We start from the raw sequence: 54,715 nt of genomic DNA on the forward strand, positions 1-54,715 counted from the left end.
GGCGCCCGTTCGACGACGTCGGCGACCTGTGCCGGCGCACCGCGCTGGACCGCCGCCAGCAGGGCCTGCTGGCCGATGCCGGCGCACTGCGCGGACTCAGTGGCCATCGCCATCGTGCACGCTGGGATATCTCGGGCGTAGAGAACCGGCTGCCGCTGTTCGACCAGGCCCGTGCCACTGCCGAAGCCCGCGTGCCCCTGCCACTGCCCAGCGCCTGGGAGGACATGCAGGCCGACTACCGCAGCACCGGCACCACCCTCGGCCGCCACCCGATCTCGTTCCTGCGCGCGCAGCTGCGCAGCCGCGGCTGCCTGGATGCCGCGCAGCTGGCCGGGCACGGCCATGGCCGCCGCGTGCGCATCGCCGGACTGGTGCGCATGCGCCAGCGCCCGCAGACCGCCAGTGGCGTTACCTTCCTCACCCTTGAAGACGAGACCGGGATGGTCAACGCCGTGGTCTGGCGCCACCTGGCCGACCGCCAGCACCGGGTGCTGGTCGACACCCAGCTGATGCAGATCGATGGCCGCCTGGAGCGCGTTGATGGCGTGCAGCATGTCATCGTGCAGCGCATGCACTGCCTGGATGAGCTGCTGCAGGGACTGCGCAGCCACAGCCGCGATTTCCACTGACGATACAGATCGTCACACAACGAACTGGCCTTTGCCCGCCGGCATCCGCTATCGTCGGCCTATCCAAGGAAGGACGACCCGATGCCCCGTGTGCTGCTGCTGACCACCCTGGTGGTCTCGACCCTTGCCCTGCTCGTTTCCGGCTGGACCGCCTGGAGCCTGCATCGCAGCCAATCGCCTGAGCGGATCATCGAAGCGCGCGGCCTGGTCATCCACGATGGCACTGGCCAACCACGGCTGATCCTCGGTGCGCCGGTGCCGGACCCCCTCAGCAGGGGCCGCACCCAGGGACCGCGTGCAACCGCGCTGTCCGGCCTGATCCTGCTTGGCCCCGACGGTTCCGAGCGCGGCGGTTATGGCACCAGCGACCGCGGGGGCGAAGCCCTGCTCACTCTGGACGATGCCACCGGCACCACCGAAGTCTTCAAGGTCGTCGCCAATCCGGACCGTGGCGCCAGCCTGATGGTCAAGCACCAGAACAATACCGGCGCCATGCTCACGTCCTGGCAGGGCAAGCCGGAGCTGATGTTCGTCGATGACAGTGGCCAATCCTACTACGTGCGCCCCAACGCCAACGCCGCGCCCTGATCTGCTTCCAGCGTCGAGCATGGCTGGGCGCTATACCCCACACACCGCCGCCAGGTCATCGGCCAGCTGCCGCAGCTGCGCCGCCCCCAGCGCCGCGCAGGTGATGCGCAGGCCATGCGCTGGTGCAGCCACCGCAAACACTTCGCCAGCACGCACATGCCATCCGCGCGCAGCCAGCGCCAGCACCTGTGGATGGCTGTCGGCCGGCAACGGCAGCCACAGGTTCAATCCCTCCATCGGCAACGGCGTCGGCACGCCACGCACGCGCAGCAGTTCCTGTAGCGACTGCAGGCGCTGCTGGTACCGCTCGCCTGCCGAGGCGATCTTTGCCCGCTGCGGCGCCGATGCCAGCACCGAAGTGGCGGCATCCTGCAGCAGATGACTGACCCAACCGATGCCGGACGCCAATCGCAACCGCAACCGCATCGCGGTCTCGTCATCACAGGCCAGCCAGGCCAGGCGCAGGTCGGGGCCGAGCGGCTTGGACAGCGAACGCAGCAGCGCCCAGCGCCGGCCATCCAGCGGCAGTACCGAGTGGTAGGCCTGCTGCGAGAGCAGTGCGTAGTGGTCATCGATCAGCACCGCCACCTGCGGATAGGCCGCCAGCAGCTGGCGCAACGCCCGTGCCCGCTTCGCATCCAGGCTGGCCCCGGTCGGATTGTGCGCCCGTGGGGTCAACAGCACCGCGCGTGCACCGGCCTCCAGCGCCTGTCGCAGCGATTCGACCTGCATGCCATGCGCATCCATCGTCACCGGCAACGGCGCATGGCCGACGGCATTGAGCACATTGAGGCTACCGAGGAAGCATGGATCCTCCACCGCGATGCGATCGCCCGGCAGCAGCCATGCCGCCAACAGGCGCTCGATGCCATCGACCGCGCCATGGGTCAGCTCCAGCGCGTACCCCTCGGGGCAATCCGCATCCAGCGAGGCGCGTGCCAACGCCTGCAACCTCGGGTCGACCGTGCCCACGCCATACAACCGCGGTGCCGCCGCGGCCAGGCGCAGGCTGGGCAACAGGCGCGGATCCGGATTGCCACCGGCCAGGTCCTGCAGCGCCAACCCCGGCGTACTGCCCTCGCGCGCCAGCATCGGCGGCAGGCCACGCACCACCGTGCCGCGCCGGCCTGCGGTGCTGGCCAGGCCGGCCGCGTCCAATCGCTTGTAGGCGGCGGCCACGGTGTTGCGATTGACCCCCAGCTGATCGGCCAGATCGCGAACCGGCGGCAGCACGCTGCCCGCCGGCAGACGGCCTTTGCCGATGCCATCGCGGATGCTGTCGAAGATCGACTCGGCGCTATGCCCGGTGATTTTCATTTTGTCCTATGCCAAAATAATTCTTGTCCTGTGCCAGTGTATCCCACCCTGGCCGCCCTGCATTGGAGGTGCCCGCATGCCCCTTGCCGCCGCCGACTGGCCCGTCGCCCAGTCTGTTGAACAGATCGCCGCCAACCTGGGTACGGTGCGCCAACGCATCGCCGATGCGTGTGCCCGCGTCGGCCGGGACCCGGCCAGCGTGCGCCTGCTGCCGGTCAGCAAGACCGTCGATGACGCCCGCATCCGCATGGCGGTGGCCGCCGGTTGCCGCGAGCTGGGCGAGAACAAGGTGCAGGAGGCGCAACGCAAGGCCGAGACGATGGCCGATCTGGGCGTGCACTGGTCGGTGATCGGGCATCTGCAGACCAACAAGGCGCGCTACGTGGCGCGCTTCGCCAGCGAGTTCCAGGCGCTTGACAGCCTGCGCGTGGCCGAAGCGCTGCAGCAGCGCCTGCAGCTGGAAGACCGCACGCTGGATGTTTTCGTGCAGGTCAACACCTCCGCCGAACCCAGCAAGTACGGTCTGGAACCCGCTGCCGTCGAGGCATTCGTGCAGCAGCTGCCAGTCTTCGACCGGCTACGCGTGCGTGGCCTGATGACTCTGGCCATCTTCACTCCCGAAGTCCAACGTGTGCGCGCGTGCTTCGTGCGCCTGCGCGAACTGCGCGAGCAGCTGCAGCGTACCGCCCCACCCGGCATCGACATGTCGCAGCTGTCGATGGGCATGTCCGGCGACTTCGAAGTGGCCATCGAGGAAGGCGCCACCGTGGTCCGTGTCGGCCAGGCCATCTTCGGCGCACGCGCCACCCCGGACAGTTTCTACTGGCCCAGCAATGGAGCCCCGGCATGAAGCACGCGGTTGTCCTGCAACACGTTGCCTTCGAGGACCTTGGCACCCTGCAACCGTTGCTGCTGGCCCAGAGCTGGCAGCTGCAGGTGCTGCAGGCGGGTGTAGATGCACTCGATCCGGCCGAAGCGGCTGACCTGCTGGTGGTGCTGGGTGGCCCGATCAGCGTCAACGATGTTGATGTTTACCCGTTCCTCAACGATAGCATCGCGCTGTTGCAAGGGCGTTTGCAGCAGCAGCGGCCCACGCTGGGCATCTGCCTGGGCGCGCAGCTGATGGCGCGTGCACTCGGTGCCGACGTCGCCGCCAGTGGTGGCAAGGAGATCGGCTTTGCGCCACTGCTGCTCACCGATGACGGTCAGCGCTCGCCACTGCAGGCTCTGCAGGGCATTCCGGTACTGCATTGGCATGGCGAGGCGTTCGAACTCCCAACGGGTGCACGCCGCCTGGCCAGCACGCCGGCCTGCCGCCACCAGGCCTTTGCCATCGGTAACCATGCGTTGGCACTGCAATGCCATCCGGAGCTGGACGCGCGCCAGTTCGAGCGCTGGCTGATCGGTCACACCCTGGAACTGGCGCAGGCCGGCATCGATCCGAACGACCTGCGCACGCAGGCGCGTCGCTATGGCGCGCCACTGGCCGCGGCCGCCACCGCGATGTTCGACCATTGGCTGCAGGACCTGCCGGAGCTACCGCGATGAACTACCGATTGCAGATCCACCGCGATGGCGCCTACTGGGGCCACTTCGACTGCAGCGGCCCCGATGCCATGCAACGCATGGACGCCATCGCCGCACAGCTGCCTGCAGACCAGGGCTTCCAGCTGAAACGGCAGAAAGGCATCGGCGAAGAGCGCATCCTGTCCAGCAATGCCGATGGCCTGCGCGTACTGGCTTCGCAGATCCAGTACCGCGACCTCTGACGATCGTCACGGTAGTGCCGGGCGCTGGCCGGCACCTGACGGGCAACAGATTTGCCGGCCAGCGGCCCGCACTACCCCGGCTGTTCGCCCGCGTGCGAAGCTTCACCCATGCTGACCCTGCAACGCGGCAGCCACCACGGACTGCTCATCGCACCGCGCTGGCCCTCTACCCGCATCCAGCTGGAAGAAGAAGTGCTGCAACGTTTGCTCGACGCGCAGGCATTGCTGCCTGCCGGGCTGGGCCTGCTCGTCACGCGCGGCTTCGAACCCAGCCACAGCCGGCTCGGCGGCTTCCGTCGTGGCGTGCGTTGGCTCGGCATCGCGGTGTTCCGCGCCTGCTATCCGCAGCGCCATGATGAAGTCGATGCCATCTTCGGCGCCAACGGCCACGACATCGATGGCCGTCATATCGATGTCTCAGTGGTATTGCACGGCAATCGGCTGCGGCTGCTGCCACTGGGCGTGTTCACCCCGCCGCGCTGGCAGCAGCGTCGCACCGCCCGCCATGCCGAAGCGATCGCCCGGGTGAAGCGCAGCCTCCAGCACTGCGGTTTCGAGCTGCATCACAACCCCACCGAAGCCCTGCAGATCCACTGCGACTTTCGTCCGCGCTGACCTCGCAGTCGGCCACGCATGCCGTGCCTTGCGCTCACGGATGCAAATGATTCTCTTTTGCTGTAAGGTGTAGCCGCTGCCCTTGCCGCCGCGGGCTGTTCCCTTTCCCAGTTGTCGCCCGCCCCGTGTCCACGCCTGTCGAACCGACGGATGTCGCGCAGCTGTGCGCGGCCCACTACCGGCCGCTGCACGCCCATGTCCGCCGTAAACTCCCGCAACGCAGCGACGCCGATGATGTCGTCCAGGAGACCTGGCTGCGCGTCGTCAGAATCGCCGCCAGTGGCCTGCTGAGCAATGGCCGCGCTTACCTGTACCGCGTCGCCCACAACCTGAGCCGCGGCACCCGCGCTGCTGGTGGCCGGTCGCTGGCATGTACTGCGCGGTACTGGCATGCCGGGCTACCTGCCAGCGGGCACACCAGCGCTGGTGATCGCGCTCGCTTCAGTCGGTGCATCCGTCGATGCGGCCGACGCCGACCTGCTATGGGTGCTGGACGATGAGTGAGCGCGGCCAACACTGGCAGGCGATCGCCATCAGCATTGGGCTTCACCTGTTGCCCCTGCTGCTGTTGGTGCACTGGGTGGCCGCGCCGCCATTGCTGCCGCCGCCCGAGCAGGACGTGCGCATCAGCCTGCGCCTGCTGGCACCGGCGACGCCGCCGCAGCCAGTGGAAGAACGCCAGGCCGACACCCCCAGCCAGGCGCAGCAGGCGCGCGCATCCCAACCCACGAAGTCACCCCCTCCACCGAAGCCCACCGCCGCACGCGAGGGCGAAGTGGCCGCCAGCGAACGCAGTGGCGCTGGCCGGCAAGCCCTGCCGGTCGCCCCGCCTGCGGCCGCGACCGATGCAAGTCCCGCACCGGCATCGATCACGGCCGCGCCGCCCGCTCCCGACGCCCCACCGGCGGACTTCCAGGCCGGCGCCGCCAGCGACCAGTGGGAAGCCCGCCTGATGGCGCGGCTGGAGCGCTATCGCTACTACCCTGCTGCGGCCCGCTCACGGCGCCAGCAGGGCACTGCCTGGGTCAGGGCCAGCATCGATCGCCAGGGACGCCTGCTGGCCCTGCGGTTGGAGCAGTCCAGTGGCCAGCCGATGCTTGACGGCGCCGCACTGCAGACCTTCCGCCGCGCGCAGCCGCTGCCGCCCATTCCCGATGAACTGAAGGCACCACAGGAACTGGTGGTGCCGGTGGAGTACTACCTGCGCTAAGCGTTGTGGAACTGTGCCGCAGTCTGCGACCTCAACCCAGGTTCAGGTCAAACACATCCGGCGCAACAGAGCAGTCCGCCGTGTGCAACGATCGCAGCGTGCTGTATCGCCGGGCCCATGCCCGGCTGCTCCATGCGAACGGCAGCCGAGCATGGGCCCGGCTCTACAGGCGAACAGAACCTGGCCGGGCAAGGCCCCGGCGCGAAAGAGGCAGGGCTACGTCCACGCCGGATCCGCAGTGAAATCGATGGTCAACCAGAACGTGCTGCCCCGCGCATCCAGCCGCACGGCGATCTCATCGCGCATCGCATCGACCTCGCCCACCGAGCCCAATGGCGTACCGGGGTCTGCCAGCACATGGATCTCGATGAAGCGCATCCGCCCCATCTTCGCCACGTGGCTGGTGAAACCGGCATAGCCACGCTCGGACACGAATGCCTGCATTACCTGCTGCACGCGCCGGTCCAGGTCATCCGGCGCCACCTGCAGCACTTCGCGCATGGCCTTCCATGCACTGCGCGCCGGCACTGGCAGTACCGCCAGGCTGATCAACGCCAGCACGATCGAATCCAGGTACGGGACCCAGTGGTGCCACTCGCCGCCATGCAGGACAAGGGCCAGCACGAAGGCCAGCACCACCGCCAGGCTCATCAATCCACCCAGCAGCCAGCCTCTTACATCCAGCCACAACAACGCCGAGCGCAGGCGCCGCGCACGCTGCGCGACGAACGTCGCCATTGCCAGGTTGCTGGCACTCAGCAGCGCCGCCCACCACAGCGCGGGCCCGAATTTCACTTCGTGCCCGCCCGTGGTCAAGCCGATGACCGCGTTGGCCAGCGCGTACACGCAGGCCAGCGACAGGATCACCCCACCGAGTGCCTCGACCATCGGCTCCAGGTGCCAATAGCCATACTGGAAGCGCGGGCTCTGCTCCCGCGCCACCAGCCGCAGTACCGACAACGACACCAGGGTCAAGGCAACGTCGACCAGGCTGTACACGCCGTCGAACAGGATGGCCTGCGATCCCACCAGCAGGCCACCGATGAAGCCGACCGCGCTCACCGCGATGGTCACCCCGATGGAGAACTTCAGGATGCGTTGCTCGCGCGCGGTATCCATCGCTCGCCGAAGGGCCGACCGTCCCCGGTCAGGCCTTCAGCACCTCCACCTTGTACGATGTCACATCGCCATCGTGCTCGATGATGAGCCCGTGCACATCCGACTCGAAGCCCGGGAAGCGCGCATTCTGTTCACGGGCAATACGCAGTGACTGGATGATCGGCTCGTCGCTGTCGCCGAATCGCTCGCCCGGCATGATGGTCGGAATGCCCGGCGGATACGGCACCAGCATGGTCGCCGCGACGCGACCACTGAGCTGCTCGATGTCGACCCGCTCGATCTCGCCCTTCACCAGGTGGTTGTAGGCATCGGCCGGGGTCATCACCGGCGTCGGCAGATCCACGTACATCTCGCGCATCACCTTGGCGACCTCGAATTCCTGGTTGAACGCGTGCAATGCATCGCACAGGTCACGCAGTCCCCAGCCAGCGTAGGCAATCGGATAGTCCGCCGCCAGCGTCGGCAATGCCTGGCTCAACGGCGCGTTGCAGTCGTACAGCTCCTTGAAGGCCATCAGCTCGGTGACCAGCGTGCTCCACTTGCCCTTGGTGATGCCCATCGAGAACAGGAACAGCACCGAATACAGGTTGGTCTTCTCCACAGTGATGCCGCGGCCCCACAGGAACTTGCTCAGCACCGCCGCCGGAATGCCCAGCGTGCCCATGCTGCCGTCCATCGCCAGGCCCGGGGTCAGCAGGGTCACTTTGATCGGGTCGATCAGCACGTAGTCATCGACCAGATTCTCGAAGCCGTGCCAGTGCGCATCCGGCTGCAGGTACCACTCCTCGCGCTTGGCCACCAGCGGAGCCGGCGTATCGCCCTTGTCCAGGCTGCGCTCGACCTTGGTCGGCTGCCACACACTGAACCACCAATCGTCGCGCCCGAGGTCGTCACGCACGTGCAGCATCGCGCGGCGGAAGGCGATCGCCTCGTCATGCATTTCCTGCACCAGCGAACGGCCGGCCTCGCCCTCCATCATTTTCGAGGCCACGTCACAGGCCGCGATCACCCCATAATGCGGGCTGGTCGAGGTGTGCATCATGAACGACTCGTTGAAGCGCTCGGCATCCAGGTCGCGCTGCGCCGAGTTGCGTACGTGGATCATCGACGCCTGCGAGAACGCGGCCAGCAACTTGTGGGTGGAATGCGTGGTGAAGATGATCGCATCCTGCTCGCGCGGCTTGCCCTTGGCCATGCCGTAGTGGTTCTCATAGAACGGATGGAACGCGGCGTAGGCGTACCAGGCTTCGTCGAAGTGCAGGAAGTCGACCGCGCTGCCGATTTCGTCGGCGATCTTCTCGGCGTTGTAGCACAGGCCGTCGTAGGTCGAGTTGGTCACCACCGCAATGCGCGGCTTGGAACCGGCCTTGTAGGCCTGGCTGGCCAGCGGGTTGGCGGCGATGCGCTGCTGCAGCGATTCCGGTGTGAACTGATCCAGGCTGATCGGGCCGATGATGCCGTGTGCGTTGCGGCTTGGGGTGAAGTACACCGGCACCGCGCCGGTCATGATCAGCGCGTGCAGCAGCGACTTGTGGCAGTTGCGGTCGACGAACACCACGTCGCCGCGGGCCACCGTGCCATGCCAGACGATCTTGTTGGCGGTGGAGGTGCCATTGGTGACGAAGAAGGTATGGTCGGCACCGAAGTTGCGCGCCGCCTCTTCCTCGGCATCCTTGATCGGGCCGGTGTGATCCAGCAGTGAGCCCAGCTCCGGCACCGAGATCGACAGATCGCTGCGCAGGGTGTTCTCACCGTAGAACTGGTGGAACGCACGGCCGACCGGCGACTTGGTGAATGCCACGCCGCCTGCATGGCCCGGCGTATGCCAGGAGTAGTTCGACTCTGCCGCATGATGGATCAGCGCCTTGAAGAACGGCGGCAAGAGATTCTTCATGTAGTCTTCGGCCGCGCGCATCACCTGCCGCGAGATGAAGCTCTTGGTGTCTTCAAACAGGAAGATGAAGCCGTGGATGTACTTGAGCAGCTTGCTCGGCACCTTTTCGATGGTGCGGCGCTCGCCGTACAGGAACACCGGCAGGTTGGCGCGGCGCGCACTCTGCTCGCGCAGGAAGGCGGTCAGGCGCTGGAACTCGCCATCCACCTCTTCGCTGCCATCGATCGAGATCAGCACCGCCGAGGCCGCCACGTAGGTGCGGGCACCGGCCCGGGCGTCATCCAGGTTCAGCCCGCACAGCACGCGCTGGTCGTTGCTGCGCAGCTCTTCCACCAGCGCACGGATCAGGATGCCACCGATGCGCGGCGACTCGTAGTCGTTGTCGATGACAATGACCGGGTAGTCCAGGGACTTGAAGTACACGTTGATTCTCCTTGTCGAACTCAGGAATGCCGGGCGCCGGCGCTGATCGCCGAGGCCTCGCGGGCGCGCTGCCGCTGCTGGCGGCGCTCCTCGCTGAAGAAGGGATAGAACACGGTGATGAACAGCACGAACAGGAAGGCGTACTGCACGATGGTTCCCGACGAGCCGTAGATCGCCCACAGGCAGTACACGACGGTCAGGCTGGTGAGGGTCCAGAACGCACCGGTATGGACCAGGGTGTGCGAACGCTCGACCACGAAGTAGCAGGCCACGCACGAGTAGATGTAGGGCAGCAGGGTCAGCACCACGGCCGCCGACGTGATCACGTCGAACTGGGCCGACGCGGTTTCCGAGGTGGACGTCACCAGCACCGCCAGGGTCATCAGCACCGCCACGATCAGCACGCCCTTGACCGGCACGTCGTCCTTGTTGGTCTTGCTGAAGATGCTCGGGAACAGGCCATCATCCGAGGCCGCCTTGGCACTCTGCGCGGTCAGCAGGATCCAGCCGCCCAGCGAACCGGCAGCGCCGATGAAGGCGCACAGGCTGACCAGCGCGCCGCCCCAGCCGCCGACCGCCTTGGCCGCCGCCAGCGCGAACGGCGCGTCGGAGGTCTGCAGCTCGCCATTGGGCACCATGCCCATGATCACTGAGGAACTGGCGATGTAGGCGATGGCAGCCAGGAACACACCGGCCAGAGTGGCACGGGCCACGTTCTTCTCCGGGTTCTCGACCACGCCAGCCGTGACCGAAGCCGATTCGACACCGATGAAAGCCCACAGGGTCAGTGCCGCAGCACTGGAGATCGCACCGAAGTTGGACTCACCGGACACGTTGTAGGCGCCCTTGAAAATGTCGGCATCGAAGAAGAACCAGCCGAAGATGGCGATGCCCAGGATCGGCACCAGCGCGAAACTGGTGGTGACCGTCTGCACACGGCTGACGAAGGCCGGACCGATCACGTTGGCAAAGCTCAGCGCCCACACCAGGATCAGCACCGCGATGCAGCGCACCAGCGGCTCGGACAGGATCGGGAAGAAGTAGCTGAAATAGCCCACCGCGGCGATCGGGATGGCAACGTTGCCGATCCAGTTGGCGAACCAGTAGATGGTATTGGTCTGGAAGCCCATGTAAGGCCCGAACCAGTCACGCGCATAGGCATACGGACCGCCCGCCTTCGGCGCCAGCTTGCCCAGCTTGGCGAATACGAAGGCCAGCAACAGCGCACCGGCCGTGGTGATCAGCCAGCCCCAGATCGATGCGGTACCGATCTTGGCCAGGCTGGACGGCAACAGGAACACGCCTGAGCCCATCATGTTGCCGGCGACGAGGAAGGTGGCTCCGACCACCCCGATTTTCTTTGCTTCTGCCATGACAATCTCCTGTACTGGCATGAGCCCGGTGCGGCCGGGCGTGGGGACGGTTGCGCTGGCGTAACGCCGCTGGCGCTTACTTGATGAAGTTGTACTGCAGGCTGCCCTGCACCCGGACCGTGTCGCCGCGCGCGCCGCCCTGCTGTTCCAGGCGGCCGTACAGCAGCTCCATGCCCATCGTCCACGACGGCGCCGGGCTCCAGATCAGGTTGAACACGCCGTATCGGCTCTGCCGGAAGGCGTCGGCAGCGAGTGCCGCGTTCCGCTCCAGGGTCAGCTGGCCGAAGATCAGGTTCGAACGCCACAGCTCGGACCAGTAATGCGTGTAGCCGACGAAGCCGCCGTGCAGGTCCAGCGCGTCGAGACGGCCATCGGCACCGACCACCGCGTCCAGCCCGGAGCCGGTCAGGTCCGCGGTGTAGCGGCTGAGGCCGCGCCCGCCGAGCGCGCCGAACAGCAACAGATCGCGCTCGCCTACCGATGCCGAGCCACTGAACTGCAGGCCGCCGGCCATGCGCCGGTCGCGCTCGCCCTCGCCGTCATAGGCCAGGCTGCGCGCCACCGCGCCCAGCTGAAGATGGCCCCAGTCACGCTCCATGCGTGCGGTCACGGTCACATCCGGCAGCCGGTTCACTGCGGCCCGTTCATCACTGGCACCGGCCAGTTCGGTCTTGGGGTCTTCGGCGGCCAGCGTCAGAGTGTTGCCCTTGCCCATCGCGAAGCTGTGGTGGATGCCGGCCACCAGCAGATAGCCGGCGCCGCCGGGACCGGCGAAGTCGAGCGTGTCGGGCAGGCTGTCCGGGTCCATGAAACTGGAGTAACCGTAGCCGGCATAGGTATTGCCAAGCTGGCCATACGCATGGCGCAGGCGGAACGCGTAGCCATCGCTGCTGCCGAAGAAATCATTCTCCAGGTAGAAGCGCAGGTTGCCGTGCGTGGTCGGGCGCCGCGCCTCGAAGCTGAAGCGGGTCTGCTTGGCGTGGATGTTGAAATTGGAAACATCGCGATGGCTGCCGCCCACCGGCATCGACGAAGGGATGAACTGATCCTCGTCACCGGCCGCACGCGAATCGGCAATCGCATCGAGCTTGGCATAGCCGCCAATGCGGATCACCGTGTCAGTGCCTGGAATGGCAAAGAAGCCCTTCAGATCCGGGTCGGTCGGCCCAGCAGCGCTGTCGGGACGCGAGGCCGCAGTTGAGGGATCGGCCACCGATTCGCGCTGCGGCAGCACCGGTTGCGCCACACCCGGCACCTGGGTGGGATGCAGCAGGTTGGCGCTGCTGCCAAGTGGTGTCACCGGCGCCGCTACCTGCGCAGCGGCCGCGACAGCGCCCTCGCGTTGTTCGAGCTGATCCAGGCGCTTCTGCATGCCCTCCAGTGCCTGCCGCATGGCAGCGATTTCCTGGCGCAATGCGTGCGCATCCTCCTGGCCATTCTGCTGCGCATAGGCTGGCGTGACCGCCAGCGCGGTCAGGCAGGCCAGACTCAGTACCGCAAAGCGCATTGCATCCTCCCTGGACGAACATTCGCAGCGCACTGACGGCGCGCGCACAGGCGCAGCTCCGACATTGCGTTGCCGTTGCTGGAAATGCGGGTACTGCGTCGACGACACCGGCCAGCCTGCGCTTGGCAGGCAACAGGACGATGACACTGCCCCGCCCGTACCGATATCGACGCCATCAGGGCCGCACTGCCGGAGAGGTGGCGACCGCAGCGGTCTGGGTAACAACCAGGGAGTGAGAACGTCGTGAATGGCTGTGCCGACTGCCCCGGTTCAGGGCGTGTCAGGCGCGGCATCCCTGGCGCGTTGACGCTGTATTCCATGCGTCACAGGCTAGTCCGCCTGTCGTTTTTGGCCTTGATTGGAATCAAGGCGCGATGCTTGATGTCAGTCACGATTCAGACGTGACGACGAACAGGTGGTGCGCAGCCTGCATCACCCGCACAAGTGACGAAACGCAACAGGCCCGCATGCTGCCATGCGGGCCTGTGGTGTCGCATCACGACATGGGTGCCGATCAGCGTGGGCCCAGCACCGTCTGCAGGTCAGCGCCCTGTGGCAGGCCGGCGCGACGCTGCACCTGGCCCTGTGCATCCTGGAACAGGATGCCCGGCGTGCCCTGGAAGCCCATTTCAATCATCAGCACCTGGTTGGCGTCGAGCTTGGCGGCGATCTCGCGGCTGATGCTCGGCAGGGCCTTGATGCCACCTCGGTCGAACTGGTGTTCGTTCTCCAGCAAGGCCGCACTCGGGTCACGCGCAGACAGGATGGCCGCAGCCTTGGCCGGGCTGTCCTCGCGAATCACGCCGACCATGATGTGGCGCAACTGCACCTTGCCGGCGTCGACCCACGGACGCGCCGCTTCCCAGAACTTGTGGCAGTACGGGCAGTTGGCATCACTGAAGGTATAGACCACGCGCGGCGCATCGGCCTTGCCGTCACGCACCCAGGCACTGGCCTCCAGCTTGGTCCACATCTTGGCCGACATCGGTGCTGCGACCAGCTTCTCCACCGCCTCGGCGGCCACGTCGTTGCCCTCGGCATCGAACAGGCTGCCTACCAGCACATGCTTGCCGTCGGCGGTGACATAGGCTGCGGCCGGCTGCTGCCCGCCCACCACGCCAGCGAATCCACGCAGGCCACCCGGTGCATCGAACTCGGCAACGACTTCAAAACCGTGCTTCTCGATGCCTTTCAGCACTGCGGGGCGCTCGCCCTTGGCCGCTGGGGCCTGAGCGCTCGCTGCCGGCGCGGTCGCCTTGCCCGGCGGGGTCTGGGCCTGGCTGCAGGCGGCCAATGCCAGCATGACCGGCAGCAACAGCACCGCCGGAGCGATGCGCAGGGAAGTCGACAACATGGGAACTCCGTAGTGAGATGCCCGCGCAGGCTACCGCAGCCGGCGCAGTTTGTGTTCAAGACCCGCCGCCGTCAGTTCGCCAAGGTGCAGTTCACGCAGGCGGCCTTCGGCGTCGAAGAACAGCGTCGACGGATAGGCTTGTACACCCAGCACGGTTGACGCCGACGCGGTATCGTCCAGCAATACGTTGCCCAGCCAGAGCTGTTCGGATGCGATGAAACCCTTCACTTCGTCCAGGGTTTCCCCCTGGTTGAGGAACACGAACTGCACGTCAGTGTGGGTCTGCTGTGCGGATGCCAGTACCGGCATCTCGCGACGGCAGGGACCACACCAGCTGGCCCAGAGATTCAGCACCACCGGTTTGCCACGGAACTGCTGCAGATCGATCCTGCGCCCCTGCAGATCGGCCACCTGTACTGCCGGTAGCGGCATCCGCTGCTCCTGCCATGTTGCCAGCAGGTGGCTGCCCGCCGCCCACAGCACCACACCCACCAGCGCCCCCGCCAACACCGGCGCACGTAACGCGCGCCACAACCGCAGCCGCCAGGTGCCCCACGCTAGGCCCGCAACCAGCACGACTGCAAGGTGATACCCACCGTCGGCGATCTGCAGGATGCTCCAGGGGGCCTCACGGTAGAGCGCGAAGTTCAAGGCCACGAAGCTGATGCGTCCACACAGCAGGCCGATCAGCAACATGTCCAGGACCAGGCTGGCCCCGGAAGGCACTGCCATCCCGTCCTTCGGCCGCGGCCACAGGTGGGCCACCGCCATGGCCAGCAGCACGCACATCAGGATCAGCACCACCGGCATCGGCACCGGTCCAACACTCGACATCAACCCACCTGTCCCATCATCTCGTTGCCTGCATGGTCAAAGCGTCGCGCCCAGGTTGCAAGTGCGACGCCCAACGCCGGCTTCAGGCCGCGCTGCGCGGCATCTGCATGCCAGGCGCCGGTTGCAGCCCGCGCAGGCTGCCCGCCACCGACGACAACAGCGGCCGTTCGCGCCGTTTGTTGTTGACCTGCCGCCGATAGTTGGCCGGCGTCATTCCAACAATGCGCAGGAACAGGCGGCGGAATGCGCTCTGGTCTGCATAGCCCACACCCCAGGCCACTTCATCGATACCCGCCCCCTGTTGCAGCAATGTCTGCGCCTTGGCGATACGCAACCGCTGGCAATACTCGATCGGACGCAGGCCGGTGGCCTTCAGGAAGCGCCGCTGCAGAGTCCGTGGCTCCAGTCCGGAGACCTCGCAGATCGCTCCGAGCGTGGCCCCACGCGCAGCGGTGGTATGCAGCCAGCGTTGCGCCTTCAGTACGTCGCGATCGCCGTGGGCGAAGTTGGCACTGAAACGCTCCAGATCCTGCTGGATCGCCGCGGGCACCGTGATCCCCAACTGCTGCGCCACGGAACTCGCTACGCCCTGGCCGTGCAGCCGGTACAGCAGCCGCAGGGCGAGGAAGCGCCAGGCCTGGGAACCGGCCACTGTCAGCAGATCACCGTCGTCGACCAGCGCGCGCTCACTGGGCACCCAGCTGGCCGACTGCCCCTGCAGGCCCGGATGGCGCCCGAGGTCCGGCCCACTGACGGTGCGCCCGGCAAGCAGACCCGCGCGTGCCAGCATGCTGACACCATCGCTGGCAGCTGCCAGCAGACTGCCGCCATCGTAATGCGCGCGCAGCCAATCCAGCAGGACCTCATCGGCGCGCAGGCAGACGCCTTGACTGATCTGGCCAGGCACGGCGATCACGGCGGGAATGTCCGCCTCGAGCATCTCCGCGCCGGCAATGCGATGCACACCGGTCTGGCTGGCTGGCACGACCCAGCGGGTCACCAGGACACGCTTGAACGGGCGACGCTGCTGCTGGGCAAGCCGGTTGGCGACATGTGCCATTTCGGTCAGCACAGAGGCGGCCGACGGGTCGCCTCCCGGGTACTCGACCACCGCGACCTCTACGAATCCCTCGTTCCTGAATCCTTCCACAGAGCATCTCCTCGGTTCGTTGCAGGCCATCCAGCGGCCGGTTCAGGCGCAGGGTAGGAACTGCCACGACGGCGGGGCTATGAAGAAAGTTGCAAAGTGCGCTGAATGCGCCGTCAGCGACGGGAGCTTGACCCTGGACCTGACTCCAGGCTTCAGAACGACCGGCAGCATCCGCAGGAATCCGCCATGAACATTGGTCAACTGGCGCGCCAGGCCGGCGTACCGATCGATACCGTGCGCTACTACGAGCGCCAGCAGTTGCTGCCCACCGCGGCACGCTCGGCCGGGGGCTATCGCATCTTCGGTGAGCAGGACCTGCGCCGGCTGCGCTTCATCCGCCGCGCCAAGACGCTGGGCTTCAGCCTGGAACAAATCGCCGAACTGCTGGCACTCAGTGATGGCCATCCGCAGGACATGGGCAGCGTGCGCGACGCGGCGCAAGCCCGACTGCAGGACATCGCGCAGCGCATGGCTGAACTGCAACGCATGCACAGCGCGCTCTCGCAGCTGGTCGACGCCTGCCCCGGCCACGGCACCCTGGATCAGTGCCCAATCCTGGCGGCGCTGACCGACGGCGCCGACTGAGTACGTGTGATCGTCGTTCCCTTCGCAACGCACGTGAAGAAAAGTGCAACAAATGCTTGCCAACCCTCTGGGGCAAGGCTATTATTTCGCTCCTCAGCGACGTGGGGCCATAGCTCAGCTGGGAGAGCGCCTGCATGGCATGCAGGAGGTCAGCGGTTCGATCCCGCTTGGCTCCACCAATCTTTCGGCATTAGGCCGTCGAAAGGTCGCTAAAGAACATTGATGAGAATTGCGTCCCCATCGTCTAGAGGCCTAGGACATCACCCTTTCACGGTGGCGACCGGGGTTCGAATCCCCGTGGGGACGCCACTCATCACGAACAACGAGGACCCGGCCGATAACCGGGTCTTTTTTGTTCACCGCCTACCGGCATTCAGGTTGTGGCGTTGCGGTTCCCCTGCCCTTGGTGGCAAAGGTTGAACCGGGACGAAAAAAGTTCGAAAAAAGCTTCCACAAACGTGAACACGCAGGTATGATAGGCGGCTCGGTAACACGGGGCCATAGCTCAGCTGGGAGAGCGCCTGCATGGCATGCAGGAGGTCAGCGGTTCGATCCCGCTTGGCTCCACCACTTTCGACATTAGGCCGTCGAAAGTTCTACAACTTGAAGTTTTTCGTGCGTCCCCATCGTCTAGAGGCCTAGGACATCACCCTTTCACGGTGGCGACCGGGGTTCGAATCCCCGTGGGGACGCCAGTTTCAAAACGGACTCTGCTCCTGGCAGATATCCAGAGTTTCATGGGGCCATAGCTCAGCTGGGAGAGCGCCTGCATGGCATGCAGGAGGTCAGCGGTTCGATCCCGCTTGGCTCCACCACTTCGACATTAGGCCGTCGAAGGATCTACAACTTGAAGTTTTCGTGCGTCCCCATCGTCTAGAGGCCTAGGACATCACCCTTTCACGGTGGCGACCGGGGTTCGAATCCCCGTGGGGACGCCAATTCTTGAAAACCCCGGCTTCGGCCGGGGTTTTTCTTTGCCCGCGATCTGCCATCAAACCGCCCTGCCCGTAGATGGCTTCACCCCGCCCACGGCTCAGAACCGCCGATACATCCCGATCGATGCCGGCGCAGTCGGTGCGAAACCAAACTGTGCATACAGCCGATGCGCCTCGCCATCGGCCAGCAGGCTGACGTACGCCGACGGCGGCAGGTTGGCCTGCATCCAGCCGTCCAGCCGCCGCATCACTTCCTTGCCCAGGCCCTGCCCCTGCAAACGCGGCAGCACCGCGATATCACAGACCTGCAGGTGGCAGCCGCCATCGCCGACGATACGGCCCATCGCCACAAGTTCTGCCCCCTGGTAAGCGCACACGCCGAACAACGTATTGGGCAGCGCGCGGGCGGCTGCTTCGCGGGACTTGGCGCTGAGGCCTGCGAGCACGCGCAACTGGCAGTAGTCCTCGACCGTGGGTACGGCTTCGCGGAACTGGCAGGTGATGGAACCATTCATGCGGCATCTCCGGATGGGTCGGGCTATCCTGCCGCATCCACGTCGCAGCCGCTGCGACCCAGGCCCAAAGAGTCCCATGTGCTATTCCGCCCTGATCCGCGCTGACTACGCCAAGCTGGTACGCGAGTTCGGCGCCATCCTGTCGCTGGAGGACTTCGCCGAGCTGTACGCACACGATCCGGGCAAGAAGCGGCCGAAGACCCCGAAGGCGATGGATGACGGATTCGCCGGTGCGCGTACCGAACAGGGGCGGGACATCGTGGCGAAGATCCAGCAATGGCATGCGCAGGAGCAACAGGCACTGGAGGCCGAACTGGCCCGGCAACGCGAACGACGCGATATTGCCCATGCCACGCTGGCCACCCGGCCCACGCAGAAGGCGCGCAACGACCTGCGCGTGGCCGGCAACCGCATCGAGCGCGCACAGGCCCGGCTGGAAGACCTGCATCGGGTGCAGCTGCTGCCGCGTGACAACCGCATTTTCCCCGGCACCTACGCACCGGTGATGGTCAGCGAGAACGGCCAGCGCGTGATCAGGCCGATGCGCTACCAGTGCCGGCTGCCGGACAAGCCGGCGCGCAACGACGTGCTTTACCCCGGCACCTACAATGCGCGGCGCGACAGCCTGGAAGGTTACTGGCGGGGTGCGTTCGGACTGCGCCATGGCGTGGTGGTGGTACAGGCGTTCTACGAGCACGTGCCCCGCCACGCCATCGCCGGCCGCACCCTCGGTGCCGACGAAAAGGAACAGGACGTGGTACTCGAATTCCGTCCCGATCCGCCGCGCGACCTGCTGCTGGCCTGCCTCTGGGCAGAATGGGAAGGACCGGAAGGCCGCCTGCTGTCGTTTGCCACGATCACCGACGCACCGCCCAGCGACGTCGCCGCTGCCGGGCATGACCGCGGCGTAGTGCCGATCCGCAAGGAACACCTCGACGCCTGGCTCAACCCCGAACCGGATGACCTGGCGCGCCAGTACCGCATCCTCGACGACCGCGAGGAGATCCGTTACGTGTACAAGGAAGCGGGCTGAGCGCCGGACGCAATTGAAAAACCCCGCCTGGGCGGGGTTCCTGGATCAGGGGTTGCCGCCGAACATCGCAGACGCGAGCATTCACCCCCCGGCAGTATCCCCTGCAGGTCCGTGGCGGACGGCTCAGGCCTTGACGCTGGAGCGACCCACCGCACGCGCCAGCGCGCGTGACAGATCGGCCGACAGGTAGGGCTTGACCAGCAACAGGCCGGCCAACATCGGTGTTGGCAGCTGCTCGGCCAGCGTTCCGGTGGCCAGCACGAACGGAATGCCACGTGCCGAAAGCGCTGCAGCCACCGGTTCACTGGTCTCGTTGCGGGCCAGCCGGTAGTCCAGCAGGGCCACGTCCGGGGTGCTCTGCTCCAGCAGCTGCAGGGCTTCGGACACGCTCGCTGCAAGCCCGACCACAGTCGCGCCGGCATGCACCAGCTGCATCTGCAGCAGGGCCGCGCTCATTTCGTCGTTCTCGACCACCAGCACCCTCAGGTCCTGCAACACTGTCATCGGCTACCGCTCCTGGAGGCAATTGCACGCTGGGAGTATAGCTATCAAGGGGCCAATGCCGACAGAAACCGCCCTCATAGGCCCTCCTACTATGCATCGCCTGCCGACCTCGGTTACACTCGCACGCTGCCTGCCGGTGTGGCGGAATGGTATACGCAGCTGACTCAAAATCAGCCGGGGGTGACCCCATGAAGGTTCGAGTCCTTTCACCGGCACCACTGCATCAAAGGCCAGGTCCATGACCTGGCCTTTTGCATTTCCCGGGCCAGAGCGCCGACACTGGCAGGCATGCCCCAGCATGCCCTGCCCGCGCGCTGCCCCTCCTGCGGGCGTCCGACGCCGTCGCCCGGTCCCACTACTTCTCGCTGCCAGGCGTGATCGAGCACACCAGCTGGGGCGACGTTTCCGAACGGGCGATGGCGCTGCAGATCGCCCGCCATCTGCCTGACGCATCCGATCAGCGCCGGGCGCTGGGACGCCAACACCTGCAGGCGGTCGCCGCGATCCTCGACGGCTGCCCGCAACGCAGTGATGACCTGCTGGCCCGCGACGGCGGCGAGGAATTCATCGCCACCCTGCGAGCGCCTGCGCGCCGCCGTGGAAACCGCCGCCCTGCCCGCCGCTGAGGCCCCATGTGACCATCAGCATCGGCGTAGCCTGGCAGGCTGCGCATGAGCAGGCCGACCCACGATGCCGGGGAACAACACTCCGACCGCCGGGCCTAGACCGCGCGCAGCACCGCCGCGCCATGCAGGTGCCCCGCCCCACCCTGCACGCGGAAGCAGGCCACGGTCTGCAGAAGCTGCGCCGACTGCTCCTCCATGCTGCGCGCTGCGGCCGAGGCTTCCTCGACCAGCGCGGCGTTCTGCTGGGTGCCCTGATCGATCAGATCGACGGCATGGTTCATCTGCTGGATGTCGTCGCTCTGCTGCTGCGCGGCCGTGCTGATCTCGGACATCAGATCACTGACACGGCGCACATTGACCACGATCTCGTCCATGGTGCGTCCGGCGCTCTCAACCTGCGCGGTACCGGCGCCGACATTGGCCACCGACGCATCGATCAGCTGCTTGATCTCCTTCGCGGCACTGGCCGAGCGCTGCGACAGTTCGCGGATCTCGGTGGCGACCACGGCGAAGCCACGCCCGTGTTCGCCCGCACGCGCTGCTTCCACCGCCGCGTTCAACGCAAGGATGTTGGTCTGGAAAGCAATGCCGTCGATCACGCCGATGATGTCGACGATGCGCCGCGAGGACGCGTTGATCACGGCCATGGTCTCGACCACTTCGTGCACCACGTTGCCACCGCGGGCAGCGACATCAGCAGCACCACCGGCCAGCTGACTGGCCTGCCGTGCGTTGGTCGCGGTGCGCTGCACGGTCTCGGCCAGGCCCTTCATCGACACCGCGGTCTCCTCCAGCGACGCGGCCTGCTGCTCGGTGCGCTGCGACAGATCGCTGTTGCCCTGCGCGATCTCGGTGGCACCGACGGCGATGGTGTCGGCGGCGAACTTGATCTGGGCGATGATCGCGGCCATCGCCTCCACCAACGAATTCACGCCTTCGCACAGCTCGGCGATCGGCCCGTTCTTGTCGGCAGTGGCCACGCGCCGGGTCAGGTCGCCCTCCTTCGCGGCCGCCACCACTTCACGGGTCTGCGCCACGGCACGTTGCATGGCCTGGTTCTCATGCACCTGCGCGGTGATGTCGGTGGCGTACTTGACCACCTTGAACGGCTTTCCGTTGAGATCCAGGATCGGGTTGTAGGACGCCTGGATCCAGACCTCGCGCCCGCCCTTGCCGAGGCGCCGGTACTGGCCGGCATCGTATTCGCCACGGCCGAGCTTCTCCCAGAACTGGCGATACTCGGCACTGCCACGATACTCGGGCTCGACGAACAGCGAGTGGTGCTGGCCACGCACGTCGTCCAGGCTGTAGCCGGTGGCGGCCAGGAAGTTGTCGTTGGCCGAAAGGATGCGGCCGTCCATGCCGAACTCGATCACCGCCTGCGACTTGTCGATCGCCGCCAGCTGCCCGGCCGAGTCGGCTGCCTGCAGCTTCTGCGCAGTGATGTCGGTGGCGAACTTGACCACCTTATAAGGCCGCCCCTGCCGGTCCAGCACCGGGTTGTACGAGGCCTGGATCCAGATCTCGCGCTGGCCCTTGCCGAAGCGCCGGTACTGGCCAGCGTGATATTCGCCACGCCCCAGCCGCGCCCAGAACTCGCGGTACTCGGCGCTGCGCGCCTGCTCGGGATCGACGAACAGGGAATGATGCTTTCCCTGGATCTCCTCCAGCCGGTAGCCCATCGCCTGCAGGAAGTTGTCATTGGCCTGCAGGATGGTGCCATCGAGGGCGAACTCGATGACCGCCTGGACCCGGTGCAGCGCCGCGACCTGGGCTTCCAGCTCGGCACGGCGATCGGACACGGCCTCGGCGCCGGTGCGGTGCTGGGGAGCCAGCGCGCCCAGCAGGGCACGCCACGGCGACCAACGGGTATGCAGCTCGGCCGGCGCCTGCGCGCCCGCCGTGAAGCCTGGAATGAGCATTGTCTGATCCTCGGTGTCCGGTAAGCGGTTGCGACCCGACGGGCGGGATGCCCGGCGGCAACTTCAGGTGCCAGGGACTACAGGTGCCAACCGGCACCTCTCGAGCGACTGCCACGAACGTCTGCTGCGGGTGCGATCGGCATCTGGGAGCGGCGGAACACACAGCGCGGGCCGCCCATCGGGGACGGCCTGGGGTCCTGCGGCGGGTGACTGGAGCGGGATCCAGAGGGAGTATCGGCGAGGGGATCGGTGGCTTTAGCCGGATTGCGCGACGTCCGTCGCAACTTCAGATGCGGCTGCAGGGACGCGGTAGACAATCGCGATGTACTTCACATTCTGCTCACGCTCGGCGGGGCACGGGGTGTCGTCACGGAACATATCGCGCGTTGCCGCCGTCACTGGGCATAGCCTTGCCCGGCACGCCGATGCAGTTCAAGCCCAAAAGGTTTGCATGACCAACGGGCGATTCCATGGCAGGTGAAAATGGCCAGCATGCAGCGGACCGCAGGACGCTCACTGACACGGAGATCGCATGTTCCCACGCTTGGCCAGCTTCCTGATCCTGGGCCTGTGCAGTACCGGCGCCCTCGCTGCCGATGCCACCTATCGGCCTGCCTTCCAGCCGGACCAGCTGAAGGGGCCGCCTGCAGGGCGACCGAACGAGGTACTGGTACTGGGCACCGCCCACCTGTCCGGCCTGCCCAAGTCCTTCCAGCCCGCCTTGCTTGAACCGTTGCTGCAGCGACTGGTCGCCTGGAAGCCCGGGCTGATCGCCACCGAAGACCTGTCCGGCCTCCAGTGCGATTCCATGCGTCGCTACCCGGAACGCTATGCGGAGAGCGTGGCCACCTACTGCTTCGACACCACCGCTGCGCAGGCTGCCACCGGCCTGGACGTGCCTTCAGCGAACGCCCAGGCCGAGCGCCTGCTTGCGACCTGGCCGGACGAGCCGACGCCCGCCCAGCGTCGTCGGCTCGCCGCATTGTTCCTGGCTGCGGGCGAACGCGGCTCGGCGCAGGTGCAATGGCTGCGCCTGCCTGCGTCCGAGCGCAAAGCCGGCGATGGGCTGACGCCGGCCCTGGTCGAGATCCTCGGCAAAGGCCTGGTCCGCCGCAATGAAACCAGCCTGATCGCCGCCGTAGTTGCCGCCCGCCTCGGGCATGAACGGCTGTGGGCCGTGGACGACCACACGGCCGATTCTCCCACACCGGCAGAGGATAAGGCGGCGGCCAGTGCAGCCATCACCGGTGCCTGGAACAATACGTACTTGCGGGCGCGACGGGAGGCCGATGAACGCCTCGTGGCCAATCTGGACAAGCCCGGTGGCGTCATGGCGCTGTATCGGGATTACAACAGCCCGGCGGCAGCGATGGCAGCGTACCAGAGCGACTTCGGCGCGACGCTCGTCGAGCCGTCCTCCAAGGCGTTCGGCCGGATGTATGTCGGTTACTGGGAAACCCGCAACCTGCGCATGGTCGCCAACATCCGCGACGTGCTGGGCCTGCACCCTGGCAGCCGAATGCTGGCCATCGTCGGTGCCTCGCACAAGGGCTACTACGAGGCCTACCTCAATCAGATGCACGACGTGCAGCTGGTCAGTACGGACGCAGTATTGCGTTGACCAGGATAGGTGCCGGCCATGCGCTGGCACTATCCTGCAAGGCCCGTCTGCAGGTGCCGACATGCTGAAAGTGATCGCCGAGGATTTCATCCATCCCGATGCCGTGGATACCGTGCTTCCCCTGTACCGCGAGCTGGTCGCATGCACGCAGCGAGAGCCGCTCTGCCTCGGCTATGAACTGTTCGTCGACCAGAAGGACCCCGGGCATTTCGTCTTCATCGAGCAATGGCCGGACCGCGACGCACTGGATATCCATTGCGCCAGCGAGCACTTCCAGCGTCTGGTGCCTCAGATCAACGCGTTCCATCGCGCACCGTGCCGGGTCCTGCTGATGGACGCCGCACGGGTGTAGTGCCGGAAGCGAGACGCCCGCCGACGCTGCGGCCATGCCGCCACAGCAACAGGCAGGCTGCAACCGTGCACGCCAGGCTCAGGACCAGCAGCGCGACCGCGCCTTGCTGCAGCACGGGCAACAACGCCTGCGCGTACGGGTCGCCGCGCAGCTGTTCGGCGCGCAGGCAGGTGGCCAGCGCCAGGCACCAGCCGATCAGGGCCGGAATGAACATGCGCACCGCAACCGGGTTCCAGGCATTCATGGGTTCACCTGCTTGAGTGGAGATGCGCGCAGTATTCGCGCGCGTCCTCTCACAGGCTGAGATCAGTCCTGGGCGGCATCGGCATCGTCGCCTGGAAGCCCCGACAGCTCGCCCTGCACCTGCACGTTGTTGCGCCCCAGCGCCTTGGCCCGGTAGCACTGTGCATCGGCAGCGGCCACTGCCTGGTCCACGCTCATGCCCCCCGCCAGGGGCGCGATGCCGATGCTGGCACCGACCCGCAGCCGGTGCTGATCCCATGGAATGGACAGCGCTGACAGGGTCTGCAGGAGCTCACCGCCGATCCGTGCGGCACGACGCGGCGTACACCCGGACAGGATCACCGCGAACTCGTCGCCGCCCAGCCGCGCCACCACGTCCGAATCACGCACACCATGTCGCAGCACACTGGCCACCGCCCACAGCACCGCATCGCCGGCCAGGTGGCCCCAGGTGTCGTTGACCGGCTTGAAGCGGTCCAGATCGATGTACATCAGCGAGGCGGCCTGCCCGGTGCGCTCGACGCGGGTGATCGCCTGCTGCAGGTGCACCTCGAAACCGCGGCGGTTGCTCAGTTCGGTGAGTGGATCGATCTCGGCCAGGTGGCGGGCTTCGCGCTGCCGCGCCCGCTGCTGGGTGTCGTCGCGCAACACCCACACCGCGCCGCGCACATGGCCTTCGTCATCGCGCAGCCAGGCCCGCGTCAGATCCACCGGCACCGTTGCCGTGCCCAGGCGCAGCAGCAGGTCGGCATGCAGGTCCACCGCGTTGCTTTCCGGGTCCAGGAGTACCTGCACATCCAGCACCGAGCCGGGCGCGTACTCGGTGGTCAGCGCCAGCACGTCCTGCACCCTATGCCCGGCCAGCGACAGCGCGCCATCACCGGCCAGGGTGCGTACCGCGGCCGCGTTGGCATAGTCGATGCGGCCGTCAAGGTTGACGCTGAGCACCAGGTCGGCCACCGCATCCAGAGTGATGCGGCTGCGCTGTTCGCTCTCGAACAGGCGTTGCTCACTGCTGCGCTGGGCGGTGATGTCCTGGATCTGCGACACGAAATGCAGTGGCTGGCCATGCTCGCTGCGCACCAGCGACACTGACAGCCGCGCCCAGATGATGCGGCCGTCGCGGTCGAGATAGCGCTTTTCAAGGTGGTAATGGCTGCGCCGTCCGGCCAGCAGGTCCTGCACCAGGGCCAGGTCGGTCTGCAGGTCATCGGGATGGGTCAGGCGCTGGAAGTCGACCTGCAGCAGCTCTTCGCGCGGGTAACCCAGGATCCGGCACAGCGCATCATTGACGTCCAGCCAACGCCCCTCCAGCGACACCAGCGCCATGCCCAACGCCGCCGACGTGAATGCACCGGCGAACTTCTCCGCCGACAGCCGCGCCTCAGCCCGTGCCTGCAGGATCTCGGTGATGTCGATGGCCATGCCGACGTAGCCGATGCGTGCGCCTTCGGCACCTTCCATGCGGCTGATCGACAGGCGCACCTGGCGTGGCAGGCCCTCCTTGCGCAGCAACGTCCACTGCCGCGAGTAGGTCTGCCCGTCAGCGCGAGCACTGAGCGCTTCGAACACGTCGGGAAGGTTGCCCTCGGCATCGGCCAGCGGCTCCAGCCAGGCTTTCAGTTCCTCCGGATCGTGGAACGCATCGAGCCGGCGCTGGCCGACCACCTCCGCTGCGCTGTAGCCCAGCAGGCGCTCCGCACCCGTGTTGAACAGGGTGATGGTGCCATCGGTATCGGTGGCGATCACCGCTACCTCATCGGACGCATCGACCACGGCCTGCAGGCGTTGCCGGGTTTCGGCCGCGTCCTGCCTCGCCTGCTGCAGCTCGGTGACGTCAGCATGCGCGCCGGCCATCCACAGCGGCTTGCCCTGCCCATCCCATTCGAAGACCCGCCCGCGGTCCTGGATCCAGATCCACTGCCCGTTCTTGTGGCGCATGCGCAGCAGGCAGGCGTAGTTGTCGCTGCGGCCTTCGAAATGCTCATCCAGCGCCGCGTCGGACAGCGCGATGTCATCGGGATGGACCAGCTTCAGGAACGTCTTCTGGCAGATGGGTTGCAGCTCTTCCAGGCGGTAGCCGACGATCTCAGCCCAGCGCGCGTTGACCCGCATCTCGCCGGTCTGCACGTTCCATTCCCAGGTTCCCGCGGCGGTACCGTCGATGATCATCGCCAGGCGGCGACGCTCTTCCGCCAGCTCCTGCAGGCGGCGCTCCAGCAGTCCATTGCCGTGGGTGCCCTGGCCCGGCATCAATCCGGTCCCCTGCCGGCACGGGCAGGCGCCGACCGCAGCGGAACGCTGCGGCCTGCAACGAAGATGGCGGGTCGTGCTGGCGTCATGGCCCTCCCCAGCAACAGCGGGGTGGCCGGACGCCTCCCCTCAAGCGCAAGTGTGCGCAATCACGGGGAAAATCGACAAGTCCCCCGCCACGAATCAAGTGTGACGGGGAACGCGGTCCTCAACTGCGCTTGGCGCGGGCGAAGGCCTCGGCCAGGGCGTTATTGGCCGGCGGCGCGGACGCGGCGGGACGGCCGCCATTGCCTTGGCCCCGGTTCGGCCCGCGGTTCTGGCCGCCTGCATCGCGGCGCGGACCCTGCCCATGGCCGCGCTCATCACGCTGGCCCGGGCGGCTGGTCGCTTGCCCGGGGGTATCGTCCAGGCGCCGGGTCAGGGCGATGCGCTTGCGCGCCACGTCCACCTCCAGCACCTTCACCTTGACGATATCACCGGCCTTGACCACGTCGCGCGGGTCCTTCACGAACGTATCGGAAAGCGCCGAGATGTGGATCAGGCCGTCCTGGTGCACACCGATATCGACGAAGGCACCGAAGGCCGCCACGTTGCTGACCACACCCTCGAGCACCATGCCCTCGCGCAGGTCCTTGATGTCCTCGACGCCCTCGGCGAAGCGTGCCGCCTTGAACTCGGGACGTGGGTCTCGGCCCGGCTTCTCCAGTTCCTTGAGGATGTCACGCACGGTCGGCACGCCGAAGGTGGCATCGGTGAACTGCTCGGCCTTCAGGCCGCGCAGGAAGCTGCCATCACCGATCAGCGCCTTGATCGGGCGCGCGGTGCTGGCCACGATGCGCTCGACCACCGGGTAGGCTTCCGGGTGTACCGCCGAAGCATCCAGCGGCTCATCACCGTCGGCAATGCGCAGGAAGCCCGCGCACTGTTCAAAGGTTTTCTCGCCCAGGCGCGCGACCTTCAGCAGGTCCTTGCGGCGCTTGAACGGGCCGTTCGCATCACGGTGGCGCACGATGTTCTCGGCCACCGTGGCCGACAGGCCGGACACCCGCGACAACAGTGCAGCCGAAGCGGTGTTCACGTACACGCCCACCGCGTTCACGCAGTCCTCCACGCGGGCATCCAGCGCGCGCGCCAGGCGGTACTGGTCCACATCGTGCTGGTACTGGCCGACACCGATCGCCTTGGGTTCGATCTTCACCAGTTCGGCCAGCGGGTCCTGCAGGCGGCGGGCGATCGACACCGCCCCACGTAGCGACACGTCCAGCCCCGGGAACTCCCTGGCCGCGAACTCGGACGCCGAATACACCGACGCCCCGGCCTCGCTGACCACTACCTTCTGCAGCTTCGGGTTGGCAGCGGCCTTGATCGCTTCACCAGCCAGCTTGTCGGTTTCGCGGCTGGCGGTGCCGTTGCCGATCGCGATCAGTTCCACGTTGTGCTTGGCGCACAGCTGCTTGATCGTCTGCAGCGACTGCTCCCACTGGCGACGCGGCTCGTGCGGGTAGATGGTGTCGGTGGCGACCAGCTTGCCGGTGGCATCGACCACGGCGATCTTGCAGCCGGTGCGGATGCCCGGGTCCAGTCCGAGCACGGTCTTCGGGCCGGCGGGTGCCGCCAGCAACAGGTCCTTCAGGTTGTCGCCGAACACCGCGATGGCTTCGGCTTCGGCCTTTTCGCGGGCCTGGTTGAACAGGTCCAGCAGCAGATGGGTGTGCAGCTTGGCGCGCCAGGTCAGCCGGCACGCATCCAGCAGCCAGCGGTCGGCGGCGCGGCCCTGGTCGGCGACGCCGGCCTTGCGCGCCACGCGTCCTTCGGCGTACTGGTGGCCGGCCTCGGCATCGCTGCCCGGGTCCAGTTCCAGGAACAGGATCTCCTCGCGGCGCGCACGGAACAGTGCCAGCAAGCGATGCGACGGAATCTTCGCCAGCGCCTCGGCATGCTCGAAGTAGTCCCGGTACTTGGCGCCCTCGGTTTCCTTGCCCTCGGCGACGCGGGCACGGATCACCCCGGTCTCGCCCAGCCAGGTGCGCAGTTCACCGACCAGCGCGGCGTCTTCGCCCCAGCGCTCCATCAGGATCGCGCGCGCGCCTTCCAACGCGGACTTGGCGTCGGCCACGCCTTTGTCGGCGTCGACGAAGGTGGCCGCGAACGTCTGCGGGTCCTGCGTCGGGTCGGCCAGCAGGCCATCGGCCAACGGCTCCAGGCCGGCCTCGCGGGCGATCTGCGCACGGGTGCGGCGCTTGGGCTTGTACGGCAGGTACAGGTCTTCCAGCCGGCTCTTGGTGTCGGCGGCCAGGATGTCATTGCGCAGCTCGTCACTGAGCTTGCCCTGCTCGCCGATGCTGGCCAGCACCGCCGCACGGCGGTCCTCCAGCTCGCGCAGGTAGGTCAGCCGGGTTTCCAGGCTGCGCAGCTGGGTGTCGTCCAGGCCACCGGTCACTTCCTTGCGGTAGCGCGCGATGAACGGAACGCTGGCGCCTTCGTCGAGCAGGCCGACTGCGGCGCGTACCTGGGCGGACTGGGCACCGATCTCGTCGGCGATTGTCCGGGCGATCTGCTGGGCGAGCGCGCTCTGGGCGTTCTTGGCGTCGTGCATTGCTTCAGGTCTGTGCCGCGTTTCGGGAAGCCCCCATTCTGGCAATCCGCGACGGAGCCGGACAAGGCATTGACAGGGGGCGAGGTTCAGCGGCGAAGCCGGATTGGACGCCGGCATCCTGGCAAAGAGCGGGCTCGGACTGGCCCGGGGCTGGGATGCCGGCGCGGGCGCGCGATGGTGGGCGCGCCCTGCCGCGTGTTGCGTCGGTCAGCGGTAGTGGCGAGCGGCGCGCTGCATGACGATGTCGTCACGCATGCCTTCCAGGGCCATCAGGCGGACCTTGCCGACACCCTGCAGTTCCATGAACCGCTCCGTGTAGAACTCCGGCCCCAGCGCGGTGTCGGCGCGGGATTTGCTGAAGCCGTAGGGCACCACGCCCTTCTCGCCATCCTTGCTACCACCGACATAAAGAACGATTGCCATGTGATGTATTCCTCCAAATTGCTACTGCGTACTGCGCTCGATGAGCGATGCTGCGAGCTCATCAAGGAAGAGCTTACCGCGTCGAACCTGACTGGAACGTCACGAAGGCTAATGACGATCGGTTGCATGCAGATGACTGCGGGATCGCTGCAGAATGCTTACGGATCTTTAACTTCCGGCTAACGAATCGGTGGGGGATTCCCGCCAACGGCGCAGCCCCTCGTGGGTGGTTTGGTTGGTCGCGGAAAGCCGGTTTCCTGTGGGCTGGCCGGGAGGGTGGGTAGGCCGGGGACGCCGTGAACCCAACCCGACCGACCAGCGCGAGGGTTTTGCATTTGACAACCAGGCATCACTACCCACGAGGGGCTGCGCCGTTGGCTGGAAACTACGGCCACCAACCACGCCCGAACCGGGCGAAATGATCGGCCGCGCGTTCGAACGGATTGCGTGCACTCACCCCGCCGCACAGCAGGTATACCGGCAGGTACAGCGGCCCCAGCACCATGTACTGGTAAACGTGCGCGCGCTCGTGGTCGTCCAGCCGGATCAGCGGCTCCACGCCCCACCCCGCCTGATGCGCATAGGTCCGGCAGCAGATGCCGAGGTCATGGCCGGTATGCAGGATCACGTTGCCCAGGGTGATCGCACCGCCCGGCCCCCACGGCCAGTGATCGAACACCACGGCGCAGTCCCGCCCGCTCCAGCGCAGCGTCGCGCCGCCAAGCATGCCGGCCAAGCCGCCGATCAGGCCGATCAGTGTGTTGGGCAGCGTCCATGCGGCGCCCAGCATCTGCAGCGCGCGCAGCCAGAGCGGCCAGGATCGAGCGGCGGTGTTCAATCCGCCTCGTTCGGAATCAGCAGCCACAGGATCAGGTAGATCAGAATGCCGGGGAAGGCGGCCGAGCCGATCGATACCAGCACGAACACGATCCGCACCAGGGTGGGGTTCCAGCCGAAGCGATGGGCAATGCCGCCCATCACGCCGGCAATCATGCGGTCGTTCAATGAACGCGACAGCGTCTTGGGCGTGGTGTTCACGGCGGTGTCTCCTCGGCTTGCGGGCAGAATCAGTCGAGCACGCCGCGACTCTACACCGCCTCCGTGTCTACGGCGTGCGGAGACGCAGCGCCTGCAGGCGCGCACCGAACCAGGCGGCCGCGGTCTGTTCAGGCTGCCCCGGGCACTGGATGCGGTAAGGCTTCCCGCTCATGCTGCTCTGGCTGGCGGCGCGCTCGATGAACTGCTCGGCGCTGTCCACCATGTCCTTCTTCAGCAGGTAGTCGTACTTGCGCTGCAGATGGGCGCGCGCATCGCCGCCGTCGTACCAGCTGCCATTGCGCTGGAAACGGCACTGCGAGCCGTCCAGGCTGGAAATCAGCTGGGCGATCTCCCGGCGTGCATCGGCACTGGGTGCGGCGTGGGCAAATTGTGCTGCCAGCAGTGCCGCAAGAATCAACGAAATCCGGTACGTCATCATCCCCCCAGGTCAGTCGAGCATGGCTCGACTCTACAGGTCACGCGCCTTCAACCAGCCATCGATCGTGGCCGGCACTTCGCGCTGGGCGCGGCCGGACACATAGATACCAATGTGGCCACCGCGGAAACTGGACTCGGTGTAGTCGTCCGTACCCAGGCGCCCACGCATCGCGCGCGAGGCGTCCGGCGGTACCAGATGGTCCTGCTCGGCATAGATGTTCAGCACCGGCAAGGTCACCTGCGACAGATCCACGGCTTCCTCGCCGATCCGCACCGTACCGTTCACCAGGCCGTTGCCCTGGTAGAACTGCTTGATGAAGTCACGGAACGCCTCGCCCGCCAGGTCCGGCGAATCGAAGATCCATTTTTCCATGCGCAGGAAATCCTCCAGCGCCGCCTTGTCGTCGAGGATATCGAGCAGACCGACGTACTTCTGCACGTTCAGGCGGAATGGCTTGAGCATCAGGTAGCTGGCATTCATCAGGTCAGCCGGTATGTTGCCCAGCGTATCCACCAGCAGATCCACGTCCACCTGCCGCGCCCAGTGCGAGAGCATGTTGTCGGCCGTCTGGAAATCGACCGGGGTGACCATGGTGATCAGCTTGCCCAGCTTCTCCCGGCGCAGCGCGGCATAGCACAGCGCGAACACACCGCCCTGGCAGATGCCGAGCAGGTCGATCGGGCCGCCACTGCGCACGCGCAGTGCATCCACCGCACCATCGATATAGCGCAGCAGATAGTCCTCCAGCGTCTGGAAGCGCTCCGAGCGATCCGGGTAGCCCCAGTCCAGCACGTACACGTCCTGCCCGAGCGCCAACAGCTTCTGCACCAGGGAGCGGTCGGCCTGCAGGTCGACCATGTACGGCCGGTTGACCAGCGCGTAGACGATCAGCAGCGGCGTGCGCCGGGTCGGCGCCTGTTCGCCGACGAAGCGGTAGAGCACCACCTTGCCGTCGCGCCACACTTCCTCGCGGGCGGTCACGCCATAGTCAACGTCTTCCACCTGCGGCAGCAGCTTCAGCCCTTCCATCAGCTTGCGCTGCATCGCCAGGGTTTCCTGCATCAGGTCATCGGCGTTGAAGCCCAGCGGTCCCTTCATCGGTCACGTGCCCGTGAGGTGGTGCGAGATTCGGACTTTTTGGCAGCCGCCTTCTTTGCCGGCGCGGCCCTCTTCGCGGCCTTGCGGGCGGCTGGCTTCACCTTCGCCGGCGTCGGCTGCGCCACCGGATCGACCGCAGCGGTTCCAGCCAGCACCGCCACTTGTGCCTGCAGCCGGCGCAGGCCGCGCTCCAGCTCGGCGATGCGGCGGTGTGCGGCATCCATCTCGCTGCGGGTCGGCAGGCCGATACGTTCACTCATCTGTTCCACCTCGCGCTGCAGGCCGGCGCGCAGACGCATCTGCGCGTTGCCCAGCGAGGCGTACACCTGCTGGAACGGTTCGGACATGGCGACCTTGGCGTAGGCCTCCTCGGCCACTTCGATCCACAGGTCGAACATCGCGCGGGCGCTGGTCAGCTGGCTGCCCGGCTGTTCGTGCTCGGCCAGGCGCTGCTCGAACAGCGCAAATGCCTCGTCCAGTGCCCGCTTGATCTGGTCGACATAGGCGCGCGAATGCTGCTGGTATTCTTCCTGCGCACGCAGCAGGGCCTGCCAGCGCGCCTGGTGCTCGCGGCCGGGGCCGAATGCCGGGCTCTGCAGCCACGGGCCCGCCTGCAGCTGGAACTGCTGCAGCCATGCGGCGAATTCAGGTACTGCGGCACCGGCGTGGGTGCTGCCGCGGGCGCCCTGCAGCATCCATTGCAGCATGCCGTCGCCCTGCCCCTGCACCGCCTCGCGCCAGGCCTGGGCCACGTCGGCACTGCTGGCGTCGCGGCCGGCAAACCGAGCGGCGACCTCCTGCATGGTGCCGTACCAGCTGCCCGCCTGTTCGCGGAACCGGCGCATGGCATCTTCCGGCGCGCCGGGCGCCTGTTCGGGCAGCAATTGGCCCCACCAGTCAAACAACCGTTGCCAGCTGCCGGGGTCGTCACCGGCAGGTGCAGCGGGCGCGCCCGCATGGCGCAGAGCATCACCCCAGGCGCCGAAGTACTGCCGGGCCAGCGTCTCGAAATCGCTGCTGCCGGCATCGTGGGCCGAGCTGGTCATCGCAGGCCTCCGCAGGGCTGGCTCATGGCTTGGGGATACGCAGGGTCTTGCTGATCATCAGCGACCCGGACAGGGCAAACAACAGCACCATCGGGTGCAGCTGCCACGGTCCGATCTGCCACTGGCCGAACCAGATGTTCTGGCCGACGGCATCGGTGCCGGCGGCGATCGCCAGTACGATCACCAGCACCAGGCTGGTCGGGATCGGGGTGCCCTCGAAATACGTGACCTTGCCCTCATCGCCGGTCATTGCCTCGGCTGTGACGTTGTAGCGTGCCAGGCGGCTGACGCCGCAGCAGACGAAGTAGCTCAGCACCAGCCAGTCCCAGCCACCCTGCATGCCGCAGGCATAGGCCAGCGCCGCTGGGGCCACCCCGAAGGAGATCACGTCGGACAGCGAGTCCAGCTCGCGGCCCAGGGTGGAGCTGGACTTGCGCCAGCGCGCGATGCGCCCATCAAGGGCGTCGAAGATGAAGGCCAACGGGATCAGCGCCATGCCGAACAGCAGGTAGCCACGCTCGCCGTCCTGCAGGAAGCGCATGGCGGCAAATACCGCACCGGTGCCGCAGAAAGCATTGGCCAGGGTGAACCAGTCGGCCAGCTGGAATTCGCGCAGCATCGAGAAGTGACGTTTCATGGGGACTCACGGAGCATCAAGGCCCACAGGTTACCGCGAGCGCCGTCGCTGGTGACAGCGCTGACGGGGCCCACCCTTCACCGCCCCCTCACCCGCCCTCACCGGCGGTGAATTTTTCGCCACCCATCTTGACAGCCTAGGGGGGTGGCGCCTGTCGCGGCTTATCCACAAAGTTGCCCACGCGTAATCCACACCCCCTGTGGACAACCAGATCTCACCGACTGCGACGGTGGACATTTCCTCATCACCCTGACGCGGGGTTTCCCTACTTCCAAAGCCGCGAGGTCGGCGCTATGGTCACCGGCGGGCCCGCCGCCGCCACGCGCGATTCCTGGTGACGGGCGATGATGATGCCGGATGCTTCCACCTGCTGCTGGCGCAGCGGCCATGAAGCGGTAGAGCCGGCCGCTGGCCGGCTGCACCTGCCATTCCGGGGTGCCGGACGGCGGCAGGCAACTACCCAGCCTGCACCCGCCGCCAACGCGCGAAGCACAACACCTGCATCACCAGCATGGCCAGCAACCCCAGCGGCCACGCCCACCATACGCCGGCCAGCCCGTGCTGCGCCTGCATCCACATCGCCAGCGGCAGTTCCACCAGCAGCACCGCTGCCATACCCAGCAACGCTGGCAACCATACCGTGCCGCTGCCGCGCATCACCCCGACAAGCACCGCGCTGATTCCCATCGCCAGCACGCCCCACACCACAGTGCGCAGCTGCAACGCAGCCAGCTCGCGCACGTCGGCTGCCGCCAGGATCAGCCCGGTCAGCCCGCGCGCCAGCGCCACAACCAGCACCACCACCACGCTCAGCGTCGCCAGCGCCACCAGCACACCAGTCCGGGCGATGGCCGGCAGCCGTGCTGTACGCCCGGCGCCCATCGCATGCGCCGCGAGGATGGTGGCGGTGATCCCCAACGACATTGCCGGCAACTGCACCCAGTTCATCAGCTGGTTGACCGCACCGTAGGCGGCCGTAGCGGTGTAGCCGTAACGGTTGATCCAGCCCAGCAACACGATTTCGGCGACGGCCAGGCTGAGCATCTGCAGCGAGGAGGGTATGCCGATGCGCAGCATCGATCGGATGATCGCGCCATCGAAACGAATGGCATGCAACAACTCAGGACCCGGTGCCAGGGGATGTCCTGCCCGATGCCAACGCAACAACAGCCAGCCCAGGGCCAACAGCGAGGCAAACGCCGCCGACACCGCCGCACTGGCCGATCCCAGCCGCGGCAGGCCGGCCCAGCCCAGAATCAGCAGCGGCGTGCACAGCAGGCCCACCGCCGTGGCCAGCAGCAGCGCATGCAGCGGCGTCTTCGCATCGCCTACTGCGCGGCTCACGGCAGTGGCCAGCCACAGGAGGAAGAACGCCGGCGCCGCCAGCAGCAGCACGCGCGCGTAGACGATGGACTCACCGAGGATCGGTGCCGGTGTACCCAGTGACATCAGAAGCTGTGGTGCGAAACCGCTCCCCAGAGCCATCACCAGCACCGACAGCACAAGGATCAGCGCCACCGCACTGCCAGCCACCGCGCGCACCTGCTGCGGCCGCCCCGCGCCCCAGGCGTGCCCGATCAGCACCATCGCGCCGGTCGCCAGGCCCATCACCAGGGCCAGCAGCAGGAAGAAGACCGGGAAGAACGCAGCGGCCACGGCCACCGCCTGGGTACCGAGCAGATGGCCGAGGTAGATGTTGTCCAGCGTGCCTGCGGCCAGCTGCAGCGCATTGGTCAGCAGCATCGGCAGCAGCAGGGCCAGGTAGGTGCGCCACAGAGGCGGCGCGACCAGGGGCGTGGGATGTACAGGGGAGTTCATGGGGTTCTCTGGGCAAGGCGCTGCCCTGCCCGGCGTTTCCACCAGCAAAGCAAGCACAGGGGACCGGGCCGTGGCCCGCGATCAGGTGGCGCCGCCGTTCAACGACGGCGCGATGGATCAGCCGTCAGCGCTGTCGAACGCCAGACGCAGGGCGTGGTCGCGCACATCCCTGGGCCAGGAATGCAGCACCGCTTCCAGGCCCGCACGGTCGTGCGCGAACAGCACGCGGATGGCCTCCTCGAAGCCCGGCAGGTCACCGGCGATGGTCTGCAGGAAGAGATAGGCGCGCTCGGCATCGCGACGCCGGCGGTCCTTGTCCGCACCGGCGCGGCTGGCCGCCTCCACCAGTTTTCGCAATGCCACCGAGGCGCCGCCCGGCTGCTCGGCCAGCCAGGCCCAATGGCGCGGCAGCAAGGTCACTTCACGGGCGACCACGCCCAGCTTGGGGCGGCCACGGCCACGCGGGGTCGCAGCGTCTTCGGCAGTGATTTCGGCTTCCGCCTCGTCAGAGGGGGGGAACGCTTCGGTTACCCGCGCCAGCAGTTCCTCGTCACTGCCGCGCGTATCGAAATCGCGGGTGCGACCGGTGGCGTTGTCGAACACCAGCAATGGTCCGACAGCGTTGTCGGCGCGCAGCCGCTTGAGCGCCAGTGCCGCCACTTCCGGGCTGCCGCAGGCAACGAGGCGATGGCCGTCGAAACAACTGAAAGGAGGGAGTCGGGACGCAGGCATGGCAATGGCATCAGAGGTGATGCGCGAATATTGCCCGGGTAATTTATGACTGTCAATATTGCCCGGGTATTAATCGACCAAAAGAGCGTGCCAACCCAGATTGGCACTCCCCGGAATGGTTGGCACCTCCCCGATTCACCGGGTCACAGCCGGCTGTAGGACCAACTGACCATGCGCCCGTCCTTGTACGGCATCACGCCGTGGAACGGGCGCGGGTCGGCGTCGAACACCAGCGGCAGGAAGTTGCGGTCGCCTTCCCACATCGGCAGCGTGTCCAGCTTGTCCAGATCTACCCACTCCAGCGTGCCTTCGTGGTTGCCGCCGTGCGGGGTACCTTCGAAGCTGTCGATGACGAACACGAAGCCCAGCCAGTCTTCGCCGTGCTTGCCGAAACCGGGCCAGCTGAGAGTGCCGCGCAGGCGCATGCCGGTGCAGTCGATGCCGGCTTCCTCGGCAATCTCGCGGCGCATGCTGGCCGCCACGTCCTCGTCCGCTTCGATCTTGCCACCCAGGCCGTTGTACTTGCCGAGGTGATGGTCACCGGGGCGCGTATTGCGATGGATCATCAGCACCTGGCGACGATCGGGCGACAGCACATAGCCCAGAGTGGCGACGATCGGGGTGTACGGCATGGGGCGGCATCCAGCGGCAGGTCAGCCCTGGATTATGGCCGATCAGCGCACGAGCGACAGGCGGCGCTCGGCAGGCGCACCGGCGCCATCGGGGTCACGGCGCAGCGTTGCGACGCCGTGGCCGCGCTCGGCCAGGTATTCCAGCCACTTGCCGAGGAAGGTGTTCATCCGCATGCGATGACTGATCAACTCCGCCGGCGGCGGGTACAGGCCCATGGTGTCCTGCCAGCGGCGGCCGACGTAGCAATGGGTGGTCTCGGCCTGGCGCGCGTCACGGTACAGGCGAACATAGGCCGAGGGATCCGGCTCGCCGGTGACCGGGTCGGCAATGTCGTAGGTCAGCCGCAGTTCCACCGTATAGCGGTGGCACTCGATCACGTCCAGGCGGACATCCAGGCCGTCGCCGATCGAGGAAATGTAGCTGCCCGCCGCCAGTCCCGCCGGTTCGAACAGGCGCACCAGATGGCGGTAGTTCTCCGCGTACAGGCCCATGAGCCAGCTCAGCCGGCTCAGGCGGGGAATGCGTTCGGTACGGGGCAAGGCTCGGGCCATGGGTCGATCCTACACGTTGGTGCTTCAACGTGGGGGCGCCTCAAGCCACAGCCAACCCGACGGTCGCTTTCATCGTGGTAGTGCCGGCCGCTGGCCGGCAGCCCCGCAGTGCGAAAAGGGTCAATACAGCTCGCGCTGCAGCCCCAATGTGGCCAGCACCTTGCTGGAAATCTCCTCGATCGAGGTGTGGGTGGTGCTCAGGGTCGGGATCCGCTCCATGCGGAACATGGTCTCGGCCGCGGCCACCTCGCGCTTGCAGGTGTCCAGGTTGGCGTAGCGCGAGTTCGGGCGGCGCTCCTGGCGGATCTGCTGCAGGCGGTCCGGATCGATGGTCAACCCGAACAGCTTGCGCCGGTAGTTGCGCAGGCGCGGCGGCAGGCGGTCGCTTTCCAGGTCTTCGTCGGTCAGCGGGTAGTTGGCCGCGCGCACTCCGTAATGCAGAGCCAGGTAGATGCAGGTGGGCGTCTTGCCGGCGCGCGACACCGCCACCAGGATCACGTCGGCATCGTCATAGTTCACTGCGATGCCGTCGTCATGGGTCAGGGCGAAGTTCATCGCGTTGATGCGGCGGTGGTACGTGTCGAAATCGACCATGCCGTGGGCCTGGCCGACCCGGGCCAGGCGAGGGCTGGCCAGTTCGCGCTCCAGCGGCTCGATGAACGGCGCGAACACATCCAGCATCAGGGCACCGCTGTCGGCCAGGATCAGGCTCAGGCTCTGGTCCACGCAGGAGTTCACCACGATCGGCCGGACCTGGTACCGCTCCCCCGCCGCCTGGATCCGGGCGCAGGCTTCACGCGCTTTTTCAGGGTCGTCGACAAACGACATCCGATCGGTAATGAAGCTGAACCCGGAGAACTGGGTCAGCAGGCTATGCCCAATGGTTTCAGCGGTGATACCGGTTCCATCGGAAACGTAGAACACCGGACGGATGGTCGACATGCGCGCTTTTACCCCCTACGAAGCTTAAAAAGGCCGCCAGCACAAGCTTGTGCCGACGGTGCTCTGCCCGGCATCATATCGGCTTCTTCCTACGGACGCGGCCACTCAGCCCGCCTCGGGCGATGGCCAAACGGAGCATCGCGCTTGAACGAGAACATCCTGTGGTTGCACGAACTGCGTCTGGCCGATCTGGCCCGCGTAGGCGGCAAGAATTCGTCCCTGGGCGAGATGATCGGCAACCTGGCCGGTCTGGGCGTTTCGGTGCCGGGCGGTTATGCCACCACCGCTGAAGCCTTCAAGGACTTCATCGCGCACAACGACCTGTCCAAGCGCATCTTCGACAGGCTGGCCACGCTGGACGTCGAGGACGTCAACGCGCTGACCGCAGCCGGCAAGGAAATCCGCGGCTGGGTAATCGACGCCCCGCTGCAGCCGCAGCTGGACCAGGACATCCGCACCGCCTACGCCAAGCTGAGCGCCGAGAATGGCGGCGGCGACGTGGCCGTGGCCGTGCGTTCGTCTGCCACTGCCGAGGATCTGCCGGATGCGTCCTTCGCCGGCCAGCAGGAAACCTTCCTCAACGTGACCGGTGCCGACGACGTCGTGCACAAGGTCAAGGAAGTGTTCGCCTCGCTGTACAACGACCGCGCCATCGCCTACCGCGTGCACCACGGCTTCAAGCATGAGGACGTGTTCCTGTCCGCCGGCGTGCAGCTGATGGTGCGTTCGGGCGTCGGTTCCTCCGGCGTGCTGTTCACCCTGGACACCGAGTCCGGCTTCCGCGACGTGGTGTTCGTCACCTCCTCGTTCGGCTTGGGCGAGATGGTCGTGCAGGGCGCGGTCAATCCGGACGAATACTACGTCTACAAGCCCACCCTGCAGGCCGGCAAGCCGGCGATCCTGCGCCGCTCGCTCGGCAGCAAGGCGATCCGCATGGTGTATTCGGATGTCCCCGGTGAGCGCGTCCGTATCGAAGACACGCCGGCCGAACTGCGCACCACCTTCTCGATCAGCGACGAGGACGTGCAGGAACTGGCCAAGCAGGCGCTGGTCATCGAAAAGCACTACGGCCGCCCGATGGACATCGAATGGGCCAAGGACGGTGTCAGCGGCAAGCTGTTCATCGTGCAGGCGCGCCCGGAAACGGTGAAGTCGCGCAGCCACGCCACCCAGATCGAGCGCTTCGCGCTGACCGAGAAGGGCGGCAAGGTGCTGGCCGAGGGCCGTGCCGTCGGCGCCAAGATCGGTTCGGGCGTGGCCCGCGTGGTGAAGACGCTGGACGACATGAACCGCGTGCAGCCTGGCGACGTGCTGATCGCCGACATGACCGATCCGGATTGGGAACCGGTGATGAAGCGCGCCTCGGCCATCGTCACCAACCGCGGTGGCCGCACCTGCCACGCCGCGATCATCGCGCGCGAGCTGGGCGTGCCGGCCGTGGTTGGTTCGGGCAACGCGACCCAGGTCATCGAAGATGGCCAGCTGGTCACCGTCAGCTGCGCTGAAGGCGATACCGGCTTCATCTACGAAGGCAAGCTCGGCTTTGAACGCACCACCACCGATCTGGGCAACATGCCGCCGGCGCCGCTGAAGATCATGATGAACGTGGCCAACCCGGAACGTGCCTTCGACTTCGGCCAGCTGCCGAACGCCGGCATCGGCCTGGCCCGCCTGGAAATGATCATCGCCAGCCACATCGGCATCCATCCGAATGCGCTGCTGGAATACGACCGCCAGGACGCCGCTACCAAGAAGAAGATCGACGAGAAGATCGCCGGCTACGGTGATCCGGTCAGCTTCTACGTCGACCGCCTGGCCGAAGGCATCGCCACCCTCACCGCCTCGGTCGCCCCGAACGCCGTGATCGTGCGCCTGTCGGACTTCAAGTCCAACGAGTACGCCAACCTGATCGGCGGCAGCAACTACGAGCCGCACGAAGAGAACCCGATGATCGGCTTCCGCGGCGCCAGCCGTTACGTCGATCCGAGCTTCTCGGCCGCCTTCGCGCTGGAGTGCAAGGCCGTGCTGCGCGTGCGCAACGAAATGGGCCTGGACAACCTGTGGGTCATGATTCCGTTCGTGCGCACCCTGGAAGAAGGCCGCAAGGTCATCGAGGTGCTGGAACAGAACGGCCTGAAGCAGGGCGAGAACGGCCTGAAGATCATCATGATGTGCGAAGTGCCGTCCAACGCACTGCTCGCCGATGAGTTCCTGGAGATCTTCGACGGCTTCTCGATCGGCTCCAACGACCTGACCCAGCTGAGCCTGGGCCTGGACCGCGACTCGTCGATCGTCGCGCACCTGTTCGACGAACGTAACCCGGCGGTGAAAAAACTGCTGTCGATGGCGATCAAGTCGGCACGTGCCAAGGGCAAGTACGTTGGCATCTGCGGCCAGGGCCCGTCCGATCACCCGGATCTGGCCGAATGGCTGATGCAGGAAGGCATCGAGTCGGTGTCGCTGAACCCGGACACCGTGGTGGATACCTGGCTGCGCCTGGCCAAGCTGAAGGCCAACGGCTGATGCCGTGATGGGCTGACGTCGCTTTCATCGACGTCCGCCCATACTGCTGCTGCACGCAAGCCCCGCCTCTGCGGGGCTTGCTGTTTCTGGCGTCCACGCACGCCCGGCCCCACGCAGACATCGCTACGCAGCAAAGGACTTCCGCATGATCGCCGCCGCACCTCCCGCCCCCGCCGCAACGCCCTGGTTCCACTCGCTCAACTGGGAGCGCCTGCTGGAAACCTACGGTGTGCCGTTACTGGCCGCCATCGTGGTGCTGCTGGTGGGCCTGTGGGTGGCGCGTCGCCTGTCCAGCGCGATGCCGCGCGCCACAGCGCGCATGGGCGTGGACCCGATGCTGGGCAGCTTCCTGCGCAACGTGGTGTACGCCGCATCGCTGGTGATCGTGGTGGTGCTGGCCATCGGCACGCTGGGCGTGCAGATCACCCCGTTGCTGGCCGTGCTTGGTACCGCCGGCCTGGCCGTTGGCCTTGCCCTGAAGGATTCGCTGTCCAACATCGCCTCGGGCGTGATGCTGGTGACACTGCGGCCGTTCCGCGTCGGCGATGTGGTCACCGTGGCCGGACAGACCGGCACGGTGCGCGAAGTGCGCATTTTCCAGACCGTCATCACCGGTGCCGACAACCAGCACACCACCATTCCGAACACGCTGATCACCGCCGCACCGATCATCAACCTGACGGCCGAGCCGACCCGCCGCGTCGAACTGGTGATCGGCATCGGCTACGAGGACAACATCCAGCTGGCACGCGACACCGCGCTGGCGCTGATGAAGGCGGACCCGCGCGTGCTGCAGACGCCGGCACCGGACGTGGTGGTGTACGAGTTGGGGGCGCACGCGATCAACCTCGGCATCCGCTGCTACGTGAAGTCGGCCGACTGGTTCGGCACCAAGGTCACGCTGCTGGAGCAGCTGAAGCTGGGCTTTGACAGGGCCGGCATCAACATCCCGTATCCGCAGCAGGACATGCACCTGTACCTGCATGGGAAGGATGGCGGTGTGGTCGAGGCGGACGCGCTGGTGCGCGACAAGCCCTGATCCCAAACAGAAATGCCGGCCAGCGGCCGGCACTACCCTGCCCCGCGCCCCCCTGGTAGTGCCGGCCGCTGGCCGGCACCCACCCATCTCCATGCACCGGTAGTGCCGGCCGCTGGCCGGCAGCCTTCAGGATCAGGCCGCGACGATCTCTTCCAGCGCCGGGTAGTCGATGAAGCCCACCGCACCACCGCCAAAGAACGTCGCCCGATCCGGCGGGTTCAATTCCGCCCCCAGACGCAGGCGCTCCGGCAAATCCGGGTTGGCGATGAACGGGCGACCGAAGCCGATCAGGTCGGCCCAGCCCTCAGCCAGTGCCTGTTCAGCACGTTCGGCGGTGTACTTGCCGGCATAGATCAGCGTACCCGGGTAGACCATGCGCAGCGCCTGCTTGAACGCCACCGGCATCAGCGGTGCATCGTCCCAGTCGGCTTCGGCGATGTGCAGGTAGCCCACGCCCAGCTCACCCAGCAGATGCGCCGCGGCCAGATAGGTGGCCTGCGGCGTATCGTCAACCGCGCCCTGCAACGTCGTCAGCGGCGCCAGACGGACACCGACGCGGTCACCACCGGCTACGGCCGTCACCGCCTGCACCACCTCGCGCAGGAACCGCAGGCGGTTCTGCAACGCGCCGCCATAGCCGTCGGTGCGCCGGTTGGCCTGCGAGTCGATGAACTGGTTGATCAGGTAGCCATTGGCACCGTGCAACTCCACGCCATCGAAGCCTGCGTCCAGCGCGTTGCGTGCCGCCTGGGCGTAGTCGGCGACGATGCCCGGAATCTCGTCTTCGCGCAGCGCGCGCGGCATCGAATGCTGGATCATTTCGCCCACCCCGGCTTCGGGACCTGCCCCGGTCGGGTCGACAAACACCTTCACGCCTTCGGCCAGCAGCGCCGACGACGACACCGGCGCGGCGCCACCCGGCTGCAGCGCAACGTGCGAGACCCGGCCGACATGCCACAGCTGGGCGTAGATGCGGCCGCCAGCGGCGTGCACCGCATCGGTCACCCGACGCCAGCCCTGCACCTGTTCCGGGCTGTGGATGCCCGGGGTCCAGGCATAGCCCTGGCCCTGCGGGCTGATCTGGGTGCCTTCGCTGACGATCAGGCCGGCGCTGGCGCGCTGCGCGTAATAGGCGGCCATTTCGGCAGTGGGCACGTTGCCGGCCGACGAGCGCGAGCGGGTCATCGGCGGCATCACGATGCGGTTGGGCAGCGTCAAGGCGCCCAAGCGGTGGGGAGTGAACAACATGGCGGCGATCTCTTGCGGGGGGACTGCCGCAAAGGATGGGGATGCCAGCTGCCAGGCAACAGGCATGCACTGGCAAAACAATTGTTCCCCGAAGGCAAGGATGGCCAGCCGGGGGGCAGAGCCCCTTCCTGCGGAACGGGATCCGGCCCCGCGCGCAACCGGGGTCGGATCCCTTTGCACCGCAAAGGGCTCCGACCCCGAAGCCGGTTACAGCGTGGGTTCGATCAGCACGCCGCCATGCGCCACGCGGTCATAGCAGGCGCGCACCACATCTTCCCCGTACTTCAACTCCAGCCGGCGCACGATGAAGTGACCACGCGCCATGTCCTGGTAGTAGTCGGTGAACATGGTGTTCAGCGTTGCACCCGCGGCGGCACCAACGATCGGCACCGCCTGCGCGGCGAACTTCTCGGTAACGACCACGCCGAAGCGCGCCGCCACCTTCTCCACCATCTTCGCCAGCAGCTTGCCGGCTTCCTTCGGCGCCACGCCCAGCGTCAGGTCGCGGCCGGTCACCACCCGCCCGGCCAGCTCGGCCGACAGGTGGCGCATCACATCGGTGGTGAAGCCGCGGGCCAGGTAATAGCCCGTCTCGCTGGCGTCATCACGCGGCGAGTTGCCGCCCAGCGCGAACACTTCCAGGCACGCCTGGCGGGTGCTGAACTCGGACAGGTCAAACCCCTCGCTGCGGGCGACGTCGGCCACCGCACGCATCATGATCGTGGTCGACACCGGCAACTCGATGAGCAGGGCGGCAAAGCCGAAGGCACCGCCGACCGCACCGGAGGTGGCTGCCGCCAACTTGTGCCAGCGGGTCGACGCTCCCTTGCCGGGCGAGTTGTCCATGCTCCACAGGGCTGCCTGCGCCGACTTGGACAGTGCCGCCTGCACCGCACCGTGGATGCGGTTGGAGACCGAACTGGGCAGCGCCTTCACCGCGAAATCCAGCGGCGTACCGACCAGGTTCGCCATGCGCGCGGTCAGGGTCGGCGCTTCCAGCAGGGCCACCGCGCGCTGCAGGTCGGACCAGTCGCGGGCGTCATGGGCGATGTCGCGGGGAAGCAGGATGGGCTCGTTCATGGCGCCGATCTTAGCGCCCGGAAGTTGAAGGGTTCGTCGCGGGTCACGACAGTAAGGCGCGGATCCCGCGCCTTGCCGGCCAGCGGCCGGCACTACCCGTTGGTGTGTCACCCGGTAGCGCCGGGCCATGCCCGACGGCGTCGTTCAGGCAGCCGGCAACCCCGACAGCGCGCCCATGAACTGGCGGTAGTGGCGCAGCTCGGCGATCGAATCGTGCACATCGCTCAACGCGGTATGGTTGCTGTTCTTGCCGACGCCGGCGGCCACGCTCGGCGCCCAGCGCTTGGCCAGTTCCTTCACCGTGGACACGTCCAGGTTGCGGTAGTGGAAGTACTTCTCCAGCCTCGGCATCTGGCGATGCAGGAAGCGGCGATCCTGGCAGATCGAGTTGCCGCACATCGGCGAAAGACCGGCCGGAATCCACTGCGCCAGGAAGTTCACCGTCTGCGCTTCGGCCTGGCCCAGGGTGGTGGTGCTGTCCACCACGCGCTGCCACAGGCCGGAACGACGGTGCTGGTTGCGGTTCCACTCATCCATCGCTTCCAGCGTTTGCAGCGGATGGTGGATGGCAAACTCGGGGCCTTCAGCCAGCACATTGAGCTGGGCATCGGTGACCACGGTGGCGATCTCGATGATCGAATCGTTGTCGGTATCCAACCCGGTCATCTCCAGGTCGATCCAGATCAGTCGCTCGTTGGCCGCGCCGGTGTCCGCCATTGTGTCGCCTCGTTGCTGGGCAGGCGCGCGGCCTACCGGTGAAGGAAAGAGGCGCCCATCATACCCGTTCGCCCCTCAGCCCTCGGCCGCATGGTCTTCCAGCAGCAACGGCGGCTTGCCGCGCTTGGCGCGGAAATAATTGGTCAGGCGCATGCTGGCCTCCTTGGCCAGCACCCCACCGTGGATTTCCACCCGGTGATTGTGCCGGGCATCACCCAGCAGGTCGAACACGCTGCCGCAGGCGCCGGTCTTGGGGTCGCTGGCGCCGTAGACCAAGCGGGCGACGCGTGCATGCACGATGGCCATCGCGCACATCGCGCAGGGTTCGAGGGTCACGTACAGGGTGCTGCCGAGCAGCCGATGATTGGCCAGCCGCGTGCCGCCGGCGCGCATGGCCACGATCTCGGCATGCGCACTGGGATCGTGCGAGGCGATGTTGAGGTTCCAGCCCTCGCCCAGCAGCTGGCCATCGGCGCCCACCAGTACCGCACCGACCGGAATCTCGTCGAACTCGCGCTGCGCACGCTCGGCCAGCGCCAGCGCATGGCGCATCCAGTGTTCATCGGCGTCGTGCACCGGTACACCCAGGGCATCGGTCATGGCGGTTCTCGCGTGTCTGCAGGGCCAGGATGGCCGCCGGGGCCGCATTGTACGCCCGCGGCCGTGCAGGCGGCGCGGGTATCGGCGGTGCCATTGCGCGCGACCGGCGGTCCAAGCAGCGAGCGCGCTGAAGCCAGGCTGCAGGCCTCATACTGAGCCCTTCCGCAAGCACCTTGGTGAACCCATGACCACCCTCCGTCCCTCGCGCGCCGATGACGGCGCCGCCCTCGTCGACCTCTGGCGCCGTGCCGTCGACGCCACCCACGACTTCCTCAGCGCCGAAGACCGGCAGGCCATCGATGCCGAAGTCGCCGGTTTCCTGCCGCAGGCACCGATGACAGTGGCCGTCGACGCTCAGGACCGCCCCCTTGGCTTCATGCTGATCGACGCCACGCACATGGAAGCGCTGTTCATCGATCCGGACGTGCGCGGCACTGGTATCGGCCGGCAACTGCTGCAGCACGCGCTGGCCCGGCATCCGCAGCTGAGTACCGACGTCAATGAGCAGAACGCACAGGCCGTTGGCTTCTACCTGCGCATGGGCTTCGTCGAAACCGGGCGCTCACCGCTAGATTCGCAAGGCCGTCCGTATCCCCTGATCCATCTCCGGCACAACGGCTGACATTGGACGGATATTCGAGGCCCGCCCCCGATCATCAGGCCGTGGCTTCGAATGCCGGTGAGTACTGCACCTCTCCCTGCGCCATCGACGGCCTCAGGTGCAGCGCCTGGAAGTACTCTGGCGGAACACCCGGCAGCACCAGGCCCGGCTCGGCGCGGAATCCGAATCGACCGTAGTACGCGGGTTCTCCCAGCAATACGCAGCCCTGCGCCCCCTGCTCACGCAGTGCATCAAGCGCCGCATGCATCAGCGCCGCGCCGACACCCTGCCCCTGCCATCCGGGCAGCACCGAGATTGGTCCCAGGCCAAACCAGCCCGTACTGCCATCGCTGATCGTCACCGGCGACAAGGCAACATGCCCGACGACCTGCCCGTCCTTCTCGGCGACCAGCGAGAGACTCAGCTCTCCACGCGAACGCAGTGCATCCACAATGAACTGCTCGGTGTGGCTGCTGTGCGGGGCTTCGCGGAAGGCTGCCTCGGTGAGTGCGTGGATGACAGCGCGGTCTTCGCGGATTTCAGGGCGGATCGTGCAGTTCAAGGAGAGCGCCTTCAATGAAGTGATGGATATGTGAATGATTGATTTCAGTCACGGATTCAGCCGCAGACCTGCCTCCGGCAGCAATGCCAACGTGATGATCGCGAGCCTTGTGCGGCAAGCGATCCGCCCGGGCAATGCCTCGCCGGGGCGTCAAAAATCCGTCTCCAAGGGTGGCACAGCGCTCCCGGCACGTTCCATAATCGAGAAACCTGCCACCCAGGAAGGATAGATGGACATGGACGCACGATGCAGGCTCGCGCCATGCGTGTAGCTCGCCCCGAACCCAGGGGGCGGCCGCTGCTGGCATTGCTCGCCCTCGTCCCGCTGGCGGCATGTTCGCCCTACGCCGACGCCGAGCGTGACGTCGCCGCGGGTGGACGCGGCCTGGCCAAACTCAACCCGGCGCCGAAGCAGGCCTACGAACTGGTGCTGACACTGAAGGACGCGCCGGGCCCGTTCGCGATCGTGGAGGGCGTGGCCCAGTACGACGTCAGTAACTACGAAGACTGCGGGCGGATCATATGGTCCACCGGTACGGCAAGCCGCATTACCAGCCAGGAACCGGTGGAACTGCGCAGGGTTGGCGAGAACGAATACCGCGGTACGTTCTACCTCGACCGCATGCAGGATCAGGACTATTACGATCGCGGTACGTGCCACTGGACGCTGACCGGTGTTGGCGCGATGTTGCGTGCGACGAACGGCGAAGCCGATACGCGATTCCTGACCTACGTCAATAAAGAGCGCATGGACGCAGGATCGCCGCTGACTCTCTACTACCCGAAGACTGCCTATCCCCGCGCCGAGCTTGCTGCCAACTTCCCTGCCAGCGGTAAAGAAGATCCGTCAGCCTACAGGGAGGATCTACGCAATGCGCTGTTCTCATCTACCACCACTGTACAGAAGCTCGTGCCATGAGCCGCCAGTGCCACATTCACCCTTGCACACCAGGAGGCCGACATTGCGCCACAAGATGATTCCGTGCCTTGCTCTGCTTCTGTTGACCGCCTGCCATCCGGAGACCGCCATGAACCAGGAACGTGCCGCTGCTGAAGCCGATGTCGCCCAGGGTGGGCGCGGCCTCGCCAAGCTCAACCCCAGCCCGCGCAAGGCCTATGAACTGGTGCTGCGCCTGAAGGACGCCCCCGGCAATTTCGCGGTGGTTGAAGCCGTCGCGCAGTACGACGTCACCAACGAAGACCAGTGTGGCTATATCGAGCCGGCCACCGGCACGGCTGCACGGATTACCAGCCAGGAACCGGTGGAACTGCGCAAGGTCAGCGATGGTGAGTACCGGGGCACGCTGTATGTGGACCGCATGCTGGATGAAGACTACTACGGTCGTGGTGTCTGCAAATGGGAATTCACCGGTGCAGGCGCGATGCTGAAGGCAACGGGTGCTGAAGAGGAGACCCGCTTCCTGACCTTCGCTGACGCGGAACCGCTGATCGAAGGGAAAACGCACACGCTTTTCTATCCTGATCTCGTCTATCCGCGGACAGACCGTGTTCCCAATTTCCCGGCAAGTGGCGAGTCCGATCGCAGCGGCTATGCCGTCGATCTGCGGGACAATTTGTTCACGATCAGTCTTTCTGCAAGTGAGGTGGCCCCGTGACCATCACCTCACAAGACTACGCCGCCTTATCCGATGACGCATATAAGGATCGCGCTGTCGGTCGACGCGCCCCTGGTCAAGAAGAGAAGGTCATACTGAACGGCCATGAGTACAAGATCCTTGAGCATGTCGACAATCGGCTCAATGGTTATCAAGGTACGGTCTATCAACGCGTAGACAGCAAGGAAATCGTCATTGCACATCGGGGCACCGAGCAGATCGGACGCGATGGCATCCTGACGGATGGAGGCATGGTCGTCGCCCGCACCAATGTGCAGGCACCTGACGCGATCGCATTGACGCAGAGAACGCTCGAAGCCGCAGCGGCGCAGTCCCGCTTGAGCGGCGGACCAACTCCTCAAGTCACCGTCACCGGCCATTCCCTCGGCGGCGCCCTGGCCCAGATTACCTCGCATCACTTCAACATCAAGGGTGAGACCTTCAACGCCTACGGCGCGGTCAGCCTCGGCTACCGCATCCCGGAAGGCGGCAACACCATGATCAATCATGTCATGGCCTCCGATCCGGTCAGCGCCGCCTCGCCACACTTCGGCCAGGTGCGCATCTATGCCAAGCCGGAGGAGATCAGGACGCTGTCTGCTGCCGGTTTCAGCAACCACTCGTTGCGCGCCCTGATTCCAGACTACCCGGTCATCGCGGCAGCCAGTTCTTTGGGCTCCCACAAACTGGGTAACTTCCTCGATCAAGGCTCGGTGCTGAAGCACCCGGAAACCCAGACGCTGGCGAAAGACAACGCCAGGATGATCGAGGAGTACCGCGACAACCTGGAATCGCTGCGCAGCGGTATCACCCGTGCGGCGCGGGGCATTCCAGGCGGCGCCGTCGACCTGTACGACCACATCCGCGGCCCGCTGCAGCCCGGTGAGCCGGCACGCCGCGAAGCGGAGAAGAACGGCCATCACACCAGCATGCTGCGAATGGACGATGCCAACCATGTGGGCAACCCACTGTTCAACGACGCGATCCGTGGCGTGCACGCGCAGGATGTCCGCGTCGGCCGGGTACCAGACGTGATGAGCACGCAACTGGCAGGCAGTCTGGCCGCCGAAATGCACGCAGCAGGCGGCAAGCGCATCGACGAAGTGGTCATGAATGCCGATGCCTCGCGCAGCTTCGCCGTGCAGGGCCAGGGCGGTGACCCCGCCCACCTTCGCGTATCGGTGGATACGGCAGTGGCGATGAACACCCCGCTGGAACAGAGCAGCCAGCGCATCGACCAGCAGGCCGCCAACCAGCGCGTTGCGCTGGAGCGCGACCAGCAGCTGGAACAGCAGCGGAACCAGACCCGCAGCCTGCAGGCCTGATGCAGCGCGGGAGCCGGTCAGCCCGGCTCCCGCATCACTTCGAGACTCCGGCTCAGGGGCCGGACGCTGCCATTGGCACGGATGCTGCGGCCGTCACGAACAGATCGGGCCCGGAATCCGGGAATCCGCCACAGGCGCGATCGCCGGGTGCCACCGGGTCACAGGGCCACTGCGCGCGCGCGACCTTCTCGCGCAGCTCGAAGCGATCACCGGTCCAGACCACGAACGCGATGTGCTCACGGTTCCAGTCACTGTAGGCGCGCGGACCACCCTTCTGCGCCGACTCCGGGTATTGCACGAACCAACGCATGGCCGGGCCGTACTGCAGCTTGCTGTGGTCCAGGCTGATCCGGCCCTCACGCGACAGCTGGCGCGCACGATCGGCCTCCGTGACCGGGGGCATCGTCGGCATGGCATCGGCGGTCACATCCCTCGGCGCCGCATCCCCGCGGACCTGGTACACACGCTGGGCTACATAAGCCTCGCGGCAATCACCCGCTGGCACACGAACCGGCTCCGCGCCGTACTCATCACGGTTGGCGACCTGGTCGCTGCAGGTGAACGGCGCCGACACCAGATAGAACGTGCTGTCGGCGTCGCGCCCTTCCAGCGAACGCACCCAGATGTCGCCCATCCGCACGATGAAGTCCGGGCGCTGGCCATAGCCCGGCACAGCCTTGAACCAGGCCTTCTGCCGCACCTCACGCTCGCGCCAGCTGCGCGGAAGGTGGATGTCCTGCGCGGGCAGCGCGACCAGCAACGCGGCCAGATGCGTCGGCATGGTGCCCTGGCAGGCGCCAATCAGCAGGTCGCCCTGGGTCGCCAGCCACCCGGCCAGATCCACCGGGCAGCGGGCACCGAGCGCCCGCTCGGTCGCCTGCTCTGGCGGCAACGGCACGATGGCCAATGCCGACGGAGCGGGGGCTACCGCGGGAACGGTTGGCTCGACGGCGGCAGGCGGTGCAGCCACAGGCGCCGCCGCTGCGGGCGCAACGGGCGCCGGGTCCGCAGCCGACGCCGGCTGCGTGTCCACCACCGGTGTCGCAGGGGGTGTCACGGCAGCCGGTACTTCGGGAGCCGGCGCCGCGACAACGGCGTCGGCCGCCGTGGGCGCTGCAACGGGCGCCGCCCCTGCAGGCGCCTCAACGATTGCATCTGCAGCGGGGGGCGTCTCCACGGCGGGTGCCGCTGTCTCCTGAGCCTGTGCCGACGCTGCGGCAAGTCCAAGTGACAGCAGCCAGACCGCCGGCAAGCGGCGCACGGATGCAGTGCAGCGGGCAGCGGCGTGCCGGGTATTCGAGGGAACGATTCGCATGTGGTGTCCTTACGAGTGGGTTTCCATGTCGGCGCCACTGGGCGCCACGCGTCGTACGTAAAGCGCATGCGGGCACTCTGCCCGCCGGCATCAGGTGCTACAGGGATCGAGAGCGCTGCTCCTGCTCGCGGGCGAGCGCGGCCGCGGGGTCCTGCTGGGCGACACTGGCGGCCAACTGCTGGCTGCTCTGCGCCAGCGGCTGCTGCGCCGCCTGTTCGCGCTCGACCGAAGCGCGCAGCATGGCCGGGTCACCCAGCGCGCCCTGCACGGCAAACAACGTGCGGCCGTCGTTGCCAGCCAGGAGATGATCGATGCGCGACATCCCCGCCTTCTGCGCGCTCAGCGCCAGTGCGCCGGCAGCATTGTCCAGTTCCTGCACGCTGCGCAGACCGCTTTGTGGTCCCATCTGCTGCAGATGGTGGCGGGCGCCCTGGAACAGGGCATGCCCCGGCGCGCCAGGCTGCGACATGTCGCGCACGGTGGCCTGCTGGGCCGGCGCCCCGACTTCGCCCCGCTCCAGCCGCGCCATCACATCAGGCGTCAGCTTCTGCTGCCACACCTCGAATCGCTGCTGGCGGGCCTCGATGCCGTTCAGGCCACCATTGATCGCGCGCGTCGCTTCGCGCACGTCCTCGCGCGCCGCTTCCGGCACCCGCGTCTGCCACTGCCACACGGCAATGCGGCCTGCGTGCTCGGGCTGCGCGGCCAGTTCCGGGTGGTTCACCAGGTCCAGATCCAGCGCCTTGCCGGCACGCTCGTAATTCTCCTTGCCGACCAGAGGCAGATAGCCACGGCCGTGATACTTCAGCGCATCGCCAGGCGCGTCATTGCCCATACGCCCGCCATACATCAGTTCGGCCAGGCTCTCCGGCCGCCCACGCAGCGCCTCCTGGCGAGCGCTCTCAAGCGCACCATTGCCATTGCGCCACGCCGCTTCCACCGGGATCTGCGAGATACCCCGGGTGAAGTTGAAACTTTCATTGAGCCGGCTCAGGCCACGGGACTCGTGCCCGGCCTGCGCCATGAAGTTGGCCAGTTCCCGGGACGAGGTCATGCCGGCCTCCGTGGCCTGCCGCAACAGCTGCGACTCCCTATCCTGCGACACGGTGAAACTCCTGCTCGATCATCGTTGGATACTCCCGCCTCCTCACCGGCATGGCACTCAGGGCAAGCTGACGTCGGCGACGACGGACGGATCGAAATCCTCGAACCGCACCCGGCCAAGTTCGGCGGCCGAGAAGTCACGCGTATGGGTGGCCTCGGTCTCGGTGTCGACCACCCTGCGCTGCACGCCATGCACCCAGCACGCCTGCTCGGCAGGTGCATACCGGAACGTGTAGACGCTGCTCCAGCGTTCGCGACTGCCGCCGTTGGTGATCACACTGAACGCACCATCCTCGATGGTCACGTACGCGAAGGGATCGCCGGCAATGCCTCCCCGGGTGGAACACGGCACCAGCTTGTCGTTGCGCGCCGCCAACTGCCATCGACCCGTGGCGTCGCCCAGCAGCAGCAACAGCACCCGGTTGGGACCGTGCTCGCCGGGCAGCAAGCCCTCCGGAGGAGGTTGGTCGATCACCAGCAGCTGGTCCTGGAAACCATTGCCGGTCAGATCACCGCGCACGGCTTCCAGCAGGTTCGCGCCGGACGGAACGAACGCCAAGGCATTGTCCATGTGTACGCCACTCCCCTTCTCCATCCCCTGCAACTCCTTCAATCCCGTCCTGCCAGTTCCCGAGCGGAGGCCGGAAACGGGGCGATGCCTCGCACGTGCCCTGCGGCCGCCATGGCGGATGATAGCCCCGAGCCCACGGCAACCGCGATGGTGGCAAGCGTCACCCGCATCGCGGGGGGACACAGTCCTCATGGACGGAAAAGCTCCTGCGTTCGATGGCACCGGCGCGCCGGGATTTTGACGCGCACGCAGCTTACTTCGAGGAGGCAGCGCTCGTCGAAGGGGGCTTGGGATGAAAAGCGCACTTGATCACAGAAAAAGCGCGGTTAACGTGAATGGATGCCTACCCGCCCCTGACGTCGGGCACCGCGCTGGAGTGTGCCCGGGCGTTCAAAACCGGGGGGACGTCGTCCTTCCGCTAAGACTGGTAGTGCGCAGGCACGGCGCAAGCGCGAGCGCGTCGCGGTCGAACGCTGACCGTTGCACGCCCCTTCCGGTCCGAGCCACAACTGGTCGATGGACTTCGTGTTCGACGCCCTGGCCAACGGCAGGCCGATCAAGTGTCTGACTGTGGTCGACGACTGCACCAAGGAGGCCGTGGAGATCGCGGTCGCCCGCCGCATCAACGGGCAGGGCGTGGCCGACATCCTGGAAACGGTGTGCCACTTCCGCGGCTATCCGGCCATGATCCGGACCGATCAGGGGCGGAGTTCACCGGACGAGCTCTCGACCAGTGGGCCGTTGCCAACGGCGTGAAGCTGCTGCTGATCCAGCCTGGCAGACCCACCCAAAACGCCTACATCGAGAGCTTCAACGGCAAGTTCCGCGACGAATGCCTCAACGAAAACTGGTTCACCTCACTGGAGCATGCCAAGGCGACGATCTCTGCTTGGCGACGCGATTACAACGAAGTACGCCCGCACAACTCGCTAGGCAAGAGCGCCCCCACCGAGTTCGCCGCCTTACTCCGCGAGCATGGATCCCTTGCAACCACGAACCCGGGCGATAAGCTCACAACCACGGACTCTACGAAGTAGACCTTGGCCCTAACGCAGGGGGCAGGTCAAATTGAGTTGACAAGCGAAACATGAGAGCAGGTAAACCTAAATTCTTCCAGCAATTGCAACCTGCGGCGCCTCACTGACTACCACTCAGAACGACTGGAATTCCGGTTCGCTGCATGCCGAGTAGATCACCTTACAACCTTCACTGCCGCGCTTAGTGCAAAGCCCCATCGCCAATGAAGTCGCGGCAGAGACAGATTCAGCGCGTCCAAACGTGGAACCGCCGAATGCGCTAGTTCGGGGAGAGACCAGCGCGACGCATTGATTCTTGTAAGTCTGAGTAACCTTGCAATCCGATGCCCCGTGCTGACTACAATTGGCCAAGGCCTCATTTGAGGCGTCAGCCTTTCTCACTTTTCCGACTGACACACCGACGTCACCATTGGAAGCCATGGCAATCGCGCCCCAAGTCTTATTCCAGCGTCCTGTTTGGATAGGGCCCGTCTGACCCGATCCCGCGTCCCCTCCCGGGATCGGCGCACACCCACCAACACCCTGACCTCCGATTGGATACTGGCCTGGCGGGCAACGCCCTTCAGCACCAGCAACGGGCGGGAGGCCAAGAAATAGCATGCAAGCTGCAGCGCCGAAGATAAGCGCACATCGGCGGCCAAGTATCGAGACCATATCGTTAGACCCTCAAACTTCCCATCAGCCGTTGTTCTTTGCGAGACCAAGACGCCCCGAGTCCACCACCGCCGAACCCGGCGATGAACTACCGCCAGTCACTCGCGAACCAACAACCTGCTCGGTAGTGGCACCATGTGTCCCGCCCTTCTCTGGAGCCGGAGGCGTGTAGCAACTACCCGTCGGCTGCCCATTCGGGCCCGGCGCCTGCGCCACTGGGCTGCCACCTATCTGCGAATATGCCATGAAGCTACCCAGCGTGCCCTGGAAGAACATGGCCGCCATTGGGGGCGCAGTCAGAATCAAGGTAGTCAGGATCAATCCCATGCCGCCCTGCTGCATCGCCTGACTGGTCATGCCGTCACTGGACGCGCCCATGAGCGGGAACTTGTTCACAAGC

52 protein-coding genes, 7 tRNA genes and 5 pseudogenes (1 of these 64 cut by a window edge) are annotated in these 54,715 nt (G+C 66.3%); 28 read left to right on the top strand and 36 right to left on the bottom strand.

The window, feature by feature from the left end; translation table 11 throughout:
* Together AC5P7S_RS09805 and AC5P7S_RS09810 are read left to right on the top strand one after the other, a co-directional pair.
* Positions 1–629, top strand: partial view of an error-prone DNA polymerase gene (locus tag AC5P7S_RS09805; protein WP_095377150.1) — the final stretch only. It extends 2,482 nt beyond the left edge of the window; only the last 629 of its 3,111 coding nucleotides appear in the window; its start codon lies beyond the left edge, outside the window; its stop codon occupies positions 627–629.
* 81 nt (positions 630–710) lie between these two features.
* On the top strand, positions 711–1,217 hold the full coding sequence (locus AC5P7S_RS09810) for a hypothetical protein (RefSeq protein ID WP_005417089.1): 507 nt from the start codon (positions 711–713) through the stop codon (positions 1,215–1,217).
* Between the two features lie 30 nt (positions 1,218–1,247).
* Here AC5P7S_RS09810 and ptsJ read toward each other — a convergent pair whose 3' ends face one another.
* Positions 1,248–2,534 (bottom strand): MocR-like B6 salvage transcription factor PtsJ, encoded by a 1,287-nt coding sequence (gene ptsJ, locus AC5P7S_RS09815; RefSeq protein WP_053499651.1) that lies wholly within the window; start codon positions 2,532–2,534, stop codon positions 1,248–1,250.
* A 76-nt stretch (positions 2,535–2,610) separates the two neighbouring features.
* Here ptsJ and AC5P7S_RS09820 point away from each other — a divergent pair, with 76 nt between their 5' ends.
* From AC5P7S_RS09820 to AC5P7S_RS09850, 7 genes and pseudogenes are all read left to right on the top strand, one after another.
* Positions 2,611–3,384: a YggS family pyridoxal phosphate-dependent enzyme gene (locus AC5P7S_RS09820; protein WP_095377151.1), complete on the top strand. Its 774-nt coding sequence runs from the start codon at positions 2,611–2,613 to the stop codon at positions 3,382–3,384.
* Positions 3,381–4,082 carry a glutamine amidotransferase gene (locus AC5P7S_RS09825; protein WP_053499654.1) on the top strand — a complete coding sequence of 234 codons (702 nt, stop codon included), beginning with the start codon at positions 3,381–3,383 and terminating at the stop codon, positions 4,080–4,082. The genes AC5P7S_RS09820 and AC5P7S_RS09825 overlap by 4 nt, the downstream gene beginning before the upstream one ends.
* On the top strand, positions 4,079–4,303 hold the full coding sequence (locus AC5P7S_RS09830) for a hypothetical protein (protein ID WP_005417095.1): 225 nt from the start codon (positions 4,079–4,081) through the stop codon (positions 4,301–4,303). The genes AC5P7S_RS09825 and AC5P7S_RS09830 overlap by 4 nt, the downstream gene beginning before the upstream one ends.
* A 108-nt stretch (positions 4,304–4,411) precedes the next feature.
* Entirely contained in the window at positions 4,412–4,918 is a 507-nt protein-coding gene (locus tag AC5P7S_RS09835) for a hypothetical protein (protein WP_095377152.1), read from the top strand.
* A 125-nt stretch (positions 4,919–5,043) separates the two neighbouring features.
* A pseudogene (locus AC5P7S_RS09840) lies at positions 5,044–5,250 on the top strand (RNA polymerase sigma factor); the annotation flags it as partial.
* Between the two features lies 1 nt (position 5,251).
* Positions 5,252–5,422, top strand: a pseudogene (locus tag AC5P7S_RS09845) (ChaN family lipoprotein); the annotation flags it as partial.
* Positions 5,415–6,128 carry an energy transducer TonB family protein gene (locus tag AC5P7S_RS09850; RefSeq protein WP_005417103.1) on the top strand — a complete coding sequence of 238 codons (714 nt, stop codon included), beginning with the start codon at positions 5,415–5,417 and terminating at the stop codon, positions 6,126–6,128. The pseudogene AC5P7S_RS09845 and the gene AC5P7S_RS09850, both read left to right, overlap by 8 nt.
* 216 nt (positions 6,129–6,344) lie before the next feature.
* Here AC5P7S_RS09850 and AC5P7S_RS09855 read toward each other — a convergent pair whose 3' ends face one another.
* From AC5P7S_RS09855 to AC5P7S_RS09885, 7 genes are all read right to left on the bottom strand, one after another.
* Positions 6,345–7,247, bottom strand: a complete 903-nt coding sequence (locus tag AC5P7S_RS09855; protein WP_053499656.1) for a cation diffusion facilitator family transporter — start codon at positions 7,245–7,247, stop codon at positions 6,345–6,347.
* Between the two features lie 28 nt (positions 7,248–7,275).
* The gene (locus AC5P7S_RS09860; protein ID WP_005417105.1) at positions 7,276–9,564 is read right to left on the bottom strand and encodes an Orn/Lys/Arg family decarboxylase; all 2,289 of its coding nucleotides are present in this window, start codon (positions 9,562–9,564) and stop codon (positions 7,276–7,278) included.
* 20 nt (positions 9,565–9,584) lie between these two features.
* Positions 9,585–10,937 carry an arginine/agmatine antiporter gene (adiC, locus tag AC5P7S_RS09865; RefSeq protein ID WP_095377153.1) on the bottom strand — a complete coding sequence of 451 codons (1,353 nt, stop codon included), beginning with the start codon at positions 10,935–10,937 and terminating at the stop codon, positions 9,585–9,587.
* A gap of 76 nt (positions 10,938–11,013) precedes the next feature.
* Complete coding sequence (locus AC5P7S_RS09870) at positions 11,014–12,444, bottom strand: DcaP family trimeric outer membrane transporter (RefSeq protein WP_095377154.1); 1,431 nt, start codon at positions 12,442–12,444, stop codon at positions 11,014–11,016.
* Between the two features lie 514 nt (positions 12,445–12,958).
* Positions 12,959–13,798 carry a thiol:disulfide interchange protein DsbG gene (dsbG, locus tag AC5P7S_RS09875; protein WP_095377155.1) on the bottom strand — a complete coding sequence of 280 codons (840 nt, stop codon included), beginning with the start codon at positions 13,796–13,798 and terminating at the stop codon, positions 12,959–12,961.
* 30 nt (positions 13,799–13,828) lie between these two features.
* Positions 13,829–14,632 (bottom strand): redoxin family protein, encoded by an 804-nt coding sequence (locus AC5P7S_RS09880; protein ID WP_032954270.1) that lies wholly within the window; start codon positions 14,630–14,632, stop codon positions 13,829–13,831.
* 82 nt (positions 14,633–14,714) lie between these two features.
* On the bottom strand, positions 14,715–15,782 hold the full coding sequence (locus AC5P7S_RS09885; RefSeq protein ID WP_005417111.1) for a GlxA family transcriptional regulator: 1,068 nt from the start codon (positions 15,780–15,782) through the stop codon (positions 14,715–14,717).
* A 186-nt stretch (positions 15,783–15,968) separates the two neighbouring features.
* On the opposite strand from AC5P7S_RS09885, the gene AC5P7S_RS09890 reads away from it, so the two are divergent.
* The 7 genes from AC5P7S_RS09890 (at position 15,969) to AC5P7S_RS09920 (ending at position 17,305) form a co-directional block, all read left to right on the top strand.
* Positions 15,969–16,367 carry a heavy metal-responsive transcriptional regulator gene (locus AC5P7S_RS09890; RefSeq protein WP_005417119.1) on the top strand — a complete coding sequence of 133 codons (399 nt, stop codon included), beginning with the start codon at positions 15,969–15,971 and terminating at the stop codon, positions 16,365–16,367.
* A 103-nt stretch (positions 16,368–16,470) separates the two neighbouring features.
* A tRNA-Ala gene (locus AC5P7S_RS09895) sits at positions 16,471–16,546 on the top strand.
* 54 nt (positions 16,547–16,600) lie between these two features.
* Positions 16,601–16,676 (top strand) — tRNA-Glu (locus AC5P7S_RS09900).
* 185 nt (positions 16,677–16,861) lie between these two features.
* Positions 16,862–16,937 (top strand) — tRNA-Ala (locus AC5P7S_RS09905).
* Between the two features lie 49 nt (positions 16,938–16,986).
* Positions 16,987–17,062 (top strand) — tRNA-Glu (locus AC5P7S_RS09910).
* 44 nt (positions 17,063–17,106) lie between these two features.
* Positions 17,107–17,182, top strand: a tRNA-Ala gene (locus tag AC5P7S_RS09915).
* A gap of 47 nt (positions 17,183–17,229) precedes the next feature.
* Positions 17,230–17,305, top strand: a tRNA-Glu gene (locus tag AC5P7S_RS09920).
* Positions 17,306–17,400: 95 nt separating this feature from the next.
* On the opposite strand, the gene AC5P7S_RS09925 is transcribed toward AC5P7S_RS09920, so the two are convergent.
* Positions 17,401–17,817: a GNAT family N-acetyltransferase gene (locus AC5P7S_RS09925; RefSeq protein ID WP_053500686.1), complete on the bottom strand. Its 417-nt coding sequence runs from the start codon at positions 17,815–17,817 to the stop codon at positions 17,401–17,403.
* A gap of 76 nt (positions 17,818–17,893) precedes the next feature.
* Between AC5P7S_RS09925 and AC5P7S_RS09930 the strand changes: the two genes are divergently transcribed.
* Positions 17,894–18,850: an SOS response-associated peptidase family protein gene (locus tag AC5P7S_RS09930; RefSeq protein WP_065178515.1), complete on the top strand. Its 957-nt coding sequence runs from the start codon at positions 17,894–17,896 to the stop codon at positions 18,848–18,850.
* 123 nt (positions 18,851–18,973) lie between these two features.
* Here AC5P7S_RS09930 and AC5P7S_RS09935 read toward each other — a convergent pair whose 3' ends face one another.
* Positions 18,974–19,354, bottom strand: coding sequence for a response regulator (locus AC5P7S_RS09935; RefSeq protein ID WP_005417125.1), 381 nt, complete (start codon positions 19,352–19,354; stop codon positions 18,974–18,976).
* A 132-nt stretch (positions 19,355–19,486) separates the two neighbouring features.
* Here AC5P7S_RS09935 and AC5P7S_RS09940 point away from each other — a divergent pair.
* Both AC5P7S_RS09940 and AC5P7S_RS09945 read left to right on the top strand, forming a co-directional pair.
* Positions 19,487–19,572, top strand: a tRNA-Leu gene (locus AC5P7S_RS09940).
* 255 nt (positions 19,573–19,827) lie between these two features.
* A pseudogene (locus AC5P7S_RS09945) lies at positions 19,828–20,045 on the top strand (nucleotidyl cyclase domain-containing protein); the annotation flags it as partial.
* A gap of 30 nt (positions 20,046–20,075) precedes the next feature.
* Here the strand turns inward: AC5P7S_RS09945 and AC5P7S_RS09950 are convergent.
* Positions 20,076–21,902, bottom strand: coding sequence for a methyl-accepting chemotaxis protein (locus AC5P7S_RS09950; protein ID WP_095377156.1), 1,827 nt, complete (start codon positions 21,900–21,902; stop codon positions 20,076–20,078).
* A gap of 532 nt (positions 21,903–22,434) precedes the next feature.
* Here AC5P7S_RS09950 and AC5P7S_RS09955 point away from each other — a divergent pair.
* Together AC5P7S_RS09955 and AC5P7S_RS09960 are read left to right on the top strand one after the other, a co-directional pair.
* A complete protein-coding gene (locus AC5P7S_RS09955) occupies positions 22,435–23,523 on the top strand; it encodes a DUF5694 domain-containing protein (RefSeq protein WP_065178517.1) in 1,089 nt (362 codons plus the stop codon).
* 61 nt (positions 23,524–23,584) lie between these two features.
* A complete protein-coding gene (locus AC5P7S_RS09960; protein WP_495213626.1) occupies positions 23,585–23,875 on the top strand; it encodes a putative quinol monooxygenase in 291 nt (96 codons plus the stop codon).
* Here AC5P7S_RS09960 and AC5P7S_RS09965 read toward each other — a convergent pair.
* The 15 genes from AC5P7S_RS09965 to ppsR all read right to left on the bottom strand — a co-directional run bounded on the left by AC5P7S_RS09965 (position 23,817) and on the right by ppsR (position 38,324).
* Positions 23,817–24,119 (bottom strand): hypothetical protein, encoded by a 303-nt coding sequence (locus AC5P7S_RS09965; RefSeq protein WP_495213627.1) that lies wholly within the window; start codon positions 24,117–24,119, stop codon positions 23,817–23,819. The genes AC5P7S_RS09960 and AC5P7S_RS09965 overlap by 59 nt on opposite strands.
* Positions 24,120–24,181: 62 nt before the next feature.
* Positions 24,182–26,371 carry a PAS domain S-box protein gene (locus tag AC5P7S_RS09970; RefSeq protein ID WP_069138245.1) on the bottom strand — a complete coding sequence of 730 codons (2,190 nt, stop codon included), beginning with the start codon at positions 26,369–26,371 and terminating at the stop codon, positions 24,182–24,184.
* Positions 26,372–26,579: 208 nt separating this feature from the next.
* Positions 26,580–28,967: a Tex family protein gene (locus AC5P7S_RS09975; protein ID WP_095377157.1), complete on the bottom strand. Its 2,388-nt coding sequence runs from the start codon at positions 28,965–28,967 to the stop codon at positions 26,580–26,582.
* 207 nt (positions 28,968–29,174) lie between these two features.
* Positions 29,175–29,390: a hypothetical protein gene (locus tag AC5P7S_RS09980; protein ID WP_005417149.1), complete on the bottom strand. Its 216-nt coding sequence runs from the start codon at positions 29,388–29,390 to the stop codon at positions 29,175–29,177.
* Positions 29,391–29,775: 385 nt separating this feature from the next.
* Positions 29,776–30,180 carry a hypothetical protein gene (locus AC5P7S_RS09985; protein WP_088123871.1) on the bottom strand — a complete coding sequence of 135 codons (405 nt, stop codon included), beginning with the start codon at positions 30,178–30,180 and terminating at the stop codon, positions 29,776–29,778.
* Between the two features lie 44 nt (positions 30,181–30,224).
* The gene (locus tag AC5P7S_RS09990) at positions 30,225–30,383 is read right to left on the bottom strand and encodes a PspC domain-containing protein (RefSeq protein ID WP_194430536.1); all 159 of its coding nucleotides are present in this window, start codon (positions 30,381–30,383) and stop codon (positions 30,225–30,227) included.
* A gap of 112 nt (positions 30,384–30,495) precedes the next feature.
* The gene (locus tag AC5P7S_RS09995; protein ID WP_032954276.1) at positions 30,496–30,864 is read right to left on the bottom strand and encodes a YfeK family protein; all 369 of its coding nucleotides are present in this window, start codon (positions 30,862–30,864) and stop codon (positions 30,496–30,498) included.
* Positions 30,865–30,897: 33 nt separating this feature from the next.
* On the bottom strand, positions 30,898–31,965 hold the full coding sequence (phaC, locus tag AC5P7S_RS10000; protein WP_005417157.1) for a class III poly(R)-hydroxyalkanoic acid synthase subunit PhaC: 1,068 nt from the start codon (positions 31,963–31,965) through the stop codon (positions 30,898–30,900).
* Positions 31,962–33,011, bottom strand: a complete 1,050-nt coding sequence (phaE, locus tag AC5P7S_RS10005; protein ID WP_005417159.1) for a class III poly(R)-hydroxyalkanoic acid synthase subunit PhaE — start codon at positions 33,009–33,011, stop codon at positions 31,962–31,964. Before phaE ends, phaC begins: the two co-directional genes overlap by 4 nt.
* 22 nt (positions 33,012–33,033) lie before the next feature.
* Positions 33,034–33,648: a CDP-alcohol phosphatidyltransferase family protein gene (locus tag AC5P7S_RS10010; RefSeq protein WP_005417164.1), complete on the bottom strand. Its 615-nt coding sequence runs from the start codon at positions 33,646–33,648 to the stop codon at positions 33,034–33,036.
* 456 nt (positions 33,649–34,104) lie between these two features.
* On the bottom strand, positions 34,105–35,466 hold the full coding sequence (locus AC5P7S_RS10015) for an MATE family efflux transporter (RefSeq protein WP_095377158.1): 1,362 nt from the start codon (positions 35,464–35,466) through the stop codon (positions 34,105–34,107).
* A gap of 117 nt (positions 35,467–35,583) precedes the next feature.
* The gene (locus tag AC5P7S_RS10020) at positions 35,584–36,198 is read right to left on the bottom strand and encodes a DUF2239 family protein (protein WP_095377159.1); all 615 of its coding nucleotides are present in this window, start codon (positions 36,196–36,198) and stop codon (positions 35,584–35,586) included.
* A gap of 143 nt (positions 36,199–36,341) precedes the next feature.
* Positions 36,342–36,830: an NUDIX hydrolase gene (locus tag AC5P7S_RS10025; protein ID WP_005417168.1), complete on the bottom strand. Its 489-nt coding sequence runs from the start codon at positions 36,828–36,830 to the stop codon at positions 36,342–36,344.
* Positions 36,831–36,872: 42 nt separating this feature from the next.
* Entirely contained in the window at positions 36,873–37,382 is a 510-nt protein-coding gene (locus AC5P7S_RS10030; protein ID WP_032954273.1) for a DUF1249 domain-containing protein, read from the bottom strand.
* A 120-nt stretch (positions 37,383–37,502) separates the two neighbouring features.
* Entirely contained in the window at positions 37,503–38,324 is an 822-nt protein-coding gene (gene ppsR, locus AC5P7S_RS10035; protein ID WP_005417170.1) for a posphoenolpyruvate synthetase regulatory kinase/phosphorylase PpsR, read from the bottom strand.
* Positions 38,325–38,468: 144 nt separating this feature from the next.
* On the opposite strand from ppsR, the gene ppsA reads away from it, so the two are divergent.
* A complete protein-coding gene (ppsA, locus tag AC5P7S_RS10040; protein ID WP_053499806.1) occupies positions 38,469–40,847 on the top strand; it encodes a phosphoenolpyruvate synthase in 2,379 nt (792 codons plus the stop codon).
* A gap of 145 nt (positions 40,848–40,992) precedes the next feature.
* Positions 40,993–41,886: a mechanosensitive ion channel family protein gene (locus AC5P7S_RS10045; protein WP_095377160.1), complete on the top strand. Its 894-nt coding sequence runs from the start codon at positions 40,993–40,995 to the stop codon at positions 41,884–41,886.
* 132 nt (positions 41,887–42,018) lie between these two features.
* Here the strand turns inward: AC5P7S_RS10045 and AC5P7S_RS10050 are convergent, their stop codons facing one another.
* The 4 genes from AC5P7S_RS10050 to tadA form a co-directional block, all read right to left on the bottom strand.
* On the bottom strand, positions 42,019–43,134 hold the full coding sequence (locus AC5P7S_RS10050) for an alkene reductase (protein ID WP_095377161.1): 1,116 nt from the start codon (positions 43,132–43,134) through the stop codon (positions 42,019–42,021).
* A gap of 207 nt (positions 43,135–43,341) precedes the next feature.
* Positions 43,342–44,214 carry an EcsC family protein gene (locus AC5P7S_RS10055; protein WP_095377162.1) on the bottom strand — a complete coding sequence of 291 codons (873 nt, stop codon included), beginning with the start codon at positions 44,212–44,214 and terminating at the stop codon, positions 43,342–43,344.
* Positions 44,215–44,358: 144 nt separating this feature from the next.
* Positions 44,359–44,931, bottom strand: a complete 573-nt coding sequence (gene orn / locus AC5P7S_RS10060; RefSeq protein ID WP_065178525.1) for an oligoribonuclease — start codon at positions 44,929–44,931, stop codon at positions 44,359–44,361.
* A gap of 75 nt (positions 44,932–45,006) precedes the next feature.
* Complete coding sequence (gene tadA, locus AC5P7S_RS10065; RefSeq protein WP_095377163.1) at positions 45,007–45,531, bottom strand: tRNA adenosine(34) deaminase TadA; 525 nt, start codon at positions 45,529–45,531, stop codon at positions 45,007–45,009.
* A gap of 184 nt (positions 45,532–45,715) precedes the next feature.
* Here tadA and AC5P7S_RS10070 point away from each other — a divergent pair, with 184 nt between their 5' ends.
* The gene (locus AC5P7S_RS10070) at positions 45,716–46,153 is read left to right on the top strand and encodes an acetyltransferase (protein ID WP_095377164.1); all 438 of its coding nucleotides are present in this window, start codon (positions 45,716–45,718) and stop codon (positions 46,151–46,153) included.
* A 34-nt stretch (positions 46,154–46,187) separates the two neighbouring features.
* Here the strand turns inward: AC5P7S_RS10070 and AC5P7S_RS10075 are convergent, their stop codons facing one another.
* Positions 46,188–46,694 carry a GNAT family N-acetyltransferase gene (locus AC5P7S_RS10075; protein WP_005417179.1) on the bottom strand — a complete coding sequence of 169 codons (507 nt, stop codon included), beginning with the start codon at positions 46,692–46,694 and terminating at the stop codon, positions 46,188–46,190.
* A 261-nt stretch (positions 46,695–46,955) separates the two neighbouring features.
* On the opposite strand from AC5P7S_RS10075, the gene AC5P7S_RS10080 reads away from it, so the two are divergent.
* From AC5P7S_RS10080 to AC5P7S_RS10090, 3 genes are read left to right on the top strand one after another with little or no spacing between them, the layout of a single operon-like run.
* Entirely contained in the window at positions 46,956–47,612 is a 657-nt protein-coding gene (locus AC5P7S_RS10080; RefSeq protein WP_072168175.1) for a hypothetical protein, read from the top strand.
* A gap of 43 nt (positions 47,613–47,655) precedes the next feature.
* Positions 47,656–48,309 (top strand): hypothetical protein, encoded by a 654-nt coding sequence (locus tag AC5P7S_RS10085; protein WP_095377166.1) that lies wholly within the window; start codon positions 47,656–47,658, stop codon positions 48,307–48,309.
* A complete protein-coding gene (locus AC5P7S_RS10090; protein ID WP_095377167.1) occupies positions 48,306–49,634 on the top strand; it encodes an XVIPCD domain-containing protein in 1,329 nt (442 codons plus the stop codon). The genes AC5P7S_RS10085 and AC5P7S_RS10090 overlap by 4 nt, the downstream gene beginning before the upstream one ends.
* A 52-nt stretch (positions 49,635–49,686) precedes the next feature.
* On the opposite strand, the gene AC5P7S_RS10095 is transcribed toward AC5P7S_RS10090, so the two are convergent.
* The 3 genes from AC5P7S_RS10095 to AC5P7S_RS10105 all read right to left on the bottom strand — a co-directional run bounded on the left by AC5P7S_RS10095 (position 49,687) and on the right by AC5P7S_RS10105 (position 52,648).
* A complete protein-coding gene (locus AC5P7S_RS10095; protein ID WP_428993455.1) occupies positions 49,687–50,949 on the bottom strand; it encodes a hypothetical protein in 1,263 nt (420 codons plus the stop codon).
* Between the two features lie 97 nt (positions 50,950–51,046).
* Positions 51,047–52,054 carry an XVIPCD domain-containing protein gene (locus AC5P7S_RS10100; RefSeq protein ID WP_095377169.1) on the bottom strand — a complete coding sequence of 336 codons (1,008 nt, stop codon included), beginning with the start codon at positions 52,052–52,054 and terminating at the stop codon, positions 51,047–51,049.
* A gap of 57 nt (positions 52,055–52,111) precedes the next feature.
* Complete coding sequence (locus tag AC5P7S_RS10105) at positions 52,112–52,648, bottom strand: hypothetical protein (protein WP_032954278.1); 537 nt, start codon at positions 52,646–52,648, stop codon at positions 52,112–52,114.
* 405 nt (positions 52,649–53,053) lie between these two features.
* Between AC5P7S_RS10105 and AC5P7S_RS10110 the strand changes: the two are divergent.
* Positions 53,054–53,661 (top strand): annotated as a pseudogene (locus AC5P7S_RS10110) (IS3 family transposase); the annotation flags it as partial.
* A gap of 114 nt (positions 53,662–53,775) precedes the next feature.
* Here the strand turns inward: AC5P7S_RS10110 and AC5P7S_RS10115 are convergent.
* Positions 53,776–54,315 (bottom strand): DUF4189 domain-containing protein, encoded by a 540-nt coding sequence (locus tag AC5P7S_RS10115; protein WP_315970754.1) that lies wholly within the window; start codon positions 54,313–54,315, stop codon positions 53,776–53,778.
* A gap of 24 nt (positions 54,316–54,339) precedes the next feature.
* A pseudogene (locus AC5P7S_RS10120) lies at positions 54,340–54,715 on the bottom strand (TrbL/VirB6 family protein); the annotation flags it as partial.

The organism is Stenotrophomonas sp. YJH_SMC_32, assembly GCF_059369975.1.

What these genes read in the sequence shown, in the direction of transcription:
- AC5P7S_RS09810 (WP_005417089.1), top strand. Translation starts at nt 711, where the DNA reads ATGCCCCGTGTGCTGCTGCTGACCACCCTGGTGGTCTCGACCCTTGCC.
- ptsJ (WP_053499651.1), bottom strand. Translation starts at nt 2,534, where the DNA reads ATGAAAATCACCGGGCATAGCGCCGAGTCGATCTTCGACAGCATCCGC.
- AC5P7S_RS09820 (WP_095377151.1), top strand. Translation starts at nt 2,611, where the DNA reads ATGCCCCTTGCCGCCGCCGACTGGCCCGTCGCCCAGTCTGTTGAACAG.
- AC5P7S_RS09825 (WP_053499654.1), top strand. Translation starts at nt 3,381, where the DNA reads ATGAAGCACGCGGTTGTCCTGCAACACGTTGCCTTCGAGGACCTTGGC.
- AC5P7S_RS09830 (WP_005417095.1), top strand. Translation starts at nt 4,079, where the DNA reads ATGAACTACCGATTGCAGATCCACCGCGATGGCGCCTACTGGGGCCAC.
- AC5P7S_RS09835 (WP_095377152.1), top strand. Translation starts at nt 4,412, where the DNA reads ATGCTGACCCTGCAACGCGGCAGCCACCACGGACTGCTCATCGCACCG.
- AC5P7S_RS09850 (WP_005417103.1), top strand. Translation starts at nt 5,415, where the DNA reads ATGAGTGAGCGCGGCCAACACTGGCAGGCGATCGCCATCAGCATTGGG.
- AC5P7S_RS09855 (WP_053499656.1), bottom strand. Translation starts at nt 7,247, where the DNA reads ATGGATACCGCGCGCGAGCAACGCATCCTGAAGTTCTCCATCGGGGTG.
- adiC (WP_095377153.1), bottom strand. Translation starts at nt 10,937, where the DNA reads ATGGCAGAAGCAAAGAAAATCGGGGTGGTCGGAGCCACCTTCCTCGTC.
- AC5P7S_RS09870 (WP_095377154.1), bottom strand. Translation starts at nt 12,444, where the DNA reads ATGCGCTTTGCGGTACTGAGTCTGGCCTGCCTGACCGCGCTGGCGGTC.
- dsbG (WP_095377155.1), bottom strand. Translation starts at nt 13,798, where the DNA reads ATGTTGTCGACTTCCCTGCGCATCGCTCCGGCGGTGCTGTTGCTGCCG.
- AC5P7S_RS09880 (WP_032954270.1), bottom strand. Translation starts at nt 14,632, where the DNA reads ATGTCGAGTGTTGGACCGGTGCCGATGCCGGTGGTGCTGATCCTGATG.
- AC5P7S_RS09890 (WP_005417119.1), top strand. Translation starts at nt 15,969, where the DNA reads ATGAACATTGGTCAACTGGCGCGCCAGGCCGGCGTACCGATCGATACC.
- AC5P7S_RS09925 (WP_053500686.1), bottom strand. Translation starts at nt 17,817, where the DNA reads ATGAATGGTTCCATCACCTGCCAGTTCCGCGAAGCCGTACCCACGGTC.
- AC5P7S_RS09930 (WP_065178515.1), top strand. Translation starts at nt 17,894, where the DNA reads ATGTGCTATTCCGCCCTGATCCGCGCTGACTACGCCAAGCTGGTACGC.
- AC5P7S_RS09935 (WP_005417125.1), bottom strand. Translation starts at nt 19,354, where the DNA reads ATGACAGTGTTGCAGGACCTGAGGGTGCTGGTGGTCGAGAACGACGAA.
- AC5P7S_RS09950 (WP_095377156.1), bottom strand. Translation starts at nt 21,902, where the DNA reads ATGCTCATTCCAGGCTTCACGGCGGGCGCGCAGGCGCCGGCCGAGCTG.
- AC5P7S_RS09955 (WP_065178517.1), top strand. Translation starts at nt 22,435, where the DNA reads ATGTTCCCACGCTTGGCCAGCTTCCTGATCCTGGGCCTGTGCAGTACC.
- AC5P7S_RS09960 (WP_495213626.1), top strand. Translation starts at nt 23,585, where the DNA reads ATGCTGAAAGTGATCGCCGAGGATTTCATCCATCCCGATGCCGTGGAT.
- AC5P7S_RS09965 (WP_495213627.1), bottom strand. Translation starts at nt 24,119, where the DNA reads ATGAATGCCTGGAACCCGGTTGCGGTGCGCATGTTCATTCCGGCCCTG.
- AC5P7S_RS09970 (WP_069138245.1), bottom strand. Translation starts at nt 26,371, where the DNA reads ATGCCGGGCCAGGGCACCCACGGCAATGGACTGCTGGAGCGCCGCCTG.
- AC5P7S_RS09975 (WP_095377157.1), bottom strand. Translation starts at nt 28,967, where the DNA reads ATGCACGACGCCAAGAACGCCCAGAGCGCGCTCGCCCAGCAGATCGCC.
- AC5P7S_RS09980 (WP_005417149.1), bottom strand. Translation starts at nt 29,390, where the DNA reads ATGGCAATCGTTCTTTATGTCGGTGGTAGCAAGGATGGCGAGAAGGGC.
- AC5P7S_RS09985 (WP_088123871.1), bottom strand. Translation starts at nt 30,180, where the DNA reads ATGCTGGGCGCCGCATGGACGCTGCCCAACACACTGATCGGCCTGATC.
- AC5P7S_RS09990 (WP_194430536.1), bottom strand. Translation starts at nt 30,383, where the DNA reads ATGATTGCCGGCGTGATGGGCGGCATTGCCCATCGCTTCGGCTGGAAC.
- AC5P7S_RS09995 (WP_032954276.1), bottom strand. Translation starts at nt 30,864, where the DNA reads ATGACGTACCGGATTTCGTTGATTCTTGCGGCACTGCTGGCAGCACAA.
- phaC (WP_005417157.1), bottom strand. Translation starts at nt 31,965, where the DNA reads ATGAAGGGACCGCTGGGCTTCAACGCCGATGACCTGATGCAGGAAACC.
- phaE (WP_005417159.1), bottom strand. Translation starts at nt 33,011, where the DNA reads ATGACCAGCTCGGCCCACGATGCCGGCAGCAGCGATTTCGAGACGCTG.
- AC5P7S_RS10010 (WP_005417164.1), bottom strand. Translation starts at nt 33,648, where the DNA reads ATGAAACGTCACTTCTCGATGCTGCGCGAATTCCAGCTGGCCGACTGG.
- AC5P7S_RS10015 (WP_095377158.1), bottom strand. Translation starts at nt 35,466, where the DNA reads ATGAACTCCCCTGTACATCCCACGCCCCTGGTCGCGCCGCCTCTGTGG.
- AC5P7S_RS10020 (WP_095377159.1), bottom strand. Translation starts at nt 36,198, where the DNA reads ATGCCTGCGTCCCGACTCCCTCCTTTCAGTTGTTTCGACGGCCATCGC.
- AC5P7S_RS10025 (WP_005417168.1), bottom strand. Translation starts at nt 36,830, where the DNA reads ATGCCGTACACCCCGATCGTCGCCACTCTGGGCTATGTGCTGTCGCCC.
- AC5P7S_RS10030 (WP_032954273.1), bottom strand. Translation starts at nt 37,382, where the DNA reads ATGGCCCGAGCCTTGCCCCGTACCGAACGCATTCCCCGCCTGAGCCGG.
- ppsR (WP_005417170.1), bottom strand. Translation starts at nt 38,324, where the DNA reads ATGTCGACCATCCGTCCGGTGTTCTACGTTTCCGATGGAACCGGTATC.
- AC5P7S_RS10045 (WP_095377160.1), top strand. Translation starts at nt 40,993, where the DNA reads ATGATCGCCGCCGCACCTCCCGCCCCCGCCGCAACGCCCTGGTTCCAC.
- AC5P7S_RS10050 (WP_095377161.1), bottom strand. Translation starts at nt 43,134, where the DNA reads ATGTTGTTCACTCCCCACCGCTTGGGCGCCTTGACGCTGCCCAACCGC.
- AC5P7S_RS10055 (WP_095377162.1), bottom strand. Translation starts at nt 44,214, where the DNA reads ATGAACGAGCCCATCCTGCTTCCCCGCGACATCGCCCATGACGCCCGC.
- orn (WP_065178525.1), bottom strand. Translation starts at nt 44,931, where the DNA reads ATGGCGGACACCGGCGCGGCCAACGAGCGACTGATCTGGATCGACCTG.
- tadA (WP_095377163.1), bottom strand. Translation starts at nt 45,531, where the DNA reads ATGACCGATGCCCTGGGTGTACCGGTGCACGACGCCGATGAACACTGG.
- AC5P7S_RS10070 (WP_095377164.1), top strand. Translation starts at nt 45,716, where the DNA reads ATGACCACCCTCCGTCCCTCGCGCGCCGATGACGGCGCCGCCCTCGTC.
- AC5P7S_RS10080 (WP_072168175.1), top strand. Translation starts at nt 46,956, where the DNA reads ATGCGTGTAGCTCGCCCCGAACCCAGGGGGCGGCCGCTGCTGGCATTG.
- AC5P7S_RS10095 (WP_428993455.1), bottom strand. Translation starts at nt 50,949, where the DNA reads ATGCGAATCGTTCCCTCGAATACCCGGCACGCCGCTGCCCGCTGCACT.
- AC5P7S_RS10105 (WP_032954278.1), bottom strand. Translation starts at nt 52,648, where the DNA reads ATGGAGAAGGGGAGTGGCGTACACATGGACAATGCCTTGGCGTTCGTT.
- AC5P7S_RS10115 (WP_315970754.1), bottom strand. Translation starts at nt 54,315, where the DNA reads ATGGTCTCGATACTTGGCCGCCGATGTGCGCTTATCTTCGGCGCTGCA.